Here is a 44102-nt window from a genome sequence, read left to right as displayed (position 1 = left end):
CTGCCCGGGCCCTCATGGATCAACCAACCCAAGGAAAACACCGAACAGTCAGCCGCCTAACTCCCGTTGGTACCGTTCAGCTTGAAAAATTCCGCTTCGGCGTGGAGCCTATGACGAAGGCTTCCGGCCGCCGAGCCAGTAGAGCGTTACGTCTGTATCCATGGCAGACCAGGTTGGCACGCACTTAGCGGGCGTCGGCGAGGTTGGGCATGAGGGTGACGTCCTCGGCCCTCGCGGAACGCCGGACGAGTGAGACTGCCTTGTGTTCTGCGAGTCCACAGACACCGTCAAAAACAACCCTTTATGCATGTTCTGTGGGCGGCTATTTTCGTGTCACGCAATCTCCGTCGCGGTCACGTCTACAAGACGTAGATAAGATGACGGGTAAAGCGACATTGACGCCGACTTCCATGGACTGGGGGGAGTGGCGTCATTTAAGCGAACGTATAAATGACTTCGCGGCCGAGATCGACCGGCCGCTCTCATCAGTAGCGGCTGGTACTGGTTTGGTACCATTTTGGTATGGCCATGAATCTACGAGTTCCCGAAGACCTCGACCGCCGTCTCGATGCGCTTGCTGCCGAGGCGCACACTTCCAAGTCCGCCCTGCTTCTCCAAGGGGCCGAGCTGGTCCTCCAGCGCCACGACCGAGGCCGGGAGATCAGTGAGGGTTTGGATTTCGTGATGAGTCATGATGCGGAGCTGCTGAAGCGCCTTGAGGATGCATGAGTTCCTACCTCGAAATCGAGGACGCACTGCAGGTGATCGACCGGTACGGCTTCCACATCCGTGACATCGGGCTGCTCGCTTCCGCCCTGGCGCGCCCCGCGACGACGGTCATGGGCACAGATGCCTATCCTCAACTGGCCACGAAGGCCGCAGCACTCCTCGAGTCCGTGGCCAGGTTCCATCCGCTCATCGACGGCAACAAACGCACCGCCTGGACGCTCATGGTCCTGTTCCTCTGGATCAACGGCTATCGGCACGTCTTCAGCGTCGACGATGCCTTCGACCTGGTTGTTGGTGTGGCCGCCGGCGACATCGATTTGAAGCGCAGCGCCATCCTGATCGAGAAACACCTGATGCGGCGCTAGGTGCTGTGGGAGGGGTCCCAGACTGATGGCTCGGAATTCGGCCATGAGCAGTCGTCGGGGGAGTTCGGAGGCCAAAAGCAGGGTGTGCACAATGTGCACACCCTGGGCTTCGGATCGGGTCGTACTGGTGCCGGACTGGGCCGGATTGCGGAGGTTGGCGGGGGAGTCGCGGAACTTCAAGGGCGGGAACCCGGTTCGAGTCCCACCTTGGGCACAGTGTTTCCGCAGGTCAGGGGCTTTCTTGGTGTTTTTTCGTGTGGACAGTGTCCACACTCTTGCCTCTGATCTGATGTTCCGGGTGTGTGGGGTCCCGGAACGGCTTATTCGGTTATGTGGGGGAGCGGCTGGCTACGGCGGACCGGGTGCCCCCTCGCGGGGTCCCTTATGGGTGTTCATCCTCGTTCGTCCTTCCGTAGGGTTTTCGCGTTCACCACTTCATAGTGGCTAGGGCCGCGGACTACATAATTTGCTGACTATTCTTTAGATCGAGCCAGGGTCGCGGCCGGTCCGGAATTTCCGCTCTGATACCTGTTCATGCAGGAATGCGGGGGGAACGGCATGACATGGCAACCGATCCGGAGCAGATCATGAGCTCCCTGAGCCTGGCCAGTCGGTTGGCGGGCCGGCTCGGGTGCGAGTCGTAGGAGTTGATGGGACCTGCTGCCGTGGTGGCCTTCCCACCATTTAGCCCGCCGCCGCAGCCATCATTTTTCCCGGCATCGCGCATCCGGCTTCTGGGTATACTGCATCGCTGTCCTCGCTCTTTTGACCGTGGGAGCTGGCCACGCCACCCTGCCCTCAATCAGATCCCGACGATCTCTGCCTCCGTCGCAGTCAATGCATGCTGGGCGAGCAGCGCGTCGACGACCCACACCGTATCTTTCCGATCGCCTGTGCGATCGCGGTGATCTTTCGAGGAAACGTGGGCATATCAGATAAGGACTCCTGCCATCGCGTTGTTTGTATCGTATAGCCCCAGAAACCGCCAGCTACGCCCCCGACCGTGCCTGGCAGCAGCACGGGATCCGACTTGAACGTTCCAAGTCGACAATCTCGGCGTCGCGCACTGCGGGGCCGGTCACGAGCAACAGCCGCGACAACGTCGCCATTCGCCTCGGCTACGGTCTCACCTGGCCCTTCTAGCAGTACCCCGGCGCCGATCCCCGCGCCGCTCTACGAGATGTAGCAGAGCTTGGTAGCGCACCTGACTGGGGGTCAGGGGGTCGCTGGTAGTTCGAGGGGCGAGGATCCGCCAGCATGTCGTCAAGAATCCGGCCTGCCGCGCCCATGTCTATGTTCACAATGGAACGGACAAAAAACGCCGATAGGAAACAAAATAAAAGCGACTGAAGTGCTAGTGGCCCAAGCGGACCCCCCTACGCTCGGCCTCAGGAGAGCCTGTGAATCCGACTTCTGTCATCCTTGCAATCAAGATGCGTTCAAGCCCGCCCAGACTTTAGGTCAGTTCTCAAACCGCTTGTAGAAAAGGGTTGCGCTAATCGAAGACACGGAGCAGTCTCGAGTCAGAGGGTTTGGAGGTGGTGGAGGTGGCCGAGCACCGCGAAAAGGGCCTTGCTACTCCTTGGTTTAGACACACCAAAACCCTCGTCATTGGCGCGGGTGCCATGGCGGCGGCTCTCGTCAGCATCTTTGCGTTGTGGGACCGCGCGGGTTCCCCACCGGGGGAAGACGTGGCAACCATAACATCGGTGACCATTACCAGCCGGACATCGCTTCTCAAGTTTTCGGCTCAGGGCTTGGGCAAGGAACTCAACTTCCGGCCCTTCCCCCACGCGGCTCAAGAGTCGCGAAAGGACTCAGAGCTGCCGGTCGGAATGTTGGTAGTCGCTACTTCGACGGCTGACCCGACCCGGCAGACCCCTCCTAAGAGGTCGACCTCAACCCCACCTGTGACCCCGACAGCCAAACCGACGTGGACATCGACGGCGACACATTCAGCCTCCGAATCCTCGCTTCCGGAAACGGCAACGCCGGCACCATCATCGTCGACGACTTCAACTACGCGATGGACACACGGGCTTCCCTCGGAGGAGTACCTCGATGCCGTCCGACGGCAACAGCTGCTGAAGGACGTCCGCTCGGATGTGTTGAGCATGTTGCCCATCGTAAAACCCCCGGAGGCCGTCGACGAGAAGGGCAACGCTATTCCACCGGATCAGGTGGCAGCTGAACTAAAAAAGGCACTGGAAGCAGTTGAGACTGACGGCGGCCCCAGCCAGGGAGATCCCTTGGGATGGACGGTCGCAGTTGGACTGGAGCTCAAGGGATTGCCCAGTGTGCCGCTGTTCTTGACGTGGTCATTGGACGGACTTGAGGTCCCGGAGACGTGGCGAACCGAAAATCTAGCCTACCGAATCGTTGCCACGACGCAGGATGATACTGGGGTCGCAGAAATTTGGATACCCGACCTTAGAAAACCCGGCGTGTACAACGTCAACGTCCGGCTAAACTACGATTCAAATGGAGCGATCGCAGCCTTCAACCAACTGAGAATTCCAAACAACTGATATGTAGGCGTTCCTGGTCAAGAGGGCAAGGGTGATCGGTTCAGGATTACGCTGCCAGGAGCGCTCTTTTGTGTCCGTTTTTCTGTGTCGTCCCGTTTGGCTGGCGCGTTGTGACCGACGGAGACGCTGTCTGGGATGCTGCGGTGATTTCGGACAGCAAAATTAGCGGTTTCTTCTACGCTGCCAGGGCTGGCTGTTGATAACCATAGTGGACTTCGTTGGGCCGGCGGTAACCGAGCGCGGAGTGGCGGCGCCGGCTGTTGTAAAACCCCTCGATGTAGCGACTTACGACGCTGCGGGCTTGTGATCTGGTCGCGTAAACGGTCCGGTACACACGCTCGTTTTTCAGGGCGGAGAACGCCGACGCGGCGACGGCATTGTCCCAGCACCCCCGGTGGCTCCCAACGACTGCCGGATGCCGTTGCACCACGCGCCCATTTCCCTGGACGTTTTAGTGGGTTGAATCAGCCCACGCTGCCCCGGTCGGAGTGCCAGATCGCGTCAGGCTCGATCCGGGTTGGGGCGGCGTTCTTGAGGGCGTCGGCGACGAGTTCGGTGCGCATGTGATCGGCGATGGACCAGCCGACGACTTTCTTGGAGTAGCAATCTATGACGGTGGCGAGGTAGACGAATCCTTGCCAGGTGTGGATGTAGGTAATGTCGCCGACGAACTTCACTCCGGGGCGCTCGGCCGTGAAGTACCGCCTGACGAGGTCGGGCATGCCCGCCGCTGTTTCAGCGTCAGCCTCGGTGGTGATGCGGAATTAGCGTGGCTGGCAGGCCACCAGGGCCTTGGAGCGCATGATCTGCCGCACCAGCTCCGGTGAGCACTCGGTCTGTTCCGCGGCGAGATCGGCGTGGATGCGCCGGTACCCGTAGGTGCCCTGGGACTCCTCGAAGTAGTGCTGGATCGGCGCGGTCAGGCCGTGGCGGCGGGCCGCCGTGGCCGATTGAGGGCGGGTGGCCCAGTGATAGAAACCGGACGTCGAGACGGCCAGCCAGCGGCACATTCTCACGACCAAATTCAGGTTGGCGGGCTCAATTTTTGTGGAAGTCGATGTATTCGTACTTGATCACTACCGCTGCTCCCGCGCGAAGTAACCGGCTGCCTTTTTCCGGCATATAGTTTCCGCGCGCAGCTCCTGATTTTCCCTCTCGAGCTCCTTCAGCCGGGCCCGTTCCGGCACTGTCAGATCCGCATCCGTGCTGCTGTTGGCCTCGCGGTACTTGGCCAGCCAGTTGCGGGGCGTCTCGGGGCCGACACCGCTTGAAAGGTATCGCCGAGTCGCTCCCTGGTTGCGCGAGGACGACAATTATTACGGGAATGGCTCTCCCTGCCGGTGGAGTGCCCAGTGAAGGTCCGCCCCGCCAAGCCGAATCCGCAGTGCACCGTCCGCCCCTCAGTCGCCCTCGTACACCGAGCGGAACACCACAAAGTTGAGGCGGGCGCGGAGGGCATTGGCGCGCGGGACCGTGAACTGGCCGGCGATAAGCCGGCGATGGAACGCCCACACAGACAGAGTCGGGACCGTTCCGTCGGGGTCGCGGTTCTTCGTCATATCGCGCCGCAGCAATTCGCGCCAACTACTGGCGCGCATGTTCCACCGCATGTAGGTCATGCCCAGAAGATCGAGCGGCCGCGGCTTCGGCTTCACCTCGGCCGTCGCTGCCGCCTGGCTTTCCCGCCAGAACGCGTCGACAAGCATCAGCGAAAGCACGGCGAACCGACGGGATGCAATGACGCTGAACTCGCCCGGCGCCCCGGGAACCGCAGTGACAGTGAGCTCGCCATCGATCTCCGCAGCGATGTTCCGCGGCAGCCGTCCGGCCGTTACCTCCGCTGCGACGGCCGCGCGGAAGACCGTGTCGTGCTGGGCGCCCGAGCCGGGACCCTTGGCGATGTCGTTGTCCTTGCCCGGCACGGCGATCGTCTTGACGAAATGGTCCGTGCCCATGTTCACGAAGAAGAACGCCGAGCGCCAGAGCGAACGCGCGTCCGCGGCGTCGTTTCCCCGTACGCGGGGACCGACGGGCGGGGTGGTCAGCCCCTCCTTCGCCCAGACGCCGAGGAGGATCCAGGGCGGGGCGGACTGGCTGGGATTCTCGAACCAGGCGCGGTATGCGTCCTCGACGCGGTCGTCCCTGACCCGCCCGAACAGCGCGTTGTCGTCGAGCGTCGGATGCGGACTAGCGGGCGTTCCGATCCCGGTCTCGGCCATCATCGTCGCGCGCGTCCTCGCAGTAATGCTCGTCACCGTACCTGCATTTGCGCGCTCAGCGGCGGCGCGACCGCGGGCGAATGCGATGCCCGCCTCGAGCAGGCGAACCCGCTCGGCCTGATCCGACGTGGCGAGAACACTGCGCTTCACGACGGAGAAGCGCGTATCCAGCGCGGGCGGCTTAGGCGAGGGTGAGGCGAACTTCGCGCGGTGCAGTGCTATTCGGTTCATCGCCTCCGCGCCGGCCTGCCCGGGAATGATCGTCCAGAGCTTCCACGAGCCGCGGACGTCAACATGGATGCCATCGGAGGCGACCCCGATAGCGAGCTCCGGCCCGGCCGCGTCGATGGCTAGCTGCGCCAGCTGTTCTCCCGGCATGCCGGAGACGCGGATGTCAGCCGCCTGCCCGGACGTGTGCCGGCTCTCGGTGTCCGCGGCCGCCGAAGCGAATCCGCTCGGCCGATAGCCTGCATCCACGAGAACGGGGCGGCCGGCCTTGTCGCGGATCGCCTGGAGCACGCGAACCAACTCTGGGGAGATGCGAGCGATGGGCGACGGGATTCCTCCAGCGGCGGCCAGCTCCTTCACGGTGAAGTTCTTGGAGAGGGAGCGGCCGAGCGATGCGTGGACGATCGCGAGCAATGGCAGACCGGTGGCGTGAGGATCGGCGTGTGCGGGATCGGACGCGGCAGCGGGCGCCGCGTACGGGAGTGAATACCCGGAAGGGAAGACGACAGATGCACCGGGACTCTCCGCGGAGGCGGCTGCGAGTGCGAAGTCCTCGAACTCGGTCCCGGTAGCGGACTCAGTGGCGGACTCGGACTCCCAGGCCAGGCTCTCGGCACTTCCCTCCGTCCAGGTCGCCTCGGCGGTCGCTTCCGACTGGTCGGCGGCCGGAACGAGGTACTCCGCGTCGAGCTCCTCCGGCTCGAAGGACTCCGAGAAGACCGCCTCCCCGCCGAGGTGCTCCGGCTGCGGTGACTCGGGAGCCTCCCACGCGAACGCTTCGGAGTCGAATGCCTCGGGCTCGAAGGCTTCTGCGCCGATCGCCTCGGGCTCGAATGCCGCCAGCCCGGGCGTTTCCGACGAGCGGTCCTCGGGCTCCGACCCGAAGTGCTGCGATTCGCGTTGGGCCGGGCGGAACTCAACGCTGTCGTTCCAGGAACCGGACGCCTCAGCGTGCTCCCTCCACGAGTCCTCCTCTTCACCAGCCTCGCCTGCTTCTTGTGCCTCACTGGAAGCGACCTCTGCGGCCTCGACCTCGCCGTCCTCATCCTCGGCCGTGTGCTGATCCCAGGACTCCAGTTGTTCCTGCGATCCGAACCCCTCCCAGGACTCCGCGACAGGGGATTCGGACCCCTCCCAGGACTCCGCGACAGGGGATCCGAACCCCTCCCAGGACTCCGCGACAGGGGATTCGGCCCCCTCCGCCCACTCCGCGGCCGCCATTTCGCTCCACATGTCCTCCTGCGCTTGTTTGCCCGCGGAGGGCAGGCAAGCGAAGCGCCGTGCGTCCGGAACGTCGGAGCCGGCATCAGCGAGGAGCGTTCCGCCGTACTGACGGGGGATCTCTCCGTGACCGACCGTGGTGCGCTCGACGCGGAAGCGTGCCCGCACGGCGGGTGGAGCGGCGGCCAGGAGTGTGCACAGCGTCTTGCCCAGGGTCTCGCTCGCTGGCTGCGTGCCCGGGTGCTTGGCGGTCCCTGCCCGGTAAAACACCCGCATCGCCGCTCCGGTTCCCGTCGGTATCCGCCTCGCTGCCCACTGCGCCAGTGCCGTCGCCGGCTGGTAGAGCGCGTCGAAGACATACACCTCGTCCGGGTCGCTCTGCGCGACTATCGCGAGCATCGCCTTGCCGCCGCCGGAGTGCGCCGTCAAGACGAGGCGCCCCCGGGGCGCGCTCACACCCGTGGCGCGTGTGAAGCGGTCCATGGCGTCGTTCACCAGCCGGTCGAGGGCGCCCGCGGGGGTCAGCGCGGGGAAGTCGTAGCCCCGACCGCTTGAACCACCGTAGAAGTCACCGCGCGGCAGCACGGTGAGCGTCGGCCGAGTGCGGGAGCCCAGGTCCAGCCCGCTGATGCGCCGCATCTCGGTGTCGATCCGCATGCGTGACGCGTTGGCGCTGAAACCGTGCAGATGCACGACGACGTCGATGGCAGTGGGATTCGCCATTGTGTTCCAGCCCAGCACGAGGTCCGGCGGGGTGCCGCGGTGCTTCGCGAGCAAGGGGACGCCGCGCACGATGAGCCCGCCGGCCGTCGTCGCGCCGGGGACGATGGGCAGGGGAGCGCGTGGCGCGGGGGACGGGGGTGGAGGTGTGAAAGGCGCAGCTCCGCCCTTGTGTTGCGTGCGGTACCGGGCGAGTTCGTTGAGGGCAGCGGAGTTCTTCAGCGTGCCCTTGCCGAAGTAGGTCCAGCTGTCGCCGCGCCCGCGCACATCGACGTGCGCGTAGTCCGGGCCGACGCCGAGCGCGACCTTCGGCCCCCACACGTCGATGGCGACCTTGGCGATGTCCATGCCGGTCATCCCGGCGATCTTAATGTCGGCGGCCTTCCCAGCGCAGTGCTGGCTCAGGGTCGGCGGTTTGCCGTAACCCTTATACACCACGCCGTTGCGTTTCCACGAGCGATAGCCGGAGGTCACCTTGACCGGCTTGCCGACCCGGACGCGGATGGCCTGCAGCAGTTGGACGAGTACCGGTGAAATGCGGGCGATGTCGGCCGGCTTCCCCCCGCTCGTCACCAGTTCGCCCACCGTGAAGTTGTCCGAGACCTTCTTCACCCGGACCGATGGCCCGGTGTCGAGAAGCGGGAGGTTGGCGCCGGTCGGATCCCAGTGCTCCTCGCCCGGGCCCGTCGCGCCGGTAGCCGGCCGGAGTTCGAGCCCGGACCGGAAGGTCTCGTCCTCGGTCTGCGGTGCGATCACGCCGTACCGAAGCAACTCACCCTGGAAGGATTCGTCGAACATTTGCTCGGTGGAGACGGACTCCGAGGACGTCCCCTCGAATCCCGTCATCGTTACCGCCTCCGCGAACGGCGACTCGAACCCCGCGCCCTGCAACATGTCGGTAGCCTCCTGCGAGCTATCGAGTCAGGGACGGCTGCGAGGTACGCGGCCGTACCTCGATGGGGGTCTTGCGGGACTTCAAGTCACGCCCGGTCGCCGCAGACCACTCCGTGATGACGCGGCGGCTCGTTGAGCCGAGCAGCTTCACGTTGGTGTTGGGAATGACTCCGTCCTTATAGAGCACGTAGGCGAAGTCAGGTGAGGGGATGAGGTTGCTCTCGATCGTGCGCAACAGCAGGGATAGGTCGTCGGCCATCGAGATGAGGGACGACGTCTTGGAGTGGGCGGGCAGCCCTACCTTGGCGCCGATCAGCTTCAGCCGGTCGGATGCGTTAGTAGCGGTCGCCCGGAGGTCCTCAACGACGGCAGAATTCGTGTCGAGGGTGAAGTAGAGCCAGCTGAGGGCGGTCGCCGCCGCCAATTCCTCCCGCGCCAGCTGAGCCGACTGCCGCCGGGAGAGAAGTATGAACTTCAGTTCCTCTGTGATCGCGAAGATGCGGTCCTGGTCGGACGAGTTCACGCCCGAGAAGTTCTTCACATTCATGATCGCCTGCCACACCTCGTACAGGAGCTCTTCGAAGAGCCGCACAAAAGAAGTATTCGCCGCGATCGCCTTGTCGTACGCGAACGGCTTGTTGTCCTCGCTGCCGAACGCGAGGTCCATGCCGAACATTCGCCAGTACGCGTTGCGCCGCACTGACTCGGCATCGGGCCGGAGGCTGCTCGTTGAGAGCCACGCCGACATTGGGTAGTCCGCTCCGAACACCAGGGTTTCGGTGACGTCCAGCCAGCGCTGCGTGTCGATGGAGGGGATGCCAAGGCTTTCACCGCGCCGGAACTCCCGCACCACCCTGGCCATGATCTGCACCATTCGCGTGTTCTCCAGAATGTACGAGTACATCAGATGGTCCCAAGCGAAACCCGGCACGGGCGGATAGCTCGCGAACGCGCCCATGCCGAACAGGGCGCTCCGGGCTTTGCCGCTCTGCGGGATGGACGCGTTCCACGCCCTGGCCGCGTCCCAGACCTGTTCCATGTACAGGACGAGGTCCAGTTGGTCCGCCTGCAGCACCGCGGTCGCGGCGTCCGAGGGCTGCGGTGTTGCGGGGAAGCCGGGCAGAGGGTTGCCGTTGAGCGCGACAGGGTCAAGAAGCCGTCTGGCGAGTTGAGGGATCATGATCGTTCCGTTTCTGTTCTGTGCGATGCGTCGATGGGTCAGGGTGCCGTGACGAAGCTGGTCGGCGCCGGCGGCGTCCCGGGAGGCGGGCCGGGCTCGACGATGGTCGCCCGGCGGACGACGTAGGAGTTGGAGTCGAAGCGTGCGGTGGTCCCCTGGACCTCCCGGAAGCGTCCGACGTCGACCGTCCCCACTTCCGCCCCGGCCGACGTCAAGGTGTTGAGTACGGCGAGCGGTGCCAGTTTCGCGCCCAGCGTGCTGTCCAGGTTCTGCAGACTGGTGCTCAGCCCGTCGAGTGCGCTGCTCAGGAGCACTTCCCGCATGAGCGACTCGTACTTCTGCCGGTCCGCCTCGTAGAGGGCCTCCACGCGCTCCATCCGGGAGCGATACTCATCCTCGCGGACGCGCGACTGAAGCAGCTCCCCTTCGAGGGCGCTGATCGCAAGGGAGGCCTGCTCGAGCCGCTGGCTCAGCTCGTCCTCGAGCATGCTGAGTCTCCGCTCCGCGTCCTCGCGCTGTTTCCTCTCCCGCTCGACTTCTCGCCGCTGCTCAGCAGCGGAGGGGCGGCCGGCCGTTGCTCTCTTGGCGCCGCCCGTGCCCTCGTCCGTGCCGTCGCTCGTCGTGTTGCTCATCATTTTCTCCGATCTCGGATGGGTTCAGGTTGCGCCGTCATGCGGCCGTGGGCGGCGCTGTCATCCAGGTGCGGGCCCGCTCGATCCACGCGGTCGCGTCTGCGGGGCGTTCGCCTTCTCGCAGGCCCGCGAGGGCGACTATGCGGATGCCCTCGGTGCGGCGCCAGTGCGGTGAGACCCACAGGTTAGGTCCAGCCGTCCGCTCTAGTTGGCCGAGCGCACCGGGGGCAACCCGTGCCGGGTCGATCACGCTGGTCATGGGGCGGCCGGCCAGTGCAGGAACGGGGGAGGTGAGACAGGCGTCCGCGACTCCGGAGAGGGCGCGGCCGGATCGCTCGACGAGGCGGCGGACGGTGGCGTCAGCCCTGTCCAGCGGGAACGACGTGCGCATGGCCGACTCCAGGTCGTCCCAAGGTCCGGCGCCGAAGGCCTGCCGGCAGAAGGCGCAGCCGAGCAGAGTCCGCAGGTATCCGATCGGATGGGGATCGCCGACGGGCCAGCGCAGGATCGTGCGCGCGTCGCCGACCACGTCGTAGAGCGCGGTGATCGAGGCGTACCCCGTGTGCAGGAAGGCGAACACGTCCGCGGCGATTTCGGAGCTCCACGGTCGCCACATGTCCTGGAGTTCGCGGTCGGACGACAGTGCCGAACCAAGTGAGCGCTCGAGCGAGGGGACCCAGCCGGTGATGTGGGCAACTTGGTGGCCGGACTCGTGAAAAAGGGAGGTGGGCCGGTAGAGGTTGTGCCGCACAATCTTTATGGCGGCCACCGGATTGATGCTGCCGGGCGCCCACAGCCGGATGCCGGACCGGATGATCGAGGCGCCCATGCCCTTGTCGAGGTAGGTCAGCACCGGGATCGGCGGCAGCCCCGCGCGGGACAGTACGGGATCCATGCTCTGCACCGCGAGGGTATCGAGGGCCTGCAGCGCTGCGCGCAGTTGCGGGCTGGTGCGCGAATTCACGGCGTCACCGAAGAAATCGAGCGTCACCTCCACCTGGCTGAACCGGCGACGAAACTGCTGGATGGCGCGCCCGGCCGCCGGCAGTTCCGAGGGATCGCGCTGCGCAGACTGGGCGAGCGCCAGGGCGGCCCTGCCCATGGCAAGAAGCTCCCGCACGATGACCGACAGGTGGCGGCGCAGCGGGAGCCCGACCTGGCTCTCAACGGCTCGCCAGGCCTGCTCCGATGCGAACTCCTCGGCGTCGAGGAAGGTCGAGGCAGCGGCCAGCCAGTGCGCGATCTGTCGTTGCAGGTCGTCGGCGACCGCGTGCAGACCGCCCGGGGGAGCTGTCGTGGGAATGCTGGTCATTGTCATGGACGATGCTGCCCGGCCCGCACGAGAACGGATCCGTTGGGGGTGCCGCGGAAAGCGTCGCCGGACACGATCGACCTTATGGTTGCCCGGCCGAGGGTTCCGTTGAGCGCCTGCCGTAACACCGGCATGCCCGGCACGTTGATGAGACTGACGGTGATGGTGACGCCGCTGCGTGGGTCTGCGGCCGCCCGGGCAAACTCCGCACCCTTAGAGCGGACCCACTCCGCCAGGACCCGCATGAGCCAGGCCTTGATCGCCCTGCGAAGCGCAGAGATGAGCACGGGCATTAGACGCTTCAGGATGGGTCCGAGGAACTCCTCGCCCTCTTCATACTCCTTCACGATGCGTACGCGTCCGTTCGGGGTGGCGAACGATTGCGCGAGTCCGTCGATCACGGAGGTTACCGCGGGAATCACGACGGCGCTGCCCCTGCCGGCGCGGACACCGTCCGCGATCTTCTGAGCATCCGGCTCGGAGAAGTAGAGAGCGGCGGTGACGCGGGCGGCGATCGTGTCGAGCACGAGCCAGCCCTGCGTGGGCTGACTGGCGGCGGCACGGCGCCCCACTCCACCGGGTGGTACAACGACGGCTCCGGCGGAGACGGGCTCCAAGTAATAGAAGCGTTGACCGGCTGCAACGCGTTGGCGGCTGCGCAGGAAGACGGGGGAAACGGCGACACCTAGCCCCGGCTCGCGGAGGAGCAGCGCCGCCGCGCTCGGCGTGAGCGGGTGTAGCTGCCGGCTCGAGAAGGATCCGCCCCGACGCTTGCGCTCGTGTGCCGCGATGCGGCGGAGCGATGTGCCAACGGTGGCCTGAAAGATGTGCACGCGCGCCTTGAACGGCACGGCCAGTCCCATTGCCTTGAGGCTCGCCGCGAGCGTGACGCCGCCGAAGGTGGCCACGCGGCTGGCGATAACCCCGGTCACTTCGACCTCGGGTGTTCGACTGTAGCGCCGGTAGGGGCGGGGGCTGCGGGGGCGGCGCGCCACGAAGCGGCCGCCGAGCGCAGGAGCCCTCCGCAAGCCCGGGCGCACCAGCGGCGCGGGGAAGTTCGCCGCCACCGCCCGCTCGAAGGCCTGGGCCGTGGCGAACTGCATGAGGTCCTCGTCCTCGAGCTGGTACTCCTCGGTCTCCGCGAGGCCGCGGATGGTGTCCTCGATGGTGCTGGCGAGCATCACCGGAACAGCCTCGTCCTCGTTCTCCGGTTCCATCTGCTCGAGCGACACGAGCCGGAGCCCGGTGTCGACGATCGCGTTGGATAGCGGACGCGCCAACTGCGGCCCAACCCACTTGCCGATGAGCTGCGCCAAGTACTTGGCGAGGAATCCGACAACCCGCGGACGGCCGACGATGTGGATGCCCGTCCGCAGCGCTGCGAGCAGCACAGGCACGAACTGCTCAACGGCGGGCGTGAGATCTTCCCCGTCATGGGCGTTCTGCAGCGCGTCAATTAGTTTGCCGCGGGCCTCTGCGAGGGCCTCCAGCTCAAGGCTGCCCTGGGCGCCTTCGGACTGCTGCTCAAGGTCGAACGACTCCGACTCCGCCGCCACGCCCTCGTCGGTGATCAGCGCTTCTGCGAGCGCCGCGTCGAAGGACTCCACGAGCGCCTCGGTGTCGGTCGCGATCGCGGGTGACGAAACAAAGTCCTCGTTTTCCCTGTCGCCCTCGTGCTCGTATTCGTCCAGGCCCTCGTACTCGTTCTCGCCCAGCAGCTTCCGCGACAGGAGGCGAGCCGGCGCCTGCAGGGGTGCGGGCAGCCTTCCGATGGCGAAGGACAGCACACGCTTGAGCAAAGGACTGATAAGTTTCTTCAGTCCTTTGAGTGCGCTAAGGAGGAGTCCGCCCGCAGCCTGGCCGACCTTCTTCGCGGTGTTCACCACGAACTTTACGGCCCTCTTGGCCTTGCGGATGATGCCGCCAATGAATTCTTCACCGGCGGGGGAGACCTCCGGGCTGGGATCGAGTCTGTCAAGCACCTCGTCTAGCTGGAGCGCGTCGAGCGACTCCAGATCCTGTCCGGCAAGAGACTCTGCAAGCCGGTCGAGATACTGCTCGGATGCTAGCAGCACCGGGGCGAGGTAGTTCTCGGCGAGACGTTCCTTCTCGAATTGTGCGCCCGGCGTCGGGGCCTCATCCGAGAAGCGCTGCGCGATTGCGTCCTCGGTCTCCGCCAGTAGCTCACCCACCGCTTCGTCGAATGCCTCGTCACGCACGGCCTCGAACGCCTCGTCAAGCAGCGACTCCGCTTCGCCGGCCGGCCCACTCGCGCCGGCCTCGCTGAAGGGGCTGAAGTCCTCCGCCCAGGGCAGGAAGCCCAGGGCCTCGGCTCGTGGCTCGATGGGGCCCTCGCCCTGTTGTTCGCCGATGGCCGTTTCCGTGAAGGGCGCCTCCCAGAAGGGCTGCGCGTCAGGACTGTAGTCGTTCACCTGTCCCTGGGTGATGGTCATCCCTAAACTCCGTCCTTCTCGTTTGGTCCGTTGATTCAGTGCATCAGGAGGGGCGTCCCTTGCCGTGTCGGGGACCGTGTTCGGCAGGTGACAGGTTCGTACTGGTTTCGTGCGCGGTAACAACACCGGTAGGTTTGCGGCGCATTCGTGCCGGCGCCCGTGTTTGTTGTTCTGCCGTCGTGCCCCCGGTGGCGGCGCAGCGCGTTAGCGTCCGCGGAACGTCCGTTCACCGTCCGTCAGAAAGGCTGGGCGAGAGCCGCCTAACCCTGGCGCCGAAGTGCCAAAGGATCAGCGGAGGCGGCGCTGCGGGGACAATGGCGGCAGCATGACTTCGTCAGGAATCCCGCCGACGGCCGCCTCGACAGCGGCAGTCAGGCTAGGCTCGGGGTGGACTCCGAGCTCGTCATGCAGGGTTCGGGAGAAGTCCCGGAAACGACATGCCGCGGCGTAGCGGTTACCCTCGCTTAAGTGAGCGTAGATGAGGGCCGCCGCCGCGGATTCGCGAAGCGGTTCCGCGGCGAGCGCAGCCGTCCCGGCCTGTGTCGCGAGCGCGAAGAGCCCGCGAGCGGCCATTGTGCGGCATGCGGCCTCTAAAGCCTGCACGCGAAGTAGGCGGAACGCGTCCTGATGGGGGAACACCCATTCCTCGTTCCAACCCGGGAGCAGATCGTGCGACAGCCTCGTGATGTCGTCGAGACTCAACACCCCTCCGCCGATGGCGCGCGTCGCGCTCGCCCGGGCGGCGGGGAAATCGACTTCCGCGAGCAGCTCGAGGGTGTCGCCGTCTGCCGCGATCCATTCTGAGGGGGACTGCCAGGCCGCTCGGCGCAGATTCGCCCGGCTGTGGCTCTCCGGCATGTCTGGCCAAAGATTGCCGGCGGCCCGTGCCCGGGAAACTGGCTCGCCTTGGAGGGCGAGGAAAGCGAACAGACGCCGCGACGGGAGGGACAAGCGCACGGCAGGAAAGACCCCTAGGCCTCCTACGATTGACAACCATCGATTCGAATGCGCCATCATCCCGCGATTCGTCAGTACCTCGCTCACCACGTTGTGCCCGCGCTCGACGTGCCGTCGCGGATACTGACGGCCTCGCCTCGCCGCCCCGCAGTTTTGACCTAAGCATCCTCACCTCGGCCGAAAGTGTCAAGGAATCCACAAGACTCATGAATAGTGCTCGCGATACGGGTCCGGCTCCGGGTGCTGCTGGGACCATGGTGGATGGGTCAGGGGTTGTCGTTGTCGGTGCGCAGGGAGATCACCAATCAATCCGCGACCAAGAAGGACACGGGCCGGACCCTGGGGATCTGGTCGCTGTCAGGGGTGGTCCCGTGCCGATGCTGGACTGCAGACGGGGCGGAGACGGAGCCAGTGACCTGCACCTGGGTGCACGGGCTCAGCCAGGCCCGGCTCGACCCTCGTAACGGCTACGTCCGGCCAGCCGAAGACGGGCGGCGGAGCAAGCGGCCGACGAGGCTACCGGGGATCAAGTAGAAGACCGCCAGCAGGCCGTCGAGGGCCAGACTGGCCTGGGGGCTGACCAGGGCCAGGAGCGCGGCAGTGGCGAAGGCGGGGACTCCCAGAGCGTTGCGGCGGGTGCGCCCGGTGACGCGGTAGTCGGGGGTGTCGGGTTTAATGAGGCGGCGGTGGTGCGCCGCCCACAACCACATGGCGTTGATAGCCAGCGCGAAGGCCAGGAAGCCAAGTGCGTATAGCACGGCGGCGGTGCGCTGGTCGTCATAGGTACCGCGGGCGAGCTGGTCGCCGAGGACTTTGGTGGGGAACGGGATGACGGTTACGGTGGCCAGCAGGGCAAGGTTTGTCACCACCAGACCGTGGTCGGCCGCGCGGATTTCGCGCAGCATCTGGTGGTGGTTCAGCCACATGATCCCGATCATGGCGAAGCTGATGGCGAAGCCAAGATAGCTGGGCCATTCTGCGGCCAGTCGGTGGGCGAGGGTACCCGGGGTCTCGGGCACGTTGATATCGATGACGAGCAGGGTGATGGCGATGGCGAACACCCCGTCGCTGAACGCCTCGAGCCGTCCGGTGTCGACCTCCTCGCCCTTGGTTGCGGCGCCGGTGTCGTCTGCTTTCTCGGTCATCGGTCTCCTCTGCATCTGGCTGGTCGATGGTCCCGGCCCGGCGTTGCCGACGCCGGTGGCTGCGGTGTTGCACCGCAAGGCTGAAAGATGGGCGAACCGTCGGTCCTGCTCGCGGGACAGCGGCAGGCAGGGCCGACGCGAGCGGCTCAGCTTTCGGCGTCGAGGTGGCTGATGACTTCTTCGAAGGTGATCTGCACCAGCTTTTCGCCCGCTTCGGTGGACCAGTCAACGCCTAGCTCGGCGATCAGCTGATTGGTGGAGGTGGTGACCACGCCGTAATTCGTCCAGCGCTGGCGGGCAGCGTCCTCGGCGATCGCGTTGGGAGAGCCGCCAGCGTCCTGGACGACTTGCACCCGGAAGCCTTCCCCGACCATCGAGATGGACGGGTAGACGATGCACACGTCGTTGGTGAGGCCCGCCATGATGGTGTTGGTGCGGCCGCCGGCGGTCTGAACCACCGCGTCCTTGTACCGGGCGTCGTGCCAGGCGTTGGCCATGCCGGAGCGCTTGATCCCAGCCTCGTACGCCTCCGGGAGGATCTCACGCAGGTCGGGTATCAGCGGGCCCTGGGCGTGGTCCTCCTGGCTGGTGGTCAGCACCAACGGCATGTCCAGGGCCTGCGCAACACGGGCCAACGCGCGCGTGTTTTGCACGATCGTCGAGCGGGAGATGTTGCGGCAGAAGTCCAAAGTGTCCTGCTGGTGGTCGATCAGCAGCATCACGCTGTCCTGCGGACTGAACGGAATGAGCTTCTCAGTCACGGCGGTCTCCTTCGCTGGTGGCGGGCTCACGGGTGGATCGGTCTGCTTGGGGTCAGAACCGCGGGGGTCAGTCGATGGTGATGACGAGCTTCCCGCGAACGTGGCCGCTGGTGGAGGCGGTGTAGGCCCTGTCCATAGCGGTGAGCGGGAAGGTCGTTGTCTCGGCGGCCTTCAGGGCGCCGGAAGTGACCAGGCCCGCGAGCTGCGCCATGTCTTGGTCGGTGGCCTGGTAGTTGAAGTTGACGGCGCGGACTCCACGGCCGGCGAGGGCCTCGGGGTCGGCGGCAAAGACGGTGCTGGCCAGGCGGCCGCCGTCGCGAACCAGGGGCGCAATCTGGTGCGCCAGAACCTCGCGGGGGTTAACGAGGTCGAGGACGGCGTCAACACCGGCGGGGTGCGCTGCGCGGATGGCGCCGGCGACGTCGCTCGTGCGGTAATCGACTACCTCCGCCGCACCGAGGCCGCGGGCGTAGCTGTGGTCCGCGGCCGCGGCGACCCCGACTACACGGACGCCGCGGGCTGCGGCTAGCTGCAGGACATAGGAGCCGACGCCGCCTGTTGCACCGACCACCAGAAGCGTCTCGCCCTCGGTGACGTCCAGCCAGCGGGTGATGGCCAGCGCCGTTCCCCCGGTCATTGGCAGGGCAGCGGCCGATACCGCAGGCAGGGTCGGTGGCCGCACCGCCAGGGCGACCGTTTCGGGTGAGGCGGTCATGTACTCGGCGTAGGAGCCGTGGGGGTGCCGGGCGAGGGTCCCCGGCCGCCGCACCCCGAAAACCTCCTGCCCCACCTCGAAGGCCGCGCCGTCACCGGTCGCGCTGACCTGCCCTGCGACGTCGAATCCCAGCGTGAATGGGAACGGGAAGACAGTGCCGGGGCGCGCCAGTGCCCCTGCAGCCACCTTCCAGTCGATGGGGTTCACAGCGGCCGCGCCAACCCGGATCTGCACCTCACCAATGCCCGGCTCGGGCTTCGGCAGGTCCCTCAGCGTGGGCGTCTGCCCGAAGAAGTCGATCGCGAAGGCTCTCATGGCTTCCCTGCTTCCTGCCGTCCTCGACGGCTCGCTCCCCGGCAGTCAGGCCGCATCGGCCCGGCAGGGAAGTAGATAGTCGATTTCTCTGAACGACAGAGGACTATGGGAGGCTGTCAAGTGCTCCGACCAGCGACCGTGACGGTCTACGTGGCGGGCGGGCCCTGGTTCATCTTCAGCACCCCCCTCCATGGGGGAGGCTGCCCCCGTCGGAACGCTTGTGGTCACGCGATAGGGCTGATGCCAACGTTGAAGTGTGCGAGGGCTGACGCCCACCTCGCCGGCGAGGGTGGCAAGCGGAATCCGGTCCTCAACGTTAAGTCGAAGAACCTGCCAACGCTCATAACCGTCCAGAAGTGCCTACACCTTGTGGCCCTGGCGTGCAGCGAGGGCTCGCTGTACGGTAGAGCGTTGCCCGGCTCCAGCCCACAAGACGGGCAGCGTCTTCAGCGGTGCGGCCCTTTGCGGGCATTCTGGGCGAGACGAGTTCCTGAGACACGGGAGGGCCGAAACGGTGCAGGCGCCGGCTGAGATTTTCGGGCGGGCGAATTGCTCGAATAGCTTTGGTTTTTCAAGACACTGGGTTGTGAACTAAGAGATGCGTCGGCGTCCGTTTGTCGCACGCGGGATTCTGGTGATCGAAGCAACACCTTTTTCAAAGGTGGTTCGACATGTATCTCAGTTCCTCGACAGCCGCAATGACAAGGGTTTTCTGAAGCAGCGGTCGGGCTGCCGGCCCGGCCGGACGGGGACCGGCTATCGGGCCGCGATGGGGTGAGGGATCAGACGCGGCAGCTCCCGTGCATATGAGGGAGCACGAAGCATGAACCGGGACAAAATGCGACAGCACAAATTGCCTTGATCGCTTTCCCGGGCCAGGCGCTGGCCCGACTGACGGTGTTAAACCCAATATCGACCACCCACTCGGATGGTCACGCTTGTTCCGTCGCTATGCTCACGGTGAGATGCAAATGAGGGCCACAGTGGCATTGTGTCGAGAACGCTCCCAGCTGTCCTGGTCCTCGGTCCGGCTCCGCGGCGAGGTGCTGGAAGACGGGTCTGTTTCTAAACAGGCAGGACTTCCGGGTTGGCCAGTGCGTTATGTTCCTGGCGTTGCAGCCTGGGGTCCGTTGCCCGTCTGGGGCTGAGGTGGATTCCGGCGATCATGCATCGAACGGAGCCTCCGGCGAGTTCAATCGTGGGTACGTCGATGGGGAGCAGGGTGCAGTTGCGCTGCATGGGTTCCTTTTGGGCATCGGTGAGGCTCCGGAACGCCCTGTGCGACAGGACCAGAACGCGCCCGTGAGTGCCTTGCAGCTCGATGGCGTTTCCTGCAAATTCCCGGATCTGGTGGTGGGAAAGATCGACAACGGCCCGCCCTCCGGATCTCAGGCGTTCCGCAACCTCGGTCCGGCGGGACTCTGACCTGATTAAATCCAGTCCCACCATCGCGAACTCCGTTGCGACGCACATCATGACATTCGTGTGGTAAACAGCAGTGCCGTTGGAGTCTGTCGCGTCGAAAACCATTGGCTCGTAGCCGAAGTTCGTGCAAAACCGTTCCAGGGCCACCGGGTCCGCCCGGTGGGACCTGGCAACATAGGCGACACGCTCCTGGTGGTCCAGGACCATTGCCCCGGTGCCCTCCAGGAACACGTCGTCCAGCTCCAGCCCGGAGTAATCAATGACGTCCTGGACCCGATAGCGGGCTTTCAGGAGTTCAAGGACGTCAGCCCGGCGTTCGTGCCGGCGGTTCGGGGTGTACATCGGGAAAACCGCGACGTGGCCGCCGGCATGGGTGGAGAGCCAATTGTTGGGAAAGACGCTGTCCGGGCGTATGTGGTCATGATCTTCGAACAGGTGCACGATGATGCCAGCGGCCTCCAGTGCCTTGGCGAGACGGGTTACCTCTTCGTGTGCGGCAGCGGCAAGCACCTCCGGGTCCGGGTAGTCTCCGGAGACCTGGAAGGCGTTATCAGCCGCCGTTGCCGGGTTGGGAGTGAACCGGTGGGGACGGATGAGGATAACCGAGCGGGGGCCTGGACCGACATGGTGGGCTTAGGATCCGATGGGTGAGAGTACGCTGACGAGGCCAAATAGGTCTTTGGGGTCCTCCGGGTTGGCGACGAGGTCGATTTCTTCGAAGAAATTCGAACCGTCGACTGCATCGCGGACGTAGCGCAGCGCTGAGAAATCCTCGATGGCGAAGCCGACGGAGTCAAAAATCGTGATCTGTTCCGACGTTGTGCGCCCCGGGGCCCGGTCGCCCAGAACTTGCCAGAATTCCGTGACGGGGAAGTCGGCGGCCATCTGCTGGATCTCGCCTTCAATGCGCGTCTGTGGGGTGTACTCCACAAAAACGTCGCCAAGTTCAAGGATGGCGGCGTCGAGCTCGGTCTTTCCGGGGCAGTCCCCGCCGATGGCGTTGATGTGGACGCCGGGGGTAATGAGGTCGGCCGTGAGGATGGTGGCGTTGGCCTTGTCGGCGGTGCAGGTCGTGATGACATGAGCGCCCCGCACTGCATCGGCGGCCGAAGACGCGACTGTGACCTCAAAGCCCAGAGGTGAGACATTGCGGACGAATTTTTCCATCGCGGCCGGGTCCGTGTCCCAAACCCTGAGCGTGGTGATCCCAAGGGCGGCCCTGAATGCCAGCGCCTGGAACTCGGATTGGCTGCCGGTTCCCATCATGGCCATGACCGTGGAACCCGGGTTGGCAAGTTTCTTCGCGACCATACCCGAGGTCGCCGCAGTGCGCAGGGCAGTCCGCACGGTCATCTCGGTCAGGAACGTCGGATACCCGTTGTGGACGTCGGCGAGGACGCCGAAGGCAGTCACCGTCTGGAAGCCGCGGGCAGGATTCGACGGGTGCCCGTTGACGTACTTGAAACCGTAGGTTTCGTGATCGCTCGTGGGCATCAGCTCAATCACGCCAAACGGGGTATGGCTGGCGACGCGGGGGGATTTGTCAAAGGACTCCCAGCGGCGGAAGTCGTCCTCCAGGTAGCCAATCATTTCTGAGATGATCGTCTCCGGCCCGCGACCGGCGACCCACCGCACCATGTTGTGGACATCGACAAACCGTGTCATTTCCATTCCCCATTCCCTTGTAAACAATCCATGCCTCAACCGTATGCGGCTACGATATGCACCCACAATGACCGAAAAGATTACTTTCTGGCTAAAAGGTGCGCGGAATGCTGAACAAGTGTTTACACTTCGCTAGTCTTGTCTGCCGCGGACAGCAGGCGGGGCATAGCGGGCTATCTCAACACGGAACTGAGCAGCAGGCTAGTCTCACTGTTGACGATCCCCTCGACACCCCGGATCCTGCCCAGCACGTTGTCGAAGCCACTGAGACTTTCCGTGCGCAGCTCCGCGACGAGGTCCCAACCGCCGTTTGTGGTGTGCAGTGACCGGATTTCGGGGAAACCTCTCAGCTCGCGGATCACTTTGTTGGCCGACCTGCCCTCCACTGCGATCAGGGTGATGGCGTGAAGGGCCAAAGGATCCACTTCATCACGGACCCTGGCTGTGAAGCCCACGATGGTTCCAGAGGTGAGAAGGCGATCAAGGCGGCTATTCACCGTTGCCCTGGCGACACCCAGTGTGCGGGCAAGGCTTGCCACAGAAGCCCGGCCATCTTCCCGTAGAGCGGAAAGGAGCTGCCGGTCAAGTTCAGTAAGGGATGTCATGTACACAATGTACAGGCGCCACCGGCAATATGATCATTTGTTCGAAGAAATGGAGGCATTTCCGCAATTGAGGGTGCACATCCTTGGGCCTTAGCGTGAATGCACCAGTGGATATCAACACAAGATCCGGCGAGGCAAAGACGCTCCGCCGGTTCCGTGTCCCGGACAGCATTTTGCCGTAGGGCCGGATTGCACCGCGTCCGGCGTTGGTGGGGAGAATTGGGGGTGTGGACAGTGTCCACACTTTGGGTCCCGGACTGGGCCGTACCGGTGCCGGACTGGGCCGGATTCCGTATGTTTCGGCGGAAGCCCAGTGTTTGCAAGGGCTGGAGTCCGGTTCGAGTCCCACCTCGGGCACAGTGTTTCCGCAGGTCAGCGGCCTTTTTGGTGCATTTTTCGTGTGGACAGTGTCCACACTCTCGCCTCTGATCTGATTCTCCGGGTGTGTGGGGTCCCGGAAGCGGCCTATTCGGTTGTGTAGGGGAGCGGCTGCCTACGGCGGACCGGGTACCGCCCTGCGGGGCCTCTTGAGGGTGTTCATCTTTGTTCGTCCTTCCCTTGGATTTTCGCGTTCACCACTTCATGGTGGCTGGGGCCGCCTACAACGTGACTTGCTGATTATTCTTTAGATGGACCTGGGTATGCGGCCGGTCCGGGTTTTCCACTCTGCTACCAGTTCATGCAGGAATGCGGGGGGAACGGCATGACATGGCTGCTGATCCGTTGCAGACCATGAGCTCGCTTGAGCCTGGCCAGTCGGTAGGCGGGCCGGCTTCGAGGGCGACTTGCAGGAACCAGTAGCCGCCGCCGCAGCCATCATTTTCCCCGTCACCGCCGCATCCGGATTCTGGGTATCCGGCGTTTGCTGTCTCCGCTGTTTCGCGGAGGGAGCCGGCCTACGGATCCAAAGCCAAGCACCCCCGACGATCTCGGCCTCCGCCGTCGATAACGCATGTTGGGTGAGCAGCGCGGCGACGACCCAGACCGGATCTTTGCCGATCGCCTGTACGATCACGGCGTTCGTTCATGGATACGCGGGCGTATCAGATGAGGAGTCCTGCCATCGTGTTGTGTGTACCGTTTAGCCCCCCGCGTCACCGGGCATTTTGCGGGCCGGTCTTACGGGAATCGACCGACTGGGGGAACCCGGCGATCGTGATCTGGAAATCTTGGGTGGCGCTTTCGCCGGTGGGGGACCGGCTTGCGGGCGCAAGGTCCGGATGCAGGTGCGGGCTGAAAGCCAAGCGTTCGAATACGATCGTGTGATGGCTATCCTTATCGCTCCGAATACGAGTTATCACTCTTCCTGGTTGGAGGGGTCCGCCGAATTTGATGGAGCCCACCGGGACGGTGGCGGCGGTGAAGACTGGTCGCTTGAGGATCTCAGGGATGCTGCTTCATTCCGGCGCTTCGTGGACGCGCTCGTCAACGATGCATTGCCGGAGAGCCCGCGGAAGCCCGGATATGTGCCGTGCACGTATTTGTGGATTGTGGACGGGGACACGTTCCTTGGCTCTCTGGCCATCCGGCATGAGTTGAACGATTTCCTCCTCAACGAAGGTGGACACATCGGATACAGTGTGCGGCCGTCTGCGCGTCGCCGCGGTCATGCCGTCAGGGCGTTGAGTGATGCCCTGCCTATGGCCCGCGAGCTGGGAATCTCGCGAGTTTTGGTTACGTGCGAAGAGGATAACGTCGGCTCGCGGGCGACGATAGAAAAAAACGGCGGCATCTACGAGGACAGCCGAGGCGGAAAACGCCGCTACTGGTTCGACGCCCTCTAACCTTTGTTGGTCCTTGTCCAGAATAAGGGTTCCACGGCGGCGACTGTCGACATTCTCGAGTGTCGTTAGGCGAACCCTAAACAGCATCCTTCACCGGATGTGCGCCGTGGTGGCAGTGGCCAACTTCACTCGAACGCCATTGTCAGTTCCGCCAGGGATTCTATGCGCATGTCAGCTTGTTCGACCTCCGGGCGCTGTGCGTGGAGGTATCCCCACGGGCCACGACGAACGAAGGCAGTCCGCATGCCGGCCTTGCGGGCAGGTAGAACATCGTTGTCGAGGCGATCGCCCATATACAGGATCTGCCCGGCATCAAGCTGCGCGGTGTCGACGATTCGGGAAAAGAACTCTGCGGAAGGCTTCGCCACACCCCACGCGGCAGAGGAAGCGATGAAGTCCGCTTTGAAACCGGCCTCGTGCAGCTGGGCCTCGACACCGGCCGGCTGGTTCCCGGCTATACCGACCGACAGTCCCGCGTGCCCGGCAGCGCGTAGACATGCAAGCGCATCGGGGTAGAGGTCCACTCGCTCGATGAGTGGAGGCTCGACCGGACGCTCGACCCCCAGCAGATCCCACACACGGCGGTGGTCCTCGCCTCGGCCGATGAGTGCACCGAGAATCCCCATCAACGTGAACGGCGTTACTCCCGCGCGCTCTGCCTGGGTATTCCACGCGCGGGTTTCATCCACCAAAGTTTCTCCGACATCGAACACCACCGCGCGGACTCCAGCAGGCATACGAATTGTCGTCATGGCGTAATTCTTTCACTACTCCAGAGCCGTCCGACGCCCGGTCCTCCGCACTGCAACGGGGCAACATTCAGCACTTTCCAGAAGCGCGGGCTTCCGGGCCTACGCATTCCCGTAAGACCCGCTGGCGAGACTGCCGGTGAAGGTGCCCTATTCGCTACGGTCAAAAACGACCGTGATCGAAATTTGCGTAATGCAAAACTGCTGGCTGATGAGTTTTGCCTGATGTGGGGCGAAACGGGACCAAGATAGGTTGTCGTTTTCGGGCTCGCGGGGGAGGGGCAGCTGACCCGCAATGCGAGGATTGACCAATGAAACCTGAAGCAGATGCGCGCCTGGACGCCGTCTTGATCGGCGGCCGCGAAAAACGCGCCATCGTCATCGTGGACTACGACCCTTCCTGGACCCAACGCTTCGAAGCTCTCGCCCAAACCATCCGGGATGCTGCTGGCGAGAAGGCGGTGTCCGTGGAACATATTGGCTCTACAGCGGTTCCAGGCTTGGCGGCCAAGCCCATCATCGACGTCCTCCTGACCGTCATGGACGTTGAGGACGAGGCTGCATATATTCCGGCTTTGGAAGAAGCCGGTTTTGTTCTCCGAGTCCGCGAGCTAGGGCACCGCATGCTCAGGACGCCTGCCAAAGATGTTCACGTCCATGTATTTCACCCTGGGGACGACGCCGTCCCGAAGTACAGAGACCTGCGCGATTGGCTTCGGGTCGATGAAGCCGACCGTACCCTGTATGCCGATACGAAGAAGTTGCTGGCTCGACAGCGATGGTCCGACATGAATGATTACGCGGATGCGAAGACCGAAGTCATCTCGCAAATCCTCGCGCACGCCACGGTCTGGCGCGAGCACCATTCCGCGAGCAACAGGGTATGACCACAGCAACCGCTGCACCCGACCCCGGCCTGGTGCCGGAACTTCTCATCACGGATCTCGACAAGAGCCTGGATTTCTGGTGTGGGCTATGCGGGTTCGCTGTGCTCTATCACCGGATGAATGAGGGCTTCGCCTATATCGCCACAGGCTCGGCGCACGTCATGCTGGAGCAGGCTGGAATGGGTCGAAACTGGATCACCGGGACTCTTGAACGTCCGCTCGGGCGCGGGGTCAATTTTCAGGTTTCGGTTCCTTCGATCGATCCTCTCGTGAAGGCCCTCCATGCCGGGGGCTGGCCGCTCTTCATGGAACCGGAGACCAAGTGGTACCGAACCGGGGAGCACGAAGCCGGCGTCACACAGTTTCTGGTGGCAGACCCCGACGGGTACTTGATTCGATTCCAGGCGTCTCTGGGACAAAGACTTGTCTCTCGCGGGACGGAATGAGGATCCACAGAATCGGCATCCGCTGGGCGCCAGTCAGTTGCTGATGTCGTCGACTGCGGCAGACGTGTTTTTGTGAATGAAGGCGTGGACCATCGGGATGAAACCCGGTGCCAGCTGCGACGCTCTGTCTTTGGCCGGATCGGGCTCTTCTGTGAACAGGCCGTGTCCGGCGCCAGGGAACACGGCTATGCCGTGGGGATTGCCTGGTAATGGCCGGAGCAGTGACGAGAAAACGGCCAGGCTTTCGGGGACTGGAACCAGTGCGTCGGATGCTCCCAGTAGGGCCAGGACCGGGCACTGGACCCTGGGCAGGATCACTGCGGGGTCAAAGTCGAGAACCTGCCGGAGAAATCCCAGCATTTCAACAGTGTCGAAGTAGCGCGTCGCGATTTCGTACCAGGTTCTGCCCCTAAAGGTTTCTTGACGGGTCAGGACTTCCTCGGGAGCCTGCCCGGAAAGCAGCCGGTTCGCACGGTCATCGAGCCACCTTCCGGCTTCCGCTAAGGAGATGTCATCCTGGCCGTCTTGGCGCAGGTCGTTCAGGATTCGGAAGCGGTCCTGGAACGCTGGCGAGACACCCGGCCCGGAGTTGGAGATGACGAACTGGACCCGGGCATCGAGGGCCGCTGCAATCAGCGCCACCCACCCGCCCTGGCTCACGCCGTACAAGCCGCACCCAATGCCCGCTACCGCTGGGTGGGACCTCAGCAGCGCCGCTGCGGCAAGGGATTCATCCGCCCGGGCACTTAGGGATTGGGTCCTCCAGTGACCAGGGGAATCGCCGCAGCCGGGTTTGTCGTGTGTGAGGACCACAGTTCCGCACGAGACAAGCAGATCAACGGCACCACCCCAGCCATCGGCTGTGCCTTCCCCGGAGCCATCCACCAGGACCAGCCCCGGCTGGGGGAGGGGCGAATGACGGTAGTGAATCAGGGCGTCGAGGTCGCCGGCGGCGGTGCTGACTCGGGCGCTCTCCCTGAGGATTGGTTCCATAGCCCGGACTGTACATCGCCAGATGGGTTCGTCCAGATGCTCGCGACGAAAGCCTGCCGGCAGTCCCAATGTCGACGAATGTCGCATTCAGAATAAAACGACACCTAGGCGCATGCCACGGTTCGCGATGAGCTTCAGTCGATCGAACCTGTTAGTCCCCAGACTCGTCGGAGCTGCGGCGCAAGGCCAGTGCCATCAGCGCTTCGTCTCGGGCTCCCGCGGTCAACCGGAGGGCTGAGGGCCGTAGCCGGATCTCGTGCCACCCGCAAGGGCGCGAAGCGGCCCTCCCGCACCCCGGTCCGTTAACGTGTTGATAGGAGGAGCGCTTCGACCCAGATGCGTTGGTGCTGTCTTGCGTATTGAGTTGCGGCTCTCCAGTGGTCACCGTGCCCATTGGCATACATGGTGCCCCATGGTTCCTGACCTGTCCCGTGAGAAGACCTCAGGAGGTCGTACATGGCTGCGGCCCGGCGATGCATGGCGGCGGGCAGGCCGGCGCGCAGGCCAGGGTCTGCTGCATAGCCATCCACGAATGCTGCGAGATTCTGTGCCGCTTCCGTGGGCGCCTGCTGGGTGTTGGAGAGCGTGAAGGCTTGAGCGGCGTAGGCGAGGTCCCATAGCCTTGTGCTCGGCGCGGCAGCGTCCCAGTCGATAAAGGTCCATCGTTTACCTATGATGAGGTTCCACGGGGCGAGGTCGTTGTGGCAGATTAGCTCTTCGCCGGGGCTGGGAATCGCCGTGATCCACGCCGCCCCAAGGGTCGGGTGTGAATGCTTCGCTGGCGTCGTGGATAGCTCGCACCATCGCTCCGACCCTGCCGAGTTCTGCATGCGTGAGTGGAGCCGAATCGAGCGCAAGCCGGCCTGGGATGAATTCCGTGACCTGCCTGCCCTGGGTATCTTGGCCGAGGGCGGCGGGGACATCGACCCCGGCCGCCCGGACTGCTGTCATGAACGCGAGGACATTGGGGGTTGCCTCGGTCCACGGTTTACGGACTGTTGACCCCACACGCACAACGACGCCGCTGGCGTTGCCTCCGCTGAGTATTTCCTCGTCTTTCACAGCTAAAGACTGGTTCTCGACAGACGGGTGTCCGAACGCTGACCCTCGGCGGGCACGAAGTCGGAGGTCGTGTGCCGTTGGCGGCTAAGGACTGAATCCGCGATCCGCTGCGCGGCTTGGTCCGCAGTGATGTGCGTGGTGTCGATGACCTCGGCTTCATTGTGCAGCCAAGTATGAGCTGCTTCGGCGTACGGTTCCAGGTACGCGAAGCGGAACGTCGAAGGGCCGAGGTCCTTATCGTTCTGTATTCGGTCGCGGAGCGTTGCCTGGTCGGCGTGGAGAACAAAATGCTGGATCGGTATGCCGTGAGCGGTCAGCCCCTCGCTGATCTCCCGCCAGTAGGTCTCCACCAAGACCGTCATCGGCATCACGAGCGTGCCGCCGGTGTACTCGAGCACGCGCCTGGCGGTTTCGACGACGAGCGTCCGCCACGGGTCCCAGTGTTGGAAGTTATCCGTCGCGGGAAGTCCGGGCTTGATGTCCATGAGTACCTCACCGACCTTTTCAGCGTCGAAGACGCGGGAACCGGGGAGCAACTGCTGCAGGAGCGCGCTCGTCGTTGTTTTTCCCGCCCCGTGGGTGCCGTTGAGCCAGATAATCATGGACCGAAGCCTAGCGCCGAAGACGTTTCCTTCCCCGCACGGCCGACAGCCCGGTAGGAGCCCTTGAAGAAGGGCTGCTGGACTAGCTTGCTTCTGCTGGGACTGCAGAACGTATCCGCAGGCAGAGTCCGACGAGTGCTGCTGTGGCGAGGCAGAGGACGGCGTTGATGCCGATGGCCGGCAGTACGGCGTCCAGGACCTGCTGCGGGGCGTTGCCGCTACCGTGCTGGAGTAGGGATGCGGCGATGATGGTGCTCATGACGGGGATGCCCATGGTGATGCCGACCTGCTGGCTCATGGTCGTCAGCCCTGTAGCGAGGCCCTGTTCGGTGTCCGGCAGCCCGGTGGTGGCGGTGACCATGAATCCGACGATGGCGGCGAGGTTCGCGACGCCGCCGACGAAGGTGCCGATCAGCACGATGATCAGTGAGGCTTGGCTGGTGTTGATGAAGAGCAGGGAGCCGGTGGCGGCGGCCTGGACGCTGAGACCCGTGATGATGGTGTTCTTGGTCCCAAGCCTGCCGATGAGCTTTGGGGCGATAAGGCCGCCGAGGACGGTGCCGGCGCCGAGCACGGCGAAGGCAAGGCCGGCCCCGAGCGGGGTGTAGCCGAGGACCTGCTGGAGGTAGAGGGTGAGGACGAAGACCAGTGAGGTTTCGGTGGCGAACGCGAGGATCCCGGCGATGTTGCCCCAGGCGATGTTGTTCCGGCGCAGGATGGTCACGGGGACGAGGGCGTGTGCTGTGTTTCTTTCGATGAAGTAGAACACGATGAACAGCCCCGCGCCCGCGGCCAGAGAGCCCCAGGCTAGCGGGTTGGTCCAGCCCTTTTCGCCGGCCGTGGTGAGGCCGAAGACGAGCACGAGCAGGGCGACGGTGACGGTGACGGCGCCGGGGACGTCCAGCTTCGTCCTGTTCCCGCGGGCGGATTCGGTCAGGAGTTTCGGCGCCAGGATCAGAACGAAGGCGGCGACGGGGATGTTGATGAAGAACGCCCACCGCCAGGAGAGCAGGTCCGTCAGGAGGCCGCCGAGGATCGCGCCGGTGGTGAAGCCGGCCGCCATGAGAGAGCCGTTCAGGCCCAGTGCCTTGTCCCGCAGCGGACCCTCGGGGAAGGACGTGGTGAGCAGTGACAGGGCGGCCGGGGTCACGGCGGCGGTGGCGAGGCCCTGGGCGACACGGGCCGCCAGCAGCACACCGGGGTCGGTGGCGAGGCCTCCGATAAGGGAGCCGATCCCGAGCAGCGCCATGCCGGCGATGAACAGGCGTTTGCGTCCGAACAGGTCTGCGACCCGGCCGAAGAATAGGGTGAAGCCTGCAGCGCACAGCGCGAAGGACGTGGCGATCCACTGCAGGTGTTCCAGGGAGAATCCGACGTCGGCCCCGATCCGGGGGAGGGCAACGTTGAGGATGGAGAAGTCCACCGCGAGGGTGAAACTGGCGGTCAGCAGCAGGATCATGATGAGCCGCTGCCGGCCGGTCATGCGGGCAGGCGCTGAGGGGGCTGGCGGGGCTGGTGGTGCGGTGAGCTGGGGGAGTGGTGAGGTGTCGTGGGTTGTCATGGCGGGGGATGTCCGATCGCTGAGGTCTGGGATGGGTTCCTTTCCACCCTGCCGGTCCCGGGCGCGGACAGCCACGCCGTGCTGTGGGTAGCACTGGCAGTGCTACCCACGTTCGGCGATGTTCGGGAATACTCACAGGTATGAATCAACCGGCAGCCATGGGCGAGTTTCTGCGCAAACGACGGTCCTCTCTGAGCCCGGGCGACGTTGGGCTGATGGACTACGGGACACGGCGTGTGCCTGGCCTGCGGCGTGAGGAAGTGGCGATGATGGCCGGGATGAGCGTGACCTACTATGCCCGGCTGGAACAGGGCCAGCACCTGAACGCCTCCGACGCGGTCATTAACTCCCTTTCCAGGGCGCTGGCGCTGACCGACGTCGAACGCAGGCACCTTTCGGACCTGTCCGGCATCAGACGGCGGAACGCGAAGCCCTCCCGCAGCCGCCCGGATTGTGTCCGGCCCGGAACGAAACGGCTGATCGAGACCATGCACACGGTCCCAGCGGTGGTGCTGGGTAAACGAACGGAAGTCCTGGCCTGGAACGTCGCCGGCCACGGCCTGGTCGCCCCGCACCTGGAGTTCGAATCCCCGGAAACGCCGGCACAGCGGCCGAACATGACCCGGATGCTCTTCCTGGACGACGCCACACGGGGCCTGTATCCGCACTGGCGGACCGAGGCCGGCCGCGCCGTGGCTTCCCTGCGGCTCCTGTCCGGCCGGTTCGCCGACGACACCGAGCTCGCCGCGCTGGTCGGAGAGCTGACCCTCAAAAGCCCGGAGTTCGCCGTGATGTGGGCCGAACACCCGGTCGAGAACTGTATGTCCGGTGCCAAGACCATGAACCATCCCGAGCTCGGACCGCTTGACCTAGGATTTGAGGTCCTGACCATGCCCGACGACTCCGGTCACCGGATCCTGACCTACACGGCTGAACCCGGCAGCGCCGCGGCCCGCGCACTCGCCCGGCTTAGTGACAGCTGAACTGCCTAGGCGCCCTGATCAAAGAGGCTCGCGTTGCGAGGGCAACAGGTGGGAGCAGCCGTTGGCCTTGGAGCCAGTGGCCTGGCTAATGCAAGCCCGAAACCAGACTGGGCGATCTCTGCACCGAACTCGGCATCACCCGCCAGACCTTTTACGGGCACATCTCACCCACCGGAGAACTGCGTCCCGACGGCGAAAGACTCTTTTACCGGTAAACATCAGGTAGGGCCGCCAAACGAAAGCTGTGTGGATGAGAGAGCAGACCGAGGTTGTACTGGTTCACGGATTGTGGCACCAGCCTGCTCATTTTGACCGGTTGGCGGATGCCCTGCGAGAGCACGGAGTCGCTGTCCATGTTCCTCGTTTGCATCGCGGCTCTCTCGCTGCAGATACTGCAGCGGTGCAGGAGGCTGTGGACGGATGCAGGCTGCCGCCGGTTGCCCTGGGTCATTCCTACGGTGGATCTGTCATTACGGGCCTTGAACGGGTCAGGCACCTCGTCTACGTTGCGGCATTCGTGCCGGCGGCGGGTGAAAGCGGTGCACAGCTGGGAGGAGCAGCCGCACTGGTCAATGGAGCTGTGCGACACAACGAGGACGGGACGACCAGCATCCAGCCGGAACGGGCTCGCGAGGTCTTGTACGCAGATTGCACTGAATCGGACAGCACTTGGGCAACAGCGCTGCTCGTGCCGCAACAGCCCGGGCATGGCCGCGGGGTACCGGGCCATATCGCCTGGCAGAGCGTCGAGAGCACGTACATCATCTGCGAGGAAGATAGGGCACTCAGCCCCGCCCTGCAGGAACGAATGGCCCATCGGTGCACCAACGTAGTCAGTCTTGAGTCGAGTCATTCACCCTTCATTAGCCGACCCAGGCAGCTCACCGAACAGATCGTTGGAATCTAGACCAAACGCGAGGCCCGCCGACCTATGCTCCGGTACCCGCGGGAGCGCCTGGGCCCCAGGGAGAACGCTGAAAAGGCAGCGGTGTCCGCGCCGGCTACCGGGCAGGAATCTGCGTTGACCGTTCCAGCAGATCCGATGTGGTCACGACTGTGGCGAACTCTTCGTGGAGATTCACGCCGCTGATTCTGGACAGGACAGCTGCGGGGATGTTCTGACCGTCCGGGTCGGTGCGGTCGAAGGTGTGGGTCGCGTCGAGGGGGAAATAGACCCGGTAGCCCAGATTGCCCCCGACGCGAGCCGTGGTTTCGCAGCAATGGTTGGTGGTGATGCCGCAGACGACCAGCTCCCTAATGTCGTTTTCCTGGAGCCAGGCGTGTAGATCGGGAGTGCCGTGGAAGCTGGAGTTGACGTTTTTGCGCACCAGAAGATCCGGTGTGCCAGTGATGATGTCCTTGAACGCGCTCCCGGGGTTATTCGGGTGCAGGGGGAAGAAGGCGTGGTCGAATCGTGGCGGACGGAAACGATGGGACGGCCGGTGTCCCGCCAGCGCATCAGCAGGGCCGCGATGTTCGCCTCGCAGGAGGGGTTATCGCGCGGACCCCAGTATGCGGCGTCATCGAAGGCCCGTTGGACATCGACGATCACCAGTGCAGCACGGGGGTCAATGGTGGGATTTCGCGCGTGGCCCATGGATGGTCCTGTCGGGTGTTGGTTAACGATGTGGGACTGTCTCATTCGACCCGGCGTGCCGGGACCGGCGGTCTCTCAACTGTTACGTGTATGGTCCACCCGCAGCATCGTAAGGTCCTCAGCGGCGTTGATGATGACCCCACATCCGGGTTCGGTCACAGCGAAGACGGTCCCTGGCTCCAGGGCGTACCGGGCATGTCCTCCAGGAAAGGACACCCAGCCGCGGCCCGCAATGCAATAGAGGGACGTTCCCTCCCCGGCCTCTACCCGTCGTTCGCCATCGGTCTTGTAGATGCCGAGTTCCTGTATCGCGTAGCCGAACTGCTGATCCTTGGATATGACCTTGCCGGCGCCGCATGCGTCACGGTCGGCCGTTGTTGCGTGGAACATTGAACTCTCTTTCTCGATTGCGATGAAGAAGCGGGGCGGGACGCCCAGGGCTGATCATTCATGCGTGTGCTGTCTTGGTGTCCCGCGAATCGGTGGCAGCTGCTTGGGGGTGTTTGAATCCTGGGCGGGTGCTGCGTGTCTGGATGTCTTCCAGTTCCTGGAACAGGGTCAGCTGCAACCCCTCGGGTCCGGTCAGCCTGGAGTTCAACGATTTCCATGGCGTTTCGCGTGGCTCGGCGATGAGAGTGGCGCCGCCCGCGACGAGATCCTGCGTTGCCGTGGCCGAGTCGTCTACTTCGAAGGCGACCCGTATTTTTGCGCTCCGTTGGCCGCCGGCCTCGATGTCGTCGATCATTCGGATCTGGGCCGGGTTGGAGAGTTCGAGCGTGGCGCGACCGACGTCGAGGATGGTGACTCTGGCATCGCCCTCACCTTCGAACGCGGCTTGTTCGGTGAGCCCCAGCACATCGCGGTAGAACGTCACCGCGGCCTCGTAATCGTCGGCTTCGACGATTACGAGGCCGCGGTCGCACGGGGGCTGTGGTTCTCTTCTCAGTGGTCATGCTCGTACCCTAGAACCTGACACCAATGTGAGAGGCAAGGCATAGATGCGTATCGGAGAACTTTCGGCCGCCACAGGGGTCAGTGTGCGCTCACTGCGGTATTACGAAGAGCAGGGTCTGCTGAGTGCGGACCGCACCGGATCAGGGCAAAGGCTGTACGGCCCGGATGCGCCGGCCCGTGTGGGGCTCATCCAGGAGCTCTTCGGCGCCGGGATATGCAGCGCAACGATGGTGGATCTGCTTCCGTGCATGAGTGACCCCGGCGTCAGGACGCCCAAGCTCCGAAGCCGGTTGCTCCAGGAACGCGACCGGATCTCAGACACCATCACAAACCTCGCGACGACCAAGGCTGCCCTGGACCGGATCATCAACGAAATCAAAGTTGATGGCTGAACCTGCAAATGGCCAACAGCCCGGATTCTCCCGCGCCGTTGAAGCGCCTTTCCTGAGAATCCGTCCGCGCGACTCAGAAACGAACGTCTGGTAGCCAGCCCCGGCGTTGCGCAGCCACGCGCACACTGGAAAAACCCAGGACAGGTCCGGGCCGTTGCGCGCCCCGGCCGGGAGCAAGCCGCCGCCATCACCCGGTCGTAGACCGGAAAACGCGCTGCAGATGAATCTGTCATGAGAGTTCTAGCTGGGCGACGACTTCGGGCTTTCTGTGCTGCAGAGGACTCGCCGCTCGAGGAGACGCGGCCCAAATCAGAGCCGCGTCCGCTGAGGGATCCCCCACCGAACACCTCAGCGGATGGCGAGAATTGCTCCGTGGGATCGCTGCCCGGTGGTTGTCCGAGCGTGCGTCTCGACCACATTGAAGCCCGCAGCTACCAGCTCGTCGCAGAGGTCACTTACCGGCCATTGGTATGCCGGGACGACCGCATGATCGAATTTCTCGACGACGTGGCCATGGAAGAAGCCGATCAGCAAGGCGCCGCCAGGGCTAAGGACCCGGCTGAACTCCAGGAGAGGAGCGCGGATCGTGTCTGGCTCATAGTGGATTAGTGAGTACCAGGCGAGCACTCCACCAATTGTCCCGGTGCCGACGTCTAGGGCGTCGAGGCTGCCTGTCCGGAACGGAATGCCGGGATAAGTACCGCGGGCGTGCGCAATGAACTCCGGAACCAGATCCACTCCGACTGCAGGGACCCCCGCTTCAGTGAGGAAGTTCGTCCAATGACCCGGACCGCAGCCGGCGTCGATCACCGCACCCTCGATGCCGTCCGCCCACGTCGCCACCAGTTGACGATCTGAAGGGTGCACAGCACCGAGTGAAGCAAAGCGTTCGACGTTTTCCACCGCCCGACGCGAATACGCATCGCTGACAGCGCTGATCATGCGTTCGAGTCTAGGCAAGGTACGGACAGGTGCCCGGTTGCCGATCCTCTACTCGGTGGTACGTCAGTTTCGAGGATTGACATGTAGTGGACGTCAATCCATTGCTCGTCGGACCACAGCGCGTCCCGGCCCGTTCCTTCATAGCGAAATCCTACTTTCTCATAGACATGCCGGGCCCGCGGGTTGAAGGCGTAAACCTCAAGAGCTATCCGATGAAGACCAAGCTCGTGGAAGCCGTACCGGACAATCAGCTCGGTCGCCTCACTGCCAAGTCCCCGGCCGCGGCCTTCGGCGCCAAGGAAAGTGCGGAAGCCGCAGGAGCGATTCAACGCGTTCCAGTCGTTGAGCACGACTTCTCCAACCATCGCGTTCGTCGCCTGATCGATCACGGCGAGGACGAGACGGTCATCAGCGGAGCTCCAGCGTTCGTACGTCACGCGGAGGTCATCAACAGTCCATGGCAGCGTTGTCTGGCTGCTGGAGTGCACTGTTCCGGTCAGAATTGCAGCTTCGGCGTCCTGGAGCATCCGATGCACTGTAGGGGCGTCCTGAGCCTGAATCGGTCGCAGTTTGACGCGTTGGCCCTCGATTGTCGGCTTATGCGTGAAGATCGTGGTCATGCGGCCAGTTTGTCAGAAACTCTAGGAACCTCGTCCGTAAGCCGGTCCTCCCCGGCGGCAGGAGGGCAACACGCTGCACTCTTTTAGAAGCGCGGGCTTCCGGCCCTGCGGATGCACGTAAGACTGGCCGGTGAAGGTGCCCTATTCGCTACGGTCAAAAACGACCCTTTGTGCCTGTACTGACGGAGAAGGCCAGAGGCCCTCTCATGTCATTTTCAGAAGTCGTCTGCACGCGCGCTCCCGCGGAATTCCGGGGGAGTGCAGAGGAGTATGGACATTGAAATGTCAGGAGTGCCCTGCACGGAAATGCATTCTGCTCAATAGTCCTCTGCACCAACAGTCATTTTTCAGAAGTCGCCTGCACCAACCAGCAGGAACTAATTCTTTGGTGCCTCGGTCGCGCCCGTTGCCGGGACCCATCGGTAAAGGGTGGGCACGGAGACCCCTAGGGTGTCGGCGACCTCCCGGGGCGGTGTTCCCTGGTGGAGGAGCTTTCGGGCTGAGCGGATCTTGGCATCCGTCATGATGCGTTTGCGGCCGCCGACCCGTCCTTGTTCGCGCGCTGCCTGTAGGCCTGCCTGGGTGCGTTCGACCATGAGCTCGCGTTCCATCTGCGCCAGGGAGGCCATGACGTTGAAGAAGAAGCGTCCGGAGGCGGTGGTGGTGTCGATCGAGTCGGTAAGGCTGACAAAGCCAATGCCGCGGTTGTTCAGGCCTCCGGCGAAGTCCAGTAGGCCTTTCACGCTACGGCCGAGACGGTCCAGCTTCCACACAATGAGAGTGTCTCCCTCACGGAGTGCTTCCAGCGCCTTGGCGAGACCGGGCCGGCCCGCCTTGGTACCGCTCATTGTGTCTTCAAAGATGCGGTCGCATCCTGCACCTTTTAGGGCAGCCAACTGCAGGTCAAGGTTCTGGTCGCGCGTGGACACTCTGGCGTAGCCGATACGGTGTGCAGCCATATGGGTTTCTCTTCTCAAAACTCGATTCGGACTCCTGGCTCGACTGTACAGTTCCGAGAACTATTTATGAGAACCGCCCGCCGGGGCTGGGCTTCTCGTCACGATGGCGGTTTCCCGCAGAACGCCGTGGCCTTCGGGTGCCTCGCTGCAAGCGCCGCCATTCTCGATTCAAGGTGTTCTTGAAATCCTTCGTTATCGAGAACTGCCAAAATGTTGTGAATTGCAGCGGCAGCTGGCGTTGGCCTGTCAGCCGGGCCAACGGCCCACCGATCTCTTCAAATCTGTCCCGTGGAGGGTCAAGAGCGAACCGGATTTCCATGGGCGTCCGGAGTCGTTGTCTCCGCACCAACGAGCAGAGCGCGATAGCGGGCGGCATCACAAAGTGCTGTGAAAGTCAGAACGGCCAACCGGGCGACGCCCACAAGCACCAGCATGGTGGCGAACATAAGAACGTGGGCAAGGGAAATCAGGAAACCGATGCCGAGGGTCATAAGAAAGGTCATGTTGAGGACCAACGTTGAAACGTCCATCATTTCTCCTCGATTCTCCTTCCTGCGATATGCACAGATCATGATGCCGGTGGATCAGCTCCCGCAGCAGTTACCAGGCGCTGCCTGTTGCCCGTTCAGGTGCCCAGCAGCCGGCGTTCGTGGGCGAATGCGACCAGCTGGAGCCGGGTGCGGAGTTCCAGCTTGTCTAAGACGCTGCGCAGGTGAGTTTTGATGGTTGCTTCGGAGACGAACAGGCTCTCCGCCATTTCACCATTGCTGAGGCCTTTGGCCGCGAGCAGAAAGACGTCCCGCTCCCGCACGGACAGGACGTTAAGTACGGACAAGTCCGGACCGGTAGCGGGCACGTTGCGGGCAGCATGCTCAAAGAGAGAATGGATGGATCCTGGGGCGATGACGGAGTAGCCGGAGTGGACGGTCCGGATCGCTGCCAGCAGGAATTCCGGTTCCGCGCTCTTGAGCAGATACCCGCTCGCCCCAGCCTTCACGGCCTGGACCACGGCCTGATCCCTGTTGAACGTGGTCAACGCGATGATCTTTGGCTTGTCGGTTCCGGCCGCCGCGGCGTGCTGCACGATCCGCCGGGTGGCTTCGACGCCATCCATGATCGGCATCCGCAGGTCCATCAGCATGACGTCCGGACAACGTTCGACCGCCAGGGTCACCGCTTCTTCCCCGTCATCAGCCTCTCCCGAGAGTTCCAAATCCTCCTGACTCTCTATCAGCATGCGGATACCGGCCCGGAACAAGGGCTGGTCGTCCACCAGCGCCACGGTGATCCGCGCCCCGGCATCAGCCACGTTCGTCCGCTTCCCGTGCGGCCCCTGCCAGCCGGGGCAAACCTGTTGCGGCCAGCGCAGGCTGGGCTTCCGCGCCCGAAATTTCACCGAAAGTACCCCCGGCGCCGGCCGTATCGTCCGCGGTCCTCGCTTCCCGGGTTCCGTAGGGGATGAAGACCGTCACCCGGAAGTGTTCGCCGTCCGGTCCGGCCGTCAGCCAGCCGCCGGCCAGATGGGCGCGTTCGCGCATGCCGGGAAGTCCCCGCCCGACCCGGGGTGTGGCCGGATTCGCAGCGTCTTCCTTGCCGGCTGGGGCGAGGGCCGAGGCCACGTGCAGAGTCAGGCCCGGCCCACTCCAGTCAAAGTGGAGCCGCACATCCGTGCCGCGCCCACCATGTTTGAGGGCATTGGTCAGGCACTCCTGCACGATCCGGAAGACCGCCATCTCCTGTCCTGTGGAGAGCTCCACAGGAGTCCCAGACTCGCTGGGGTGGATCGTCAAACTGCCGCGCTGCATGCCTTCGATGAGAGCCGGGATATCGCTCAGCCGCGGCTGGGGCGTCACCATGCCGTCATCACGGACTCCCTCGATCACGCGTTGGGCATCCACCAGGGCGCTGCGGGCTGAGCGGGCGATAGTGTCCAGAGCATTGAGGACGGACTTGGGCTGGTCCTTGCTCAGGTACCGGGTCCCATCGGCCTGGGCGGCGATGACCGCGAGGGAATGGGCCAGGACGTCGTGCAGATCCCGGGCGATGCGTGTCCGTTCCTGCTCCACGATCAGGTCGATCTCGGTTTCCTTGAGGCTGCTCTGCGCCAGCTCACGGGAACGGAACAGGCTGCCCCGTTCCTGATACAGCGCCAGCAGAAGACCGACAGCGGCACAGGCCCCGGCGATCAGCAGGAGGAGCGCAAACAGCTGCCAGCCATAGTCCTGCAGCATCCACCTGTCGCCAGCGTACGCAGGGGGGTACCAGCCGACACCGTCGCCGTATCTCCACGAGAGCATCAGGAACGCCATGATGGCAGCGGCGACCACGTTCGCTCCTGCCGCGATGTACCGCAACCGCGGCGGGGCGGTCCACAAGATGAAGCCGAGAGCGACAAAGGAGCCCAGGTAGATGGGCCAGTGATTGGAATACATCGGCGGCAGGGCATGACTCAACTGTCCGGCGAGGAGCGCCGCCGTGAACCCGAGGGACACCAGCGGCTTCCACAAAGCCGTGGCAATCGCCAATGTCATCAGCACCAGCGGCCAGTCCCCTGACCATGACAGCCAGGACCCTCCCATCCTTCCTGCCTCGGCCACACACCACAGCGAGAAGAAGACGGCGGCCGCCACAAGCGCGCCCCAACGCCGTGCAAAATTCAGAACTGGTTCCATGCCAGTCACCATATCCACGGCAAACACACCCTTGCCTTCATATCGCCGCAATCTCAACCTCAAAGCCAGAAGATTCATCCTTTGGGCCAGCTTTTAGGCCCGCGGCCCTTCAACCTGTGAGCCTCCCTCGCCCCTTCGTATTGGACGGACGCTCGCACTTTTTGCCCGCACTGTTCGTGGAAACCGATGGTTCCCGACTGGGGCGCAATTATTCGAAACGGGTAGCCGTCATTGCGGTATTGCCCCGGATGAGACCGAATGTTGCGGTGACCGCTCCGAGGGCCAGGAGCAGGCTGAGGCCCAGGGCCATGAAGTACTTGGGCGCCGGCCAGGTCATCCGGTAGGTGTCGTCAATGAATGTCACCATCAACCAGGCCACGAGGAATCCGAGTCCGCCCGACAGCAGCAGCACGGTCAGGAGCGGGACGGCTGCTTCACGGGTGATGATCCGGCGCAGGACGGACACCGGCATCCCCATCAGCCGCATCAGACCCAGGACTCTCTTCCGGTCCAGAATTGCGGAGGCGGTGGCGACGGCCAGGGACAGGCCGGCGATTGCGATCGCGACAAACATGCCGAGATAGGCGAGCACGGCCAAGCCCTGAATCAGGCGGGTGCTGGACTGCAGGTTGACGTCCAACGTGGAGGTGGCCGGGATGGCCGTGATGACTGAACCGTTTAGGGCTGTCCGGGCGCGGTCCATGGCCGCCGGGGTTCCGTCGGTGCCAAGCACAATCACGACCGGTGCCAGTCCGTCCAGGTTGGCGGCGGGCTCCGGGGTCAGGGCCAGTGGCTGCTTTGTCCAGTAGTGGAGGAACGAGGCATCAACGGCGACGGTCTTTGTTGCCGGGATGTCCTCGAACCCCAGGCCGGCTGCGTCCGCGGAGCGAAGGTAGATTTCAGGCCCGGCATCCGGTCCGGAGAGGGCTCCCGGGCCGTAGCCGACGGTGGCGCTCCGGATTCCGGGCAGTTCCATGGCCTGCCGCGCGACCTCCGCCGCTTGGGCCGGGGTGTGACCGGTGCCCACGGTGGCGTGGAGGCTGGTGGGCTGCAGCAGTCCGGGACGGGCCGGGCGCACCTCAGTGGACTCGATGATGCTGGATCCACCGGCGAAGACGGAGACGACGAACACGGCGATAACGAGTCCTGACACGGCCCGGAAGGTCGCCACGGGGGTTTTTAGGATCCGGCTGGCGGCAATGACTCCCGCCGCGCTCCGCGCCTGGCGCAGCCCGATCCGGCTCACCAGACGGGTCAGCCAGGGCCCGATGACCACGATGCCGACGAGGATCAGCAGAAAGCCGAGAATCAGGAGCGGTGATGTCAGCCATAGCAGTCCCGCCTCACCGAGGCGGATCATAAGTACAGCGGTGATCATAGCGACAAGTCCGGCCAGCAGGGGAACGCTCCGCCACATGGTGGGTGTCTTTTCGTGCATGGCCCTCGTCACGCCCAGGGGGCCAATGCCGGCCCGGGCCGTGCGTTGCCCGGCCACGAGTGCCGAGGCCGCAACCACCACGGCGACGACAGCTGCGGCCGCCACCCAGCCGGTGGCCAGATCGGCCGCGAACATCCTGGTGCCGTTGACCGGTATCTGTGCGGCAGCCGGCCTCAGCACGAGGGCCAGCACGACGCCCAGCACTGCACCGATCAGACTGGGAACGGCGGTTTCAACCGCGGCGATCCGGGAGACGACCTGTGGCGATGCGCCAATGAGGCGCAGGGTCGCGAAGCGTTCCCGGCGCTGGGCAGCCCCCAGACCGGTGACAATGCTGATCAGCAGCAGCACGGGGAAGAACACCGCAATGGCCCCGATGGACAGCACCGTGCTGTAGGCGGCCGCGCTGCCGCCATAAGGATCGGTTGTGAAGTCTGACACCAGGGAAGCCCTGCCGTTTTGGCGGAGTTCGGCTTCCGGTGTTCCCGTGACGACGATCAGGGAATCCGGTCCGGGCAGCGCAGCAGCGTCTATCGTGCCGGCAAACGTCCCGAAACGGTCGCCAAGCTCATCCCTCGGCGTTGACTCGATCAGACGCTGCAGCGCCGGGGACGCGTAGTAACGGCCCGGTGCCGGAGGGTTGCCGATCCCGGGGATCTTGACCGTGGTCGTGCCGAGGGCCGCGACGTCGCGGCGGTTTATCAGTTGGTCATGGAAGACCTCCACCGGGTTGGCCTCCATGAGCACAGTGTCGGCGGTCAGCGGCACCGGTGTCCCCGGTCCTGACGTGGTCGGATCCTCCGTTGGCGAGGCGGCCACGGACGGGCGCCCGGTTTCGCGCAGCCAGGCACCGCGGTCATCACGTGTGCTCAGGCCGTTGGCGCCACCCCACAGCAACAACAACAGGCACACTCCGACAGCGACCCCACCGGCGATGCCGGCGAGCCAGCCATAGGCCGACCGGCTGCCGACCACTGCCAGCTTGAGCAACCCGGGATTCACGCGGACACCCGGTATCCCGCACCGATGGCTCCGTCGCGCACGATGACTTCCCGGTCCGCATACGCGGCGGTGCGGGCATCATGGGTGATCATCACCACGGTGGTGCCAGCTTCGCGGACAAGTTCGAGCATAAGCGTCAGCACGTTTTCTGATGCGAGGGAATCCAGCGAACCCGTGGGCTCATCGGCGAACAACACGGCAGGGGACGTCACCAGTGCCCGGGCAACAGCGACGCGCTGGGCCTGCCCTCCGGACTGTTCACCTGGGAGCTTGGCGCCAAGCCCGTCCAAACCGAGGCGTTCCAGTAGCGCCGTGGACCGGCGCAGCGCCTCCGGCCGCCTGGTCCCTGAAAGGAGCAGAGGGATGCTGACGTTATCCACCGCCGTGAGCTCCGGCAGCAGCTGGCCGAACTGAAAGACGAACCCGAAATCGGTCAGCCGTAGCCGGGCCCGTTTCGGCTCCCCGAGGGCATTGATCTCCATCGGTGGCCGCCCGGCGGGACGGTAGGTCACCGAACCGCCGTCGGGTACAAGAACACCAGCCAGGCAGTGCAGCAGCGTGGACTTACCGGAACCGGACGGGCCCATGACGGCGAGCACTTCCCCTGGGTGGACGTCGAGGTCGATGCTCCGCAATGCCTCGGTCTGGCCGAAGGAGTGGTGCAGGCCGCGGGCACTGAGGATGGGTGGTGCAGTGGTGTCATGGGTGCTCATGCGCTCTGAAGCTCCTTCTTGAGTTGGGTCAGGCGGGCGCTGGTGAGGTCGATCCAGCGCAGGTCGGCTTCGATGTGGAACAGGCCGTGGTCGCACATCAGGACCCGCAGCAGGTCCGCGTCCTTCTTCAGGCGGGTCAATTCACGCATGCGGGCCATGTGTTCGCCGCGCTGCACATCGAGCAGCCGGTCGGCGTCGTCATCGAGCAGCAACGCGATCACGGTCTTCGCAAAGAGTTCGCTTTGCAGGGACTCCGACGGGACGTCGGGGGTGAACAGCCACTCGCGCACCCTAGCCTGGCCGGCGATGGTGATCTCGTACTCCGGAGCAGATCATTTGGTCGCTGAGCCTGGACAGTCGGTGGGCGGGCCGGCCTCGAGAGCGATTTTAAGGAACTGATGGGCTTTACCGCCTCTGCCTTCCCACCGGTCAGCCCGCCGCCGCGGTGCTTGTTGCCAAACCCTGTTCTGTTGGATGGCGATCGCGGTGAGAGGTGTCGGTATAAGGTTGTGCGTTTTAGGCCGGTCTTCGCGGTGATCTCCTTCATGGAGAACTTTTTGTCCCGTAGCAGGGAACGATTCCGGGTCCTCCATCAGCTCGGAGAGCCGGCGGTGGACTTGCGCGAGGGCTGGCAGCGTGAACTCTGCCCGGATGGGGCCCAGGTCTGATCGCTGATCGTTTGAGGGATCACCGGGGCCTATCGCAAAGGGGTTCGCTCTGAACCTGAGGATTGTATGGACACGCCAAAGCAGTGGAACCAGACACCTGAGAGATGTTCACGACGTAAGCGCTTAAAGGGCCTTCTGAGTCGCTGAGTTTCGAGGCCAGATTCATGTAACACCATCGCTGTCTCGACGTTCTATCGCGTCGGCGAGTGCGCGGAGTTGGCGCGTGGCGGCTGGCGCGTTACCGAGAACGTACGTTGCGAATTTGGGATCGTCTGCTGTCTCGACCATCCGCAGGGCGTCAATCTGCATTTGCGTCATGGTTTCGATCGCAACGACGATTTCTTCGACACTAGGTGCTAGTTCAGTTTTTCGTCCATCCCGTGAAATATCACGCGCGGAAAGGGCCTCGCCGGTCTCGGGCTCTTCCTCGGCGAGTTTGGCGAGCACGAATGTCACGATATTCAGCTCTCTGCGACGCGCCGCGAGCCGGTCGTCTAGTTCGGTAACTCCGTTTGGGGCAAGGAACAGTTGCCCAATCTCGAACGGTTGAAGTCCGAGAGCAATTGAGGTTTCGGCAAGATGCCCTAGACGCTCAGCTTCCAGTAGCACCCACTCCCTTTGAATGGCCATGTTCTTGATGGTGTCACCGCTGAAGGCGGGACCCACGATAGCGACAGAACTGGCATGATTGCGATCCTTGTGCGTCTGAATAGCCACATCGCTTATGTCCGTGTGTGCGACTTGACCTGTTGATCGTGCTTTTGCTTCAACTATCGCTGTCATTCGCGAGCCATCAGCATTGCGCCAGTGAACGAGGACATCGGTGTCACCGGACCCACTGATCACACGAGCCTCGAACCCCATCGCGAGAAAGACGTCCCGAACAGCATTCTCGAATGCTCGGCCCGACGCTAGCCCTACGTGTCAGGCTGGAACGGTACCAAGGGCTCATAGCAAGTCCGCTTAATCGCGTGGGGCGAGAACCAGGAATCCAGTAATCATGTCCAGT

General features: G+C 64.0%; 40 protein-coding genes and 2 pseudogenes. 9 read left to right on the top strand and 33 right to left on the bottom strand.

The features are described 5' to 3' along the window. The first annotated feature begins 522 nt into the window (after positions 1-522). The 3 genes from RCH15_RS17065 (at position 523) to RCH15_RS17055 (ending at position 3622) form a co-directional block, all read left to right on the top strand. Positions 523-729 carry a ribbon-helix-helix protein, CopG family gene (locus RCH15_RS17065; RefSeq protein WP_326961844.1) on the top strand — a complete coding sequence of 69 codons (207 nt, stop codon included), beginning with the start codon at positions 523-525 and terminating at the stop codon, positions 727-729. Next, positions 726-1094 (top strand): type II toxin-antitoxin system death-on-curing family toxin, encoded by a 369-nt coding sequence (locus RCH15_RS17060; RefSeq protein WP_326961843.1) that lies wholly within the window; start codon positions 726-728, stop codon positions 1092-1094. The genes RCH15_RS17065 and RCH15_RS17060 overlap by 4 nt, the downstream gene beginning before the upstream one ends. A gap of 1547 nt (positions 1095-2641) precedes the next feature. Next, positions 2642-3622 carry a hypothetical protein gene (locus tag RCH15_RS17055; RefSeq protein ID WP_326961842.1) on the top strand — a complete coding sequence of 327 codons (981 nt, stop codon included), beginning with the start codon at positions 2642-2644 and terminating at the stop codon, positions 3620-3622. A 175-nt stretch (positions 3623-3797) separates the two neighbouring features. Here the strand turns inward: RCH15_RS17055 and RCH15_RS17050 are convergent. The 14 genes and pseudogenes from RCH15_RS17050 to RCH15_RS16985 all read right to left on the bottom strand — a co-directional run. Beyond that, a pseudogene (locus RCH15_RS17050) lies at positions 3798-4887 on the bottom strand (IS3 family transposase); the annotation flags it as partial. Between the two features lie 135 nt (positions 4888-5022). Continuing rightward, on the bottom strand, positions 5023-8904 hold the full coding sequence (locus tag RCH15_RS17045; protein WP_326961841.1) for a YcbK family protein: 3882 nt from the start codon (positions 8902-8904) through the stop codon (positions 5023-5025). Between the two features lie 19 nt (positions 8905-8923). Next, positions 8924-10084 (bottom strand): hypothetical protein, encoded by a 1161-nt coding sequence (locus tag RCH15_RS17040; protein WP_326961840.1) that lies wholly within the window; start codon positions 10082-10084, stop codon positions 8924-8926. A 38-nt stretch (positions 10085-10122) separates the two neighbouring features. Further along, complete coding sequence (locus RCH15_RS17035) at positions 10123-10716, bottom strand: hypothetical protein (RefSeq protein WP_326961839.1); 594 nt, start codon at positions 10714-10716, stop codon at positions 10123-10125. A 37-nt stretch (positions 10717-10753) separates the two neighbouring features. After that, on the bottom strand, positions 10754-12028 hold the full coding sequence (locus RCH15_RS17030; protein ID WP_326961838.1) for a hypothetical protein: 1275 nt from the start codon (positions 12026-12028) through the stop codon (positions 10754-10756). Positions 12029-12030: 2 nt separating this feature from the next. Continuing rightward, entirely contained in the window at positions 12031-14481 is a 2451-nt protein-coding gene (locus RCH15_RS17025) for a hypothetical protein (protein ID WP_326961837.1), read from the bottom strand. Between the two features lie 288 nt (positions 14482-14769). After that, positions 14770-15474 (bottom strand): AfsR/SARP family transcriptional regulator, encoded by a 705-nt coding sequence (locus tag RCH15_RS17020; protein ID WP_326961836.1) that lies wholly within the window; start codon positions 15472-15474, stop codon positions 14770-14772. Positions 15475-15905: 431 nt separating this feature from the next. Further along, positions 15906-16583 carry a TMEM175 family protein gene (locus RCH15_RS17015; RefSeq protein WP_326961835.1) on the bottom strand — a complete coding sequence of 226 codons (678 nt, stop codon included), beginning with the start codon at positions 16581-16583 and terminating at the stop codon, positions 15906-15908. Between the two features lie 146 nt (positions 16584-16729). Then, a complete protein-coding gene (locus tag RCH15_RS17010) occupies positions 16730-17344 on the bottom strand; it encodes an isochorismatase family protein (protein WP_326961834.1) in 615 nt (204 codons plus the stop codon). A gap of 67 nt (positions 17345-17411) precedes the next feature. Further along, positions 17412-18374 (bottom strand): NADP-dependent oxidoreductase, encoded by a 963-nt coding sequence (locus RCH15_RS17005; RefSeq protein WP_326961833.1) that lies wholly within the window; start codon positions 18372-18374, stop codon positions 17412-17414. A 45-nt stretch (positions 18375-18419) separates the two neighbouring features. After that, entirely contained in the window at positions 18420-18728 is a 309-nt protein-coding gene (locus tag RCH15_RS17000; protein ID WP_326961849.1) for a helix-turn-helix domain-containing protein, read from the bottom strand. Positions 18729-19439: 711 nt separating this feature from the next. After that, the gene (gene ctlX / locus RCH15_RS16995) at positions 19440-20393 is read right to left on the bottom strand and encodes a citrulline utilization hydrolase CtlX (RefSeq protein WP_326961848.1); all 954 of its coding nucleotides are present in this window, start codon (positions 20391-20393) and stop codon (positions 19440-19442) included. A gap of 39 nt (positions 20394-20432) precedes the next feature. After that, positions 20433-21464 (bottom strand): ornithine cyclodeaminase, encoded by a 1032-nt coding sequence (locus tag RCH15_RS16990; RefSeq protein WP_326961847.1) that lies wholly within the window; start codon positions 21462-21464, stop codon positions 20433-20435. Positions 21465-21637: 173 nt separating this feature from the next. After that, on the bottom strand, positions 21638-22069 hold the full coding sequence (locus RCH15_RS16985) for an Lrp/AsnC family transcriptional regulator (RefSeq protein WP_282384386.1): 432 nt from the start codon (positions 22067-22069) through the stop codon (positions 21638-21640). A gap of 1265 nt (positions 22070-23334) precedes the next feature. Between RCH15_RS16985 and RCH15_RS16980 the strand changes: the two genes are divergently transcribed. After that, positions 23335-23853, top strand: a complete 519-nt coding sequence (locus tag RCH15_RS16980) for a GNAT family N-acetyltransferase (protein ID WP_326961832.1) — start codon at positions 23335-23337, stop codon at positions 23851-23853. Positions 23854-23978: 125 nt separating this feature from the next. Here the strand turns inward: RCH15_RS16980 and RCH15_RS16975 are convergent, their stop codons facing one another. Continuing rightward, positions 23979-24605, bottom strand: coding sequence for an HAD family hydrolase (locus RCH15_RS16975; protein WP_326961831.1), 627 nt, complete (start codon positions 24603-24605; stop codon positions 23979-23981). 308 nt (positions 24606-24913) lie between these two features. On the opposite strand from RCH15_RS16975, the gene RCH15_RS16970 reads away from it, so the two are divergent. After that, positions 24914-25489: a GrpB family protein gene (locus tag RCH15_RS16970; RefSeq protein WP_326961830.1), complete on the top strand. Its 576-nt coding sequence runs from the start codon at positions 24914-24916 to the stop codon at positions 25487-25489. Further along, positions 25486-25935, top strand: a complete 450-nt coding sequence (locus tag RCH15_RS16965) for a bleomycin resistance protein (protein ID WP_326961829.1) — start codon at positions 25486-25488, stop codon at positions 25933-25935. The genes RCH15_RS16970 and RCH15_RS16965 overlap by 4 nt, the downstream gene beginning before the upstream one ends. Before the next feature lie 33 nt (positions 25936-25968). Here the strand turns inward: RCH15_RS16965 and RCH15_RS16960 are convergent, their stop codons facing one another. The 5 genes from RCH15_RS16960 to RCH15_RS16945 form a co-directional block, all read right to left on the bottom strand. Further along, complete coding sequence (locus RCH15_RS16960) at positions 25969-26928, bottom strand: alpha/beta hydrolase family protein (RefSeq protein WP_326961828.1); 960 nt, start codon at positions 26926-26928, stop codon at positions 25969-25971. A 302-nt stretch (positions 26929-27230) separates the two neighbouring features. Then, on the bottom strand, positions 27231-27605 hold the full coding sequence (locus RCH15_RS16955; protein WP_442784968.1) for a hypothetical protein: 375 nt from the start codon (positions 27603-27605) through the stop codon (positions 27231-27233). Beyond that, a complete protein-coding gene (locus tag RCH15_RS19145; protein ID WP_442784967.1) occupies positions 27595-27936 on the bottom strand; it encodes a phosphotransferase in 342 nt (113 codons plus the stop codon). The genes RCH15_RS16955 and RCH15_RS19145 overlap by 11 nt, the downstream gene beginning before the upstream one ends. Positions 27937-27992: 56 nt before the next feature. Continuing rightward, the gene (locus tag RCH15_RS16950) at positions 27993-28592 is read right to left on the bottom strand and encodes an AAA family ATPase (protein ID WP_326961826.1); all 600 of its coding nucleotides are present in this window, start codon (positions 28590-28592) and stop codon (positions 27993-27995) included. Between the two features lie 82 nt (positions 28593-28674). Continuing rightward, entirely contained in the window at positions 28675-30153 is a 1479-nt protein-coding gene (locus RCH15_RS16945; RefSeq protein WP_326961825.1) for an MFS transporter, read from the bottom strand. 140 nt (positions 30154-30293) lie between these two features. On the opposite strand from RCH15_RS16945, the gene RCH15_RS16940 reads away from it, so the two are divergent. Together RCH15_RS16940 and RCH15_RS19140 are read left to right on the top strand one after the other, a co-directional pair. Then, the gene (locus RCH15_RS16940; RefSeq protein ID WP_326961824.1) at positions 30294-31136 is read left to right on the top strand and encodes a helix-turn-helix transcriptional regulator; all 843 of its coding nucleotides are present in this window, start codon (positions 30294-30296) and stop codon (positions 31134-31136) included. A gap of 250 nt (positions 31137-31386) precedes the next feature. Further along, positions 31387-32043 carry an alpha/beta hydrolase gene (locus RCH15_RS19140; RefSeq protein WP_409017482.1) on the top strand — a complete coding sequence of 219 codons (657 nt, stop codon included), beginning with the start codon at positions 31387-31389 and terminating at the stop codon, positions 32041-32043. Between the two features lie 94 nt (positions 32044-32137). Here the strand turns inward: RCH15_RS19140 and RCH15_RS16930 are convergent, their stop codons facing one another. The 3 genes from RCH15_RS16930 to RCH15_RS16920 all read right to left on the bottom strand — a co-directional run bounded on the left by RCH15_RS16930 (position 32138) and on the right by RCH15_RS16920 (position 33637). Then, a complete protein-coding gene (locus RCH15_RS16930) occupies positions 32138-32491 on the bottom strand; it encodes an isochorismatase family protein (protein WP_442784966.1) in 354 nt (117 codons plus the stop codon). Between the two features lie 317 nt (positions 32492-32808). Beyond that, the gene (locus RCH15_RS16925) at positions 32809-33123 is read right to left on the bottom strand and encodes a hypothetical protein (protein ID WP_326961823.1); all 315 of its coding nucleotides are present in this window, start codon (positions 33121-33123) and stop codon (positions 32809-32811) included. Positions 33124-33181: 58 nt separating this feature from the next. Next, the gene (locus tag RCH15_RS16920) at positions 33182-33637 is read right to left on the bottom strand and encodes a VOC family protein (RefSeq protein ID WP_326961845.1); all 456 of its coding nucleotides are present in this window, start codon (positions 33635-33637) and stop codon (positions 33182-33184) included. 94 nt (positions 33638-33731) lie between these two features. Here RCH15_RS16920 and RCH15_RS16915 point away from each other — a divergent pair, with 94 nt between their 5' ends. Next, on the top strand, positions 33732-34079 hold the full coding sequence (locus tag RCH15_RS16915) for a MerR family transcriptional regulator (protein WP_326961822.1): 348 nt from the start codon (positions 33732-33734) through the stop codon (positions 34077-34079). Positions 34080-34427: 348 nt separating this feature from the next. Here RCH15_RS16915 and RCH15_RS16910 read toward each other — a convergent pair whose 3' ends face one another. From RCH15_RS16910 to RCH15_RS16865, 10 genes and pseudogenes are all read right to left on the bottom strand, one after another. Next, entirely contained in the window at positions 34428-35021 is a 594-nt protein-coding gene (locus RCH15_RS16910) for a class I SAM-dependent methyltransferase (protein WP_326961821.1), read from the bottom strand. Continuing rightward, a complete protein-coding gene (locus RCH15_RS16905) occupies positions 35018-35641 on the bottom strand; it encodes a GNAT family N-acetyltransferase (protein ID WP_326961820.1) in 624 nt (207 codons plus the stop codon). Before RCH15_RS16905 ends, RCH15_RS16910 begins: the two co-directional genes overlap by 4 nt. Before the next feature lie 377 nt (positions 35642-36018). Next, the gene (locus RCH15_RS16900; RefSeq protein WP_326961819.1) at positions 36019-36600 is read right to left on the bottom strand and encodes a recombinase family protein; all 582 of its coding nucleotides are present in this window, start codon (positions 36598-36600) and stop codon (positions 36019-36021) included. Between the two features lie 296 nt (positions 36601-36896). Then, positions 36897-37133, bottom strand: coding sequence for a hypothetical protein (locus RCH15_RS16895; RefSeq protein WP_326961818.1), 237 nt, complete (start codon positions 37131-37133; stop codon positions 36897-36899). A gap of 92 nt (positions 37134-37225) precedes the next feature. Beyond that, the gene (locus tag RCH15_RS16890; RefSeq protein ID WP_326961817.1) at positions 37226-37909 is read right to left on the bottom strand and encodes a response regulator transcription factor; all 684 of its coding nucleotides are present in this window, start codon (positions 37907-37909) and stop codon (positions 37226-37228) included. Further along, on the bottom strand, positions 37902-39272 hold the full coding sequence (locus RCH15_RS16885) for a sensor histidine kinase (RefSeq protein WP_326961816.1): 1371 nt from the start codon (positions 39270-39272) through the stop codon (positions 37902-37904). The genes RCH15_RS16890 and RCH15_RS16885 overlap by 8 nt, the downstream gene beginning before the upstream one ends. Positions 39273-39480: 208 nt before the next feature. Then, positions 39481-41712 (bottom strand): FtsX-like permease family protein, encoded by a 2232-nt coding sequence (locus RCH15_RS16880; protein ID WP_326961815.1) that lies wholly within the window; start codon positions 41710-41712, stop codon positions 39481-39483. After that, the gene (locus RCH15_RS16875) at positions 41709-42425 is read right to left on the bottom strand and encodes an ABC transporter ATP-binding protein (protein WP_326961814.1); all 717 of its coding nucleotides are present in this window, start codon (positions 42423-42425) and stop codon (positions 41709-41711) included. Before RCH15_RS16875 ends, RCH15_RS16880 begins: the two co-directional genes overlap by 4 nt. After that, positions 42422-42715 carry a hypothetical protein gene (locus RCH15_RS16870; RefSeq protein ID WP_326961813.1) on the bottom strand — a complete coding sequence of 98 codons (294 nt, stop codon included), beginning with the start codon at positions 42713-42715 and terminating at the stop codon, positions 42422-42424. Before RCH15_RS16870 ends, RCH15_RS16875 begins: the two co-directional genes overlap by 4 nt. Before the next feature lie 540 nt (positions 42716-43255). Then, positions 43256-43990 (bottom strand): annotated as a pseudogene (locus RCH15_RS16865) (restriction endonuclease); the annotation flags it as partial. Positions 43991-44102 lie beyond the last annotated feature (112 nt).

Source organism: Arthrobacter sp. MP_M4 (assembly GCF_035984855.1).
GTDB lineage: Bacteria > Actinomycetota > Actinomycetes > Actinomycetales > Micrococcaceae > Arthrobacter.
The sequence above is the reverse complement of the archived record's forward strand: the minus strand, read 5'-3'. Positions and strand labels throughout refer to the sequence as shown.

Coding starts and splice junctions, on each gene's coding strand:
- RCH15_RS16905 (WP_326961820.1), bottom strand. CDS start 35,641: ATGACCACGATCTTCACGCATAAGCCGACAATCGAGGGCCAACGCGTC.
- RCH15_RS17035 (WP_326961839.1), bottom strand. CDS start 10,716: ATGAGCAACACGACGAGCGACGGCACGGACGAGGGCACGGGCGGCGCC.
- RCH15_RS17030 (WP_326961838.1), bottom strand. CDS start 12,028: ATGACCAGCATTCCCACGACAGCTCCCCCGGGCGGTCTGCACGCGGTC.
- RCH15_RS16925 (WP_326961823.1), bottom strand. CDS start 33,123: ATGTTCCACGCAACAACGGCCGACCGTGACGCATGCGGCGCCGGCAAG.
- RCH15_RS16990 (WP_326961847.1), bottom strand. CDS start 21,464: ATGACACGGTTTGTCGATGTCCACAACATGGTGCGGTGGGTCGCCGGT.
- RCH15_RS16915 (WP_326961822.1), top strand. CDS start 33,732: ATGCGTATCGGAGAACTTTCGGCCGCCACAGGGGTCAGTGTGCGCTCA.
- RCH15_RS16980 (WP_326961832.1), top strand. CDS start 23,335: ATGGCTATCCTTATCGCTCCGAATACGAGTTATCACTCTTCCTGGTTG.
- RCH15_RS16895 (WP_326961818.1), bottom strand. CDS start 37,133: ATGATGGACGTTTCAACGTTGGTCCTCAACATGACCTTTCTTATGACC.
- RCH15_RS17025 (WP_326961837.1), bottom strand. CDS start 14,481: ATGACCATCACCCAGGGACAGGTGAACGACTACAGTCCTGACGCGCAG.
- RCH15_RS16910 (WP_326961821.1), bottom strand. CDS start 35,021: ATGATCAGCGCTGTCAGCGATGCGTATTCGCGTCGGGCGGTGGAAAAC.
- RCH15_RS16985 (WP_282384386.1), bottom strand. CDS start 22,069: ATGACATCCCTTACTGAACTTGACCGGCAGCTCCTTTCCGCTCTACGG.
- RCH15_RS17065 (WP_326961844.1), top strand. CDS start 523: ATGGCCATGAATCTACGAGTTCCCGAAGACCTCGACCGCCGTCTCGAT.
- RCH15_RS16885 (WP_326961816.1), bottom strand. CDS start 39,272: ATGGAACCAGTTCTGAATTTTGCACGGCGTTGGGGCGCGCTTGTGGCG.
- RCH15_RS17015 (WP_326961835.1), bottom strand. CDS start 16,583: ATGACCGAGAAAGCAGACGACACCGGCGCCGCAACCAAGGGCGAGGAG.
- RCH15_RS16975 (WP_326961831.1), bottom strand. CDS start 24,605: ATGACGACAATTCGTATGCCTGCTGGAGTCCGCGCGGTGGTGTTCGAT.
- RCH15_RS16965 (WP_326961829.1), top strand. CDS start 25,486: ATGACCACAGCAACCGCTGCACCCGACCCCGGCCTGGTGCCGGAACTT.
- RCH15_RS19140 (WP_409017482.1), top strand. CDS start 31,387: ATGAGAGAGCAGACCGAGGTTGTACTGGTTCACGGATTGTGGCACCAG.
- RCH15_RS16875 (WP_326961814.1), bottom strand. CDS start 42,425: ATGAGCACCCATGACACCACTGCACCACCCATCCTCAGTGCCCGCGGC.
- RCH15_RS16960 (WP_326961828.1), bottom strand. CDS start 26,928: ATGGAACCAATCCTCAGGGAGAGCGCCCGAGTCAGCACCGCCGCCGGC.
- RCH15_RS17045 (WP_326961841.1), bottom strand. CDS start 8,904: ATGTTGCAGGGCGCGGGGTTCGAGTCGCCGTTCGCGGAGGCGGTAACG.
- RCH15_RS16950 (WP_326961826.1), bottom strand. CDS start 28,592: ATGATTATCTGGCTCAACGGCACCCACGGGGCGGGAAAAACAACGACG.
- RCH15_RS17060 (WP_326961843.1), top strand. CDS start 726: ATGAGTTCCTACCTCGAAATCGAGGACGCACTGCAGGTGATCGACCGG.
- RCH15_RS16945 (WP_326961825.1), bottom strand. CDS start 30,153: ATGACAACCCACGACACCTCACCACTCCCCCAGCTCACCGCACCACCA.
- RCH15_RS16970 (WP_326961830.1), top strand. CDS start 24,914: ATGAAACCTGAAGCAGATGCGCGCCTGGACGCCGTCTTGATCGGCGGC.
- RCH15_RS16900 (WP_326961819.1), bottom strand. CDS start 36,600: ATGGCTGCACACCGTATCGGCTACGCCAGAGTGTCCACGCGCGACCAG.
- RCH15_RS17005 (WP_326961833.1), bottom strand. CDS start 18,374: ATGAGAGCCTTCGCGATCGACTTCTTCGGGCAGACGCCCACGCTGAGG.
- RCH15_RS17040 (WP_326961840.1), bottom strand. CDS start 10,084: ATGATCCCTCAACTCGCCAGACGGCTTCTTGACCCTGTCGCGCTCAAC.
- RCH15_RS16940 (WP_326961824.1), top strand. CDS start 30,294: ATGAATCAACCGGCAGCCATGGGCGAGTTTCTGCGCAAACGACGGTCC.